The following is a 56,779-nucleotide window of genomic DNA, read 5'->3' on the forward strand; positions in this document are numbered from 1 at the left end:
CTACACTGACCGGTGCTCACAGGTGAGGAATTTCAACGAGCACACCTGGGGACGTTCGATGAGCGCAATCATGGGTCTTCCAACCCTGTTCCCGCATGGACGCGAGACGGAGCTTGCGTGGTATCGCAAGATCGACGAAGGGCCGTGGGACGGCCTCGTCACCTACGAACGGGTGCTCTATCCCGACAGCTGGTCGGTCGTCCCGCAGCTGGCCGCCGCGGCAGCGGTGACCGAGCGCGTGCGGCTCTGGACGGATGTCGTTGCGCTCCCGATGCGGGACCCGGTCCTGTTCGCCAAGGATCTGGCGACGGTAGACGTCTTGTCCCGGGGGCGCCTGACGCTCGGAGTTGGCATCGGCGCTTGGGACGAGGACTATCTCGCGGTCGGCAGCCCGCTCGACCGGAAACGTCAACGTATGGACGAGGCTGTGGCGGCGATGCGCAGGGTGTGGGCCCAAGAGCCTCCTGTCGAAGGACACCATCCCGCAGGCCCCCAGCCTGTCCAGGTTGGGGGCATCCCGCTCGTCGCCGGCGTCATCGGCCCGAAGGCGCTCGCCCGAGCTGCGCAGTGGGCTGACGGGGTGAGCGACCCGGCGCACTCACTTCACTTCGACGCCGAGGCTTTGGCTGCGCAGCGTGAGCGAGTCATGGAGGCCTGGCGGGTGGCGGGAAGGACGGACCGGCCGCATTTCTCCGCACCGGTCTGGTTCGCGCTCGGTCCGGACCCGGAGAATCAACTCGGGGAACACGTACAGGATTTCTGGAACCAAGATGTCGACCTCACCGGAGCTGAGTCCTCCTTCCTCACGGCCCCGACCGCAGGCACGTTGAACTGCGGAGCATCAGGGCTCCTCGCCGCCGTGAACGGCGCGCGCGAAGCAGGTCTCGATGAGCTCAGGCTCGTCCCGACGACGGCTGATCCCGACGAAATCGATCGGGCGCGAGAGGTACTCGGTATCTGAACCGCGTCAGAATGCCAGCGGGTGGGCGAACTTCGCCCCCAGTAGGGCACCGACCTCGGCCATCGCCAGACGGCCGCGTGCGGTGGTGTCCGAGCGCATCAGAAAGCCGTGGTACATACCGGGATAGCGGGTGAGTGTGGTCTGGACGCCGGCGTAGCGCAGCCGTTCGGCGTAGCGTTCGCCCCAATCGCGGATCGGGTCGCACGCGCCGGTCACGACGATGGCCGGCGGCAGCCCGCTCAGGTCGCCGGCATACGCCGGAACCTGGTAGGGGTCGCGGGGCGATCCACCGCTGCGATCCACCAGTTCGTGCATGTAGACGATGTCGGCGTGGCTCAGCATCGGTGCGTCCGGCATGGACGTGATCGACGCGGCACCCATGTCGCGGTCCAGGCCGGGATAGAGCAGCACCTGGGCGCAGATTCGCGGACCGTTGTGGTCGCGGGCTGCCAAAGCCACAGCGGCAGCCAGTGATCCGCCGGCGCTGTCACCGACGACAGCAAGGCGCCGTGCGTCGAGGTTCAGGTCGTCGGCATGGTCGGCAACCCACTCGGTGGCCACGTAGGCGTCGTCGAACTGCGCTGGGGGCGGTGACTCGGGGGCCAGTCGGTACTCGACGGCCACCACGGCCGCCCCGCTGGCCCGCGCGAGCTCGCGGGCCGTCGGTTCGAACGAACGGTTGGAACCCATCACCAGCCCGCCGCCGTGCAGGTACACCAGAACCGGCAGGGCGGGCTCGGGGCTGGGCCGGTACAGGCGCAGTGGTATCGGGCCGGCCGGGCCCGGGGCGGTCAGGTCTTCGATGCCCGCCATGGCCGGCATCTCGGGCAGAGGTGCGGATTCCAGGCCGGCCCGCACGGACTGCAGGCCGCGGGCCCGCATGGGAGCGATCTCACCGAACGAGGCGACTCGGGCGGCGGCATCGGGATCCAGTGGTGGATAGGTCATTTCAGTCCTGTGACGGGTCGAAACGGCGCTCGGTCCGTAACCGGGGAGCCTCCTGGGCGCTCAGCACGCGGGCCCGCTCGGCCATCGCCGAACCGACGTAGTCGGGCTGGGTGAGCAGATAGAACCGGCCCTCGGCGGCCTGGTCGAACACCACTCCGGCGGCGGCGAGCGGATCCATCGCCTCGGCCTTGATGTCGAGCATGGCGGTCCGTTGTCCTTCGGCCGCACCGGTATCCCCCGAGTCGACCCCGCCGGCCGACTCGAAGATGTCGGATACCACGGCCCCGGGCAGCACCGCCTGCACGTGCACATGGTGGTCGTGTCCGGCGGCTTGCAGCTCCAGGTGCAGACATTCGGTCAGGGCCAGAACGGCATGCTTGCTCATGATGTAGGGCGCCTGCAACGGGACAACGGCAACACCACCGATCGAGGACAGGTTCCATACCCAGGCCGGTGCGTCGGTGGTCATCATCTTCGGCAGAAATGCCTTGACGCCGTGGAACACTCCGCTGATATTGATGTCAACGATGCGTTGCCAGTTCTCGACCGGGGTGTCCCACAGATATCCGAACTGCTCGATGCCTGCGTTGTTCACCAACAGGCGTACCGGGCCGAGTTCGCGGTAGACGTCGTCGGCCATCGCTTGCACCGCAGCGGCATCACGTACATCGCAGACCACGTCGGTGGCCGAGCCGCCTGCGGCCACAATCTCGTCGCGCAGATCTGCAACGGCAGCGGCGTTGATGTCGACCAGCACCACCGTCATGCCCAACCGGCTGGCATGCCGGGCGAGGCCGGCGCCGATTCCGGCGCCGGCCCCGGTGATGACGGCGACGCCGCCGCCGAAGACCTCTGCGGCGTTCACGCGGATTGGGCGCCGGCGGCGGCCTTGGCGGTGTGCTCGGCGAGCGGGATCGAGTCCTCGGCGTCGAGCACGACGTTCAGCGAGGTGAACACCAGACCTTCGTCCGCCCGCCGGATGCCCGCGTCCACGACTCCGCTGGACACCGCGAACGGAACGTTGTTGGTGATCTGGTTGACGAACAGATAGAAGCGAACCTTGGTGACCTCGCCGTCTATGCCGGTGCGGAACACGTTGGTCGCGTGATGACGGCACGGGTACGGGTTTTCGTTGCGGTGCTCGATGAGCCAGGCCAAGGTCTCGGCCTTGCCGTGCAGTTCTGCAGCCAGCAGGTGCTCGAACGGGCAGGCACCGGAGTCCGAGCGGCTCAGGTACTCCATCTCGTCGGCGAGGCGGGCGCCCACTTCATCGAAGTGGCCCTGGTCGTAGTGGTACCAGAATCCGGAGATGAACTCTTGGACATCGGGCAGGGCGATCTGGTTGCTCATGCCGGCAGTCAACCGGTGATGTGGCGCCGGTAACAGCACCGGTGACCGGTCAGCGGAACATCAAACCGCTATGCGTCGGCGATCAACGCCCAGAGCCGTTGCCGGCCGGCAGCAACGGCACCCGCCGCCACCTGAGTGTCCCAGAAGCGCACGGAGCCGAACTCCGAGCGCCAGGCCAGAGCGGCGCGGGTGAACTCGTGTAGCCGATGTTCATGCGTGGTGCCGATCGCACCGTGCACCTGGTGGGAATTGCGGGTCACGACCGATGCGGCATGCCCGGCGCAGGATCGCGCGGTCGCGATCTGGAAATCCAGTTGAGCTGACTGCCAGTCCGTTCCGATCGCCGTGTGCAGCGCAGCCTCGGTGGCGGCCCGCGCCAGCGCCGACTCTGCGGCCGCATCCGAGATCAGGTTCTGAATCGCCTGGAACTTCGCCAGCGGACGCCCGAACTGCACCCGTGACGCCACATGCTCGACGGACAGCGTCACCGCGCTGTCGAGTGCCGCGCACACCTGGATCGCCCGTACCATCGCCGATTTGCGGCCGAGCTCGTCCACCAGACCGGTAGATACCGGATGGCCGGTGATTCCGGTGGTGTCGACGCTGATCCGGTCGCGTGGTTCGCCGATCAGGTTGGCGCCCGGGGTGAGTGACAGTTCGGCGGTGTCGAACTCGCCGAGCCGGTACTCGTCGCCGGCCGGCCAGAGCACGACGACCCGTTCTGCGTCAGCGGCCCACGGCACAGGTGTGGTGGATTCGCCGCCGGGCGGCAGCACACACACGGTGCGCACGGCGTCGTCGACGGTTTGCCCGGCAGCCTCCAGCAGCCAGCACCCCAGCAGGTCGTGTTCGGCAAGGGGAGCGCGCACGCCATGACGGACTGCGGCAGTGAGCAACTCGGCGGCCTCGAGCCAGCCGGCGCCGCTGCCGCCGGCGTCCTCCGCACCGGTCAACCGGACCAGGCCCAGCGAGTCCAGGCGCTGCCACAGCGCGCGGTCACAGATGACCCGCTCACCGGTCGCTACGGTGCGCGCGGTCTGGCGATAGTCCGCGAAGACACCGTCCATCATGGCCGCCAGGTCGGGGTCCACCGCGGCAGGTGCTTTCGAGGCCAGTTCTGTCGTATTCATCGCATACCCAATCCCCGCGCGATGACCCCGCGCAGCACTTCGTTGGTTCCGCCGCGCAACGTGAAGCCGGGGCGTTGATCCACCGCGGTGGCCACCAGTTCGGCCCACTCGGCGTCCCCGGTGGTGTCATCTCCGGTCTGTTGGTCGGCGAACTCGGCGATGTCGCCCTCGAGGGTGGTGCCGAGGACCTTGACGACGGCTGCCGGAACGTCGGGGTTCTCGCCGCGCTGCAGGGCGCCGGCCACCGCGGTCGACATGTGGTGCAGTCCGGCCACTCGTGCGACCAGACGCCCCAATTCGGCATCATCTGACGTGTTTTCGAGTGCGAACGCGAGCAGGGGGAACGTCGACAGGAATCGTTCGGGTCCACTCCGCTCGAAGCTCAGCTCGGAGGTGACCTGGGTCCAGCCGCGGCCGATCTCGCCGAAGACCAGGGCATCGGGGATGAACACCTCATCGAGCACGACCTCGTTGAAGTGGTGCCCGCCGTTCATCGAGACGATGGGGCGGACCTGCACGCCGGGGGCGTGCAGGTCGACGATGAACTGGCTCAACCCGGCATGCCGGTGCGCCGGATCGACCGGTTCGGTGCGGGCCAGCACGATGAACGCATGAGCGTGGTGAGCACCCGAGGTCCACACCTTGGTACCGGTGATCGACCACCCACCATCGACCCGTGTCGCACGGGTGCGGACGCTCGCCAGATCCGAGCCGGAATCCGGTTCGCTCATCCCGATTCCGAAGAAACACTCACCACGCACGATCCGAGGCAAGAACTCTGACTTCTGCTCTTCTGTCCCGTATTTCAGCAGCGATGGCACGATCTGGCGGTCGGCGATCCAGTGGGCGGCCACCGGGGCGCCCGCGGCCAGCAGTTCCTCGGTCACGACGAACCGTTCCTGAAACGAGCGTCCGTGACCGCCGTAGTGCACGGGGACCGTCATGCCCAGCCAGCCCTGCTTGGCCAGGGACGCGGTGAAATTCTCGTCCCATCCGCACAACCAGGCATCCACCGACGGCGTGAAGGCGCCTGCGGCCAACTGCTCGGCCAGGAATTCGCGGACCTGGTTTCGCAATTCGAAGTACGGGCCACTCACGCCGTTCTCCACTTCGCGATGCGCTGCTCGTGTTCGGTGTCGTGGTGGGCGAGTGGTTGCATCGCCGCGGCCATCGACAGTGTGGATTCCAGCGATCCGGTGACCGATTCCTGCAGCAGCCGTTTGGCCATCCGCAGCGCGTGCGGCGGGTTGGCGGCGATCCTGCCGGACAGCTTGCGGGCCTCCGGCAGCAGATCGTCGTGGGCCACCACCCGGCTGACCAGCCCCCATTCCAATGCCGTTGCGGCGTCGATTCGTTCTCCGGTAAAGGTCAGTTCGGCGGCGCGGGCGTAGCCGATGGCGCGCGGCAGGAACCAGGTGCCGCCATCGCCCGGGATGAGGCCGAGCTGCACGAAGCTCTCGGCGAAAGATGCTCGCTCGGAGGCGATCCGGATGTCGCACATCATGGCCAGATCGCAACCGGCGCCGATGGCCGCGCCGTTGACCGCGGCGATCAGCGGCACCTCGAGGCGACCCAGGGCACGTGGGATCCGTTGGATCCCATCGATGTAGGCCCGACGCTGGTCGATGGCATCCAGGCCGAACATGCCTCGGCGGTCGGCCATCTCCTTGACGTTGCCGCCGGCGGAGAAGATCTTGCCCGCACCGGTGAGGATGACAGCGCGGACGGTGGTGTCCCGGTTAGCCGCATCCACACCGGTTTCGAACGCCGCGATGACGTTCTTGTCGGTGATGGCGTTAGCGACCTCGGGTAGGTCGATCGTCCAGAGTTGGACGGGTCCGTCGGTCTGGACGTTCAGCGGCGAGCTCACGCGTCCCCCTTGAGCTGAAGAGACTTGGTCTGCAGGTACTCCTCGAAGCCGAACCGACCCAGTTCGCGGCCGATCCCGGACTTCTTGTAACCGCCGAACGGGGCGGCCGGGTTGTAGGCGCCGCCGTTGATGTCGAGCTGGCCGGTCTGCACCTGGCGGGCGAACGCGATCGCCTCCTCGTCGCTGCCGGCCCACACCGCGCCCGAGAGACCGTACGGGGTGCCATTGGCGATGCGCAGCGCGTCGTCGGCATCGGTGTAGGGGATCACCGCTAGCACCGGGCCGAACACCTCTTCCTGTCCCAGCTCGGAGCTCGGGTCTACGTCGGCGAAAACCGTTGGGGCCACGAAGAACCCGATGTCGCGGACTGGCTCCGCACCGCCGGTCAGTAGCCGGGCACCGTCACGCTGGGCGCGTTCGATGAATCCACGCACCGTTTCGAACTGTGAGCGCGACGCCGACGGCCCGATGCGGGTCGCCGGGTCCCGCGGGTCGCCCACGGTGTAGCGCGACACCGCGGACTCGATCAGGTCCAGCGCTTCGCCGTAGCGGTTCTGCGGCACCAGCATCCTGGTCCATGCCATGCAGGTCTGGCCCCCGTTGAGGAACGCGTTGCCGACGCCCACCTTCACCGCGGTGGCCAGGTCGGCGCCGTCGAGGATCACGTTGGCAGATTTGCCGCCGAGCTCCAGGGCGACCTTCTTGATCGACTGGCCGGCCAGTTCTCCCACCCGCGCACCGACCCCGGTCGAGCCGGTGAACGAGACGAAGTCGACGTCCGGGTGGGCCGCGATGTGTTCGCCGATCACCCGACCCGGACCCGACACCAGGTTGACCGTCCCGGGCGGCAGGCCCGCGTCCTCGCACGCCTCGACGAACGCGAACACCGACAGCGGGGCCTCGTTGCTGGGCTTGAGCACGACGGTGCACCCCGCAGCGATGGCCGGCAACACCTTGGCGACCACCTGGTAGAGCGGATAGTTCCACGGGGTGATCGCCCCGACGACGCCGTAGGGCTCGCGCAGCACCAGCGAATTGCCCATGCGTTCCTCGAACTCGAACGTGTCCAGCACCTCGGCGAAGCCCTTGGCCACCGCGAGCGGCACCTGCGTCTGCACCGTCTGCGCGATCCGCGCCGGGGCACCCATCTCGGCGGTGATGAGTTCGGCGATGTCGGGCAGGCGCTTCTCCATCGCGGCGATCACCCGGCTCAGCCGCTCCCGGCGCTCGGCGACGGAGATCAGCGGATCGAAGGCCCGCTGGGCCGCGGCCACCGCGGCGTCGACATCGGCGGCGCTGCCGTTGGGCACGTGGCCGATCACGGCTTCGGTCGCGGGGTCGACGACGTCGATAACCCCGTTTTCCGAAGGGGTGGTCCATCGGCCGTCGATGAACAGTTTGTCGTGTTCGAAAGTGGGCACAGTCGTCCTTAGCTGCGTGGAAGGGTTCAGGGGATCAGGCTGGCGCGGATATCGCGCTTGCCGTCGGCCGCGGTGAAGGCGGCATTGATGTCGTCGAGCGAATACGATGCTGCGGCAAGCCGTTCGAACGGCAGCTGGTGCTGATAGCGGTCAAGGAAAGCCAACGCACGGGACAGCACGGCCGGGTCATACAGCGAGACACCCACCATGGTCTTGTTGGTGAAGACGAACCGGGATGGGTCGAATTCGAAGGTTTTGCCGATATTGATGTTGCCGATCTCGACGTACCGGCCGAACTGCGCCAGCATCTGCAACCCTTCGTCGATGGCCGACGGATGGCCGACGACCTCGACCGCCACGTCGGCGCCCTGGCCGTCGGTCAACTTGCGTACCGCTTTGGCGCGGTCCTTGGGCGTGGCGACCTCGTTGAGGTCGATCACCGAGTCAGCTCCGAATGCAGTTGCCAGTTCCAACCTTTCGGGAATGCCGTCGATGGCGATCACGTTGTCCGCCCCGCGGGCTTTGGCCACGGCCACCGCGTAGAGACCGAGTGCGCCGGCTCCCTGAACCACTACGTGCTCGCCGAGTTGCAGATCGACCCGTTCGAGGCCGTACATGACCTGCGACAGCGCGCAGTTCGCGCCCGCGGCGATATCGTCGCTGACCGAATCGGGCACGGTGTAGACCACTGCGCCCGCCGGCAACAGGTAGTAGTCGCCATAGCCGCCGACGAAATACGGCGGTTCGTCGGCGCGACCCAGCATGGCCATCTTCAGGTTCATGCAGGCGTTGCGTCGCCCCGCCAGGCAGTTGCGGCATTTGTGACAGCAGTAGAAGTAGGGGAACACCACCCGGGTGCCCTGGGTCAACGGCTTGCCGTTGGAGTCGGTCGCCACCCCCTCACCCAGAACCTCGATCGCACCGACCATTTCATGCCCCAGCACCGTGGGCAGCTGCCCGCCCAGGCCGCGGGTGGCGAAGGTGCCGTGCCAGGCGTGCACGTCCGATCCGCAGATGTTCGCCCGCAGGACCCGGATCAGTATCTCCCCGGGGCCGACGTCGGGCAGGGTGACGGTCTGGATCTGGAACGGCTTTCCGGGTTCGTCGAAGCGTGCGATGCGGCCGGTGTACACGGTAAATCCCTTCAGTTGCTTGTGAATTCGAGGCTGAACCGCTGCCGCAGATCGCGTTTGAGCAGTTTGCCGCTGGGGTTCTTCGGCAGGGAGTCGACGAAGAACACCTGTTTGGGGGTCTTGAAGCCGGCAAGGTGGTCACGGCAGTGGGCGAGCACATCGTCTTCGGTCAGGTTGGCGCCGGCCCGGGCCACCACCGCGGCGACCACAGCCTCCACCCAGATCGGATGCGCCACCCCGAACACCGCGGCTTCCTCGATGCCGTTGTGCCGGTATAGAACTTCTTCGACCTCGCGACTGGCGACGTTCTCACCGCCGGACTTGATCATGTCCTTCTTGCGGTCGACGACGTGCAGCAGGCCGTGCTCGTCGTAGAAGCCCAGATCTCCGGAGTGGAACCAGCCGCCGGCGAAGGCCTCGGCGGTCTTGTCCTCGTCGTCGAGGTAGCCCAGCATGAGATGCGGGCTGCGGTGGGCGATCTCGCCGACGGTACCGGCGGTAACCGGCGCATTGCCCTCATCGAGGATGACGGTTTCGACGTTGACGACGGGCCGGCCGGCCGCCCCGGCATGAGCATCCTGCTCATCGGGTCCCAGAGCCGAGGCCAGCGGGGCCATCTCGGTCTGGCCGTAGAAGTTCCACAGCCGAAGGTTGGGCAGCCGCCGGCGCATCTCGTGCAGGATCTCGGTCGGCATGGGGGAGGCGCCATAGTAGCCCTTGCGCAGGCTGGACAGGTCCACCTCGTCGAACACCGGGCTGCGCAGCAGGCTGATCCACACTGTCGGGGGCGCAAAGTAATTGGTGACGCCGTAGCGCTCGATGGTGCGCAGCACCAGCTCGGGGTCCGGTCGCGGCACGATGATGCTGGTGGCGCCCAGGTAGATGTCGGTGGCCAGAAAGTTGTCCAGCTGCGCGCAGTGATAGAGCGGCAGGGAATGGATTTCGACATCGTCGCCGGACATCGAACCGGCCACGATGGTGCTGATGTACTGCCACATCAAGCTGCGGCTGCTGTGCATGACACCTTTGGGACGCGACTCGGTGCCGCTGGTGTACATCACCCGCAGCAGCTGATCGTCGTCGATCCGGCAGCCGGGAACATCGGCGGTGGTGGTGAGCCACTCGGCGAAATCAGGCCAGTCGTCGGGACGTGACTGGTCGGAGGGGACGAGCGCCGCCCGGGTGCGGACCGCTGTCCCCGCTGTCATGGCCTGTTCGGCGATCGGAGTCAGGCCCGCTTCGACGATGAATCCGGTAGCTCCGCTGTGGCCGAGGATGTAGGCGATCTCCTCGGGCGTCAGCATGAAATTGATCGGCACCAGGACGACTCCGGCGCGGGCGGTGGCGAGCGCCAGGACCGCGTACTGCCAGCAGTTGCGCGACAACAACGCGACCCGGTGACCCGGGAGCAACCCGTTCTCGTGCAAGGCTGCGGCGGCGCGGTCCACCAGCCGATCGAATTCGGCGAAGCTCAGTACCACGTCGCCATCGATGATGGCGGTCTTGTCCGGCTGCTTGCGGGCCGAGCGGCGGGGGATGTCCGCGAGGCTGTGGCTGCGTGCCTGGGCGATGACGGCGGCCAGGTCGTCGGAATGCATGGTCGGCAGAGTAGGCACGCCACCGGTGCTCACGGGGGTTCGTCTCCCGCTCAGTAGACAGGGTGGGCGCGGTCAGGACACAAATCCTTCGATACTCGATCCCATGACCGCTACCACTGAATCCTCGTCACTCGCGGATCGTGCCCAAGATCCAGATGTTCTGCGCGCCCATCTTCTGGAGGCGGACCCCGGTGTCCTGGTCGCGGTGCTGGCGCAGATGACGGGTGATCCTGCGGTCATCGATCGGTACGAAGCCAAGATCGACCACGTGCCCGATCCGCCCGAGCGGGCCGGAGCCACCGATCCCCAGACCGCCGCGACGCTGGCCGACGAGATCGTGGCCGCGCTCGGCCGGGCCCGTCCCGCCGATGGGCTGCCGGTCGACGACCGCGACTTCTTCGCCCGGCTGCTGCCGGTCGTCCTGGGTGGCCCGGTCGACGACGAGCACGTCGACCTGCTGTTGGAACAAGGTGGTTTTCGCCCGTCGCAGCCTACGTTGCCCCGTACTACACCGATTCCTGAGACCACGACTGTCGCGATCATCGGTGCGGGCATCGCCGGCCTGGCGGTGGCACTGGCTGCCGCCGAGGAAGGGGTGCAGTTCCAGATCTTCGACCGCAACGAGGAGGTCGGCGGTACCTGGTTGACCACCAGGTATCCGGGCATCGGGGTGGATACCCCCTCGGCGTACTACTCGCTGTCGCGTGAGGTGAACCCGGACTGGTCGAACTACTATCCGCAGGGTGCGGAGTACCAGGCCTATCTGGTGTCGCTGGCCGACAAGCACGATCTGCGCCGCCACATCCGGTTCGGCACCGAGGTCGAGGCCCTGTGGTGGGACGAAGCGCGTCAGCAGTGGGAGATCCACTCCCGCACGGCCGACGGTACCCGGTCGGTCGATCACGCCACCGTCGTCGTCACCGCCGCCGGATACCTGAACCGTCCGCGCTTCCCCGACCTCAAAGGGCGAGACAGCTTTGCGGGCATCAGCATTCACTCGGCGCAATGGGACCCGGAACTGGATCTGGCGGGCAAGAAGGTCGCGGTGATCGGTGCTGGTTGCACTGCGGTGCAGATCGTCGATGCCTGCGTCGACGAAGTCGAGCATCTGACGGTGTTCCAACGTCAGCCGCACTGGGTCGCGCCGCGTAAGCGCCTGTCCGACGAGGTCCCCGAACACCGCCGCTACCTGGGCCGAGTGCTGCCGTACTACGCGATGTGGCACCGGCTGAAGTCGTATTGGGGCACCGCGGACAACAATTACCCGATCATCTTGCAAGATCCCGAATGGTCGAAAACGCATCTGTCGATCTCGCCGGCCAACGACGTGCTCCTGCAGATGTGCCTGGACTACATCGAGCGGATGTTCGGTGCCGGAACAGAACTGGCCAAGAAGGTGACCCCGGATTTCGCGCCGTACGGCAAGCGGATCATCCGTGACCCGGGCGGTTACTACGCTGCGCTGACCCGCGACCACGTCGATGTGGAGGCCAGCGAGCCTGCCGAAGTCAACGAGCGGGGCATCGTGACCGCCGACGGCCGCCAGATCGACCTCGACGTCATCATCTACGCCACCGGCTACCATCTGGATTTCCTGTCCACCGTGGACATCCGGGGCCGTGACGGCACGACCCTGGCCCAGGTGTGGGGTGACAGCCCCAGCGCGTACCGCGGCGGCACCGTGCCGGGATTCCCGAACCTGTTCATCACCTCTGCACCCAACTACAGCCCGGGACATGGTGCGGGGGCAAACTTTTCGATGGAGATCCTGGCGCACTACATCGTGGAGTGCCTGCAGCTGATGGCATTGCGTGAGGCGTCGACGATGGAGGTAACTCAGGCCGCGTTCGACGATTACGTCGACGGGATCGATCGGACCATGCAGGGCACGGTGTGGTGCCATACGCCCAATGCCCACACCTACTACCGGTCTCAGTCCGGACGCGTCGTGGTGGCCACGCCGTATCGTCTGGTGGATCTGTGGCACCAACATCGCGCACCGATCGAAGAGGATTTCGTTCTCCGATGAGCCAGATCCTCGCCGGTAAAACGGCATTGGTCACCGGCAGCAGCCGCGGTATCGGCCGTGCGATCGCGCAGCGGCTGGCGGCCGAAGGCGCGACAGTGGCGGTGACCGCGCGTTCGGCCACTCCGACCCCGTCCACGCGGGCCGGGGTCACCGAGGCGATACCTGGAACCATCCAGGAAACCATCGCCCTCATCGAAAAGGCCGGCGGGTCGGCCCTCGGACTGACCGCCGACCTGGAGGACGCGACGGCACGCGACGGCCTCATCGAGGCCGTGGTCGAGCGCACGGGCCGGCTGGACATCCTGGTCAACAACGCCGGCTATGCCGATTACTCGGTGGTCGAGGATATGCCCGACGAGACCTTCGATCGCACCGTCGAGCACTACCTGAAGGTACCGTTCGCGCTGACGAAAGCGGCTGTGCCGCACATGCGTACGCAGGGTGCCGGCTGGATCGTCAACATCGGCTCGGTGACGGGAGTGGCGCCCGTCCGGCCCTACCGGGACTACAACAAGACCGCCGGCGACGTCATCTACGCATCGTGCAAGGCTGCGCTGCACCGGTTCACCCAGGGGGTGGCCGCCGAGCTGCTGGACGCCGACATCGCGGTGAACTGCGTGGGCCCGTCCACCGCCGTGCGCACCCCGGGCGCGGACTCGCTGATTCCGGAGAGCTTTCCGACCGAGCCCGTCGAGTACCTGGCCGAAACGGTATTGGCGATGTGCCACCTGCCCGCCGCGGAGCGGACCGGTCTGGTGGCATTCAGCCTGCACTATCCGTGGTCGCAGCAACTTCCGGTGTACTCGCTGGACGGCGGCACGGTCTTGCCGCCACTGCAGCCACCGGCGGCGGCGAATCCCAATATCTTGCCCGCCGGGATATAAGGCTGCCGGCCGGGTTTCTCTCGGCGTGCCTCGTCAAACCCATTGTGGCTGTTCAGTGTTGCCCCTCACGCACCTTTAGACGCATCAGCATTATCCGCCCAGTGTCCAGCTGCCAGCGACACTGTCTCTGATAGGCGGGCAAGTCGACACCTGCTTTGGCCACGCGACGCGCCGAAGGGGCGCAACCCGTCTCAGATACCTGCCGGCAGTACCGGGTGGTTCAGTTCACAGAAGCTGTGGCACACCCGGTCGCGGACGATCATGTCGGTGGTCTCGGGATCGAACCAGCGGTCGACCACCGCCCAATGGATCGGGTGCATGAGGTAGGGGCCCATCAGACCGTCGACGTCGGTGAACTCCTGCTCGAAGACGTGGGTCCATTCGCTGGTGCCGATGGCCTGCTCGACCCGGCTCAGCTGCCAGGCGGCGATGGTCGGAACGTAGCGCGGCATCAACGTGAGCTCGCGTTCGAATGCTGCGACCGTCTCAGCCTCTACCTCGGCAGAGACGCGCAGCAGCAGGGCGCGGTACACGGTGCCGCTGCCGCGGCGCATCGGTGATCCGTGGTAGGTGACCCCGTTGACCCGGGTGATCGCCGGATCGGTCAGCGCGGCGTCGAAACGACTGTTCTCCCAGTCACTGTCGCAGGCAAACCGCAGATGGACCAGGATGTCGCCACCGTTGCGCGACCCGGGCAGCGTCGGCTCCACCACTGAGCGCAGCGCACCGCTGCGTTCGGCGGCGTCACGCAGGGCGCCCAGGATGCGGCTGCGCTCGGACTCGTCGACGTCGATCAGGCGGGTGACCCCGAATGTGGCCGCGCCGGTGGATGTGGCGGCCGAGGCGAGTGCGGTGACGTCGACGTCGCCGGAGGCGGATGCAACCTCGCGTGTGCGTTCCACCACCAGATCGGTGATGCTGTCCCACCACCGCGCCACGCTGGGATCAGGCCGGCCCCGCCAGGTCATCTGCCACCAGGCTTCAGGGCTCGGCAGCGTCCAGGTGATCGTGACCACGTTGGACCGGTCGTCGAACCAGATGGGCGGGCTGACCAGGACATTGCGCAGGGTCATGCCGCGGTCACGGGCGCCCGGGGCGTACCCGGCCAGGTAGGCGTCAACGAACTTCTGGGCGCAGCCCGGGGCGGTGACCACCCGGTCGATGACGAAAACCTCGGCCATGACGCGAGATTACGACGGGACAGCTGGATCCTCGGGTAGCGTTCCCGGCCATCGGGACACCACCGTTGACGGCCGGGGGAGCCGGGGCGAAGGTGTGCCGATGACCGATTCGTTCAGTCCGGCTCAGCTGGGTCCCGTGACATTGCGCAACCGGGTGATCAAGGCCGCCACGTCCGAAGGCCGCTCACCGCACGGTCTGGTCACCGACGACCTGATCGACTTCCACCGCAGCTTCGCCGAGGGCGGTGTCGGGATGACCACGGTCGCCTACTGCTGCGTGTCGCCCGAGGGCGCGAGCGCACCCGGGCAGATCGTCATGGACGCCAAGGCGCTGCCGGGCCTGCGTCGCCTCACCGATGTGGTACACGGTGCGGGGGCGGCCATTTCGGCGCAACTCGGGCACGCCGGGGTGGTGGCGCAGAAGAAGTTGACCGGGGTCACCGCGGTGGCGCCCAGCCGGTTTGTCAACCCGACCTCGTTCGCCTACTGCCGCGAGATCACCCGCACCGAGATCGCCCGAGTGATCGATCAGTTCGGTGCCGCCGCGCAGGTAGCCGTCGACGCCGGATTCGACGCCGTCGAACTGCACTTCGGCCACCTCTACCTGCCCAGCTCTTTCCTGAGCCCGCTGATCAACCGTCGTAAGGACGAGTACGGCGGTGACATCGACAACCGTTCGCGGTTCGTCCGGGAGATTGCGACGCGGGTGCGCGAGGTGGTGGGTGACCGGATCGCGGTGATCGCCAAGCTGGACATGGACGACGGCCTGCCGGGCAGTATTTGGATCGACGAGGCACTGCGTACCGCTCAACTCCTCGACGCCGACGCCACCCTCGATGCCCTCGAGCTGACTCAGGGTTCGTCGGTGTACAAGCCGATGTACCTGTTCCGCGGCGATGTGCCGGTCAAGGAGTTCGCGAAGGTGATGCCGGCGGCGTTGCGGCCGGCGGTGCGGCTGGTGGGCAAGCAGACGATGGGCGTATACGCGTACCGCGACCTTTACATGCTGGAGGCGGCCCGGCAGTTCGTGCCGGTCATGCGCAACACCAAACTGATTCTGCTGGGCGGCATCAACGATCGTGAACACCTCGAGACCGGGATGCGGGAAGGCTTCGACTTCTTCGCGATGGGCCGGGCGCTGCTGCGCGAACCCGACCGGGTCAACACGATGATCGCCGAGCCCGCCTCACACAGCCGCTGCAACCACAACAACAAGTGCATGGTGACGGTGTTCAGCCGCACCCACTGCGTGCTCGACCCCGAGCAGCGTTACGGCTCGGTGCTAGGAGCCGAGCAGATCACTTAGCGCGCGAGCGGCCTGCCGCCGGGCTCGGTGGGCGATGTCGAGCATCGGCATCGTCATGAACCCGTGGATGCCGCCGTCGAACGCGCAGCGGACGGTATTCACCCCGGCGGCCTCCAAGGCGTCGACGTAGGCGATTCCCTCGTCGCGCAGGGGATCATGGCCGGTGAGCACCACAACGGCAGGCGGCAGCCCGCGCATGTCGCCCTGCAGCGGTGAGGCGTACGGATGCCGCCGATCGGTGACGACGGGGACGTACTGGTCCCAATACCATTGCAACGCCGGGCGCGGGTTGTAGAAGCCTCGTCCGAACATCCGGTAGGAGTCGGTGTCGAAATCTGCGGCGATGACCGGGTACAGCAGGAGTTGCCCGGCCAGGTCCGGCCCGCCGCGGTCGCGAGCCATCAGGGTGGTCACCGCGGCCAGATTGCCGCCCGCGCTGTCCCCGCCCACCGCGACGCGTGCCGGGTCGGCCCCGAAATCGGCGGCGTGCTCGACGGCCCAGCGGGTGGCGGCGTAGAAGTCCTCGGCCGCGGTGGGCCACCGGTGCTCCGGAGCCAGCCGGTAGTCCACCGAAACCACCACGGCGGGAGTCAGATTCGCGAGGTTGCGGCACAACCCGTCGTGGCTGTCGAGATCGCAGAACACGAAGCCGCCACCGTGGGCGAACACCAGCATGGGCAGCGGTCCGGTGGCCTCGGGCCGGTAGACCCGCACATCGATGGATCCGTTGTCGACCGGCACCCGGTGGTCGGCAACGGAGGCGACCGCTTCGGGTTGAGGGTTGGCGACAAATCTGGCGCGGATCTCAGCGCGGGCCTGTGCACCGGTCATCGTGTGTACGGGCGGGAAGCCGGAATCGAGAGTTTCGATGAAATCCGCGATCTGGGGGTCGAGGGTCATGCCGGAAGCAGCGTCGACGTGGGCCGAGGGGCGGCGGGGTGGCCGACGCGAAGTGGCCGCAAGCTCTGCAAGGTCGGAACCACTCGCTGCGGGCCGTCTTCGGCGTTGCGCCAGATGCCCATGGCAGTCATGCGGACCGGAGCGGTCAGCCGCTGGTCGAAGGTCATCCGGTTCATCGGGCCACACACCGACACCGCCGCGACGGCGGCACCGGCCGGGCCGATCGGCGCAGCGACGCAACCGAATCCGGCCAGCGACTCTTCCCGTTCGAACGCCACACCGTGGGCGCGGACCTTGGCCAGCTCGGCGGTGAGCTGTCGTTCGGTGCTGATCGAGAACCGGGTCTTGCGTTCGGCGAAGTCGACGGTAGCCGACGGGTTGTCGGCCAGGATGGCCTTGCCGACAGCGGTGCAGTGGGCGGGCTGACGGCCGCCGATGCGGGTCGGGATGGCGGCCACCATCTGGCCGCCGATCTTCTCCAGGTACACCACGTCGGAACCGTCGAGCACCGCGAGGTGCACGACCAGCCCGGTGGCCCGGTGCAGATCACGCAGCAAAGGAATGGCGGCGCGGTGGATGCGGTCCTGGTGCAGTGCCAGCGAGCCCAGCTCGACCAACCGCATGCCCAGCTCGTAGTCGCGGCCGTCGCGGCGCAGCCACCGCAGGTGCACGAGGCGTTCCAGGATCCGGTGGGCCGACGACCGCGGCAGGCCGGTGCGGCGCACGATCTCGGCCAACGTCAGCCGGCCCGGTCCGTCGAAGACATCGAGGACCAGGGAAACCCGGTCGATGACAGCACTGGGCGTCTCGCCCGCCTTCTCGACAGCCATTGTCATGAGGACCTCCCACATAGAGCTACGTGCCTGGACGGCATATGACTATTAGTCATATGACTGTTTGTAGCATATTGGTGTGGGTGTTGTCACATATCTGTCCGAACGTGAAGAAGGTCGCGAGTTTCCGGAGAAATCTCGCGACCTTCTTCACGTTGGAGAGCAGTTATGCCGTGGCGGCGGCCCGCCCGGCGCGACGACCGTAGAAGCTGCCGTCGCCCAGCGACACCCCGCTGGCATATCCCCAGGCCGCCAGGCCTGCGGTGCAACGTCCGGCAGCGAACAGTCCAGGGATCGGTTCCCCACTGACGTGTAGCACCTCGGCATCGAGGGTGGTGTGCAGGCCGCCGAGGGTGAACCCGCCGGTGGATTCGCGCAGGTCGATGGCGCCAACCGGAGATTTGATCGGAGTGAGCCACTGCGGCTTCTTGTGCAGCAGCGAGTCTTCGCCGCGGGCGGCGCCGTCGTTGTAGGCGGCGACGGTCGATTGCAGGGACCCGGCAGGCAGCCCGATCTCGGCCTCCAGATCCGCGACGGTGTCGGCCACCCACGTCGGCGGCCGCAGCATCAGCTGCGGCGACAGCGAAGCCATCGCCTCCTCCTGCGCGTCACCGTCGATGATCAGATAGGCGGTGTTGTTCTGGTGATACAGCGTCAGCTGACCGACGCGGCCGGGATAGGTGTCCTCGGCCACGTAGCGTTGGCCGCGTTCGTTCACCAGAATCCCGCGCACCAGCTGCTGCGGATCGATAAACAATGCGACCTCGGTGGCATCCATGTGGGCCAGATCGGCACCGAGCGCCTGCGCCATCCGGATGGCCTGCCCGTCGTGCTGCTCGATCGAGGCGGCCGGGCGCCCGGCGATGCGCGGGGCGTACCGCGCCACCATGTCGTCGTTGTAGGCGAAGCTGCCGGTGGCCAGCACCACGCCCCGCCGCGCACGGATATCGATCGAGGTGCCGTAACGCTTGGTCCGGATGCCGACGACGCGACCGTCGGATTCCACGATCAGGGCCTGCACTCGCACGTCGTACAGCGACCGTGCCCCGGCCGCGGTCGCGGTGTCGACGAGGCCCTTCATCAGCATGTAACCGGCGCTGGACTCGCCCTGCTTCTTGTTCTGCATCTGCGGCACGTGCCCGCGCGGTGCCGGCGCGGCGATGGTGTTGAACGGGTACGAGTTCTCCCCACCGCTGTACATGAGGCCCTGGTCGCCCATGGGCTCCCAACCGGGCTCGCCGAAGAACTCGGCCTTGAACGGCACCCCGCAGTCCACCAGCCAGTCGAAATGCGCGACGCTGCCGGAGCAGTAATCGGCGATGCGGCGTTCGTCGGCTCCCGGGCCCATCGCGGCATTGAGAAAGGCCGCCATGTTGTCGACTGAATCCTCGAAGCCACAGGCCTTTTGGATCTCGGTGCCGCCTCCTAGGTAGATGAATCCACCAGCCATGGCTGCAGCCCCGCCCCAGGAGCCGGTGCGCTCCAGCACCAGGACGTCGGCGCCGGCACGCGTCGCCTCCACCGCAGCGGCCGCCCCGGCCACGCCGTAACCGGCGATCACCACGTCGGCCTCGTCGGCCCACTCGGTGATCGCGCCGACCGGAATCGGCCGGATGTCGTCAGTCTGCGTCACGGGCGCATCGCGGCGGGCAGATCGGACACCCACTGGTGACCCCAGTAGCTGTCGGCGGTGATTTCCTCTGCCGTGTAATAGGTTTCGTCGACTCGCATGCCCTCGGTACCGAACTCGATATCCCAGTCGCCGGGGGCGCGCACGTAGAAGGACACCATCTTGTCGTTGGTGTGGCGGCCGAGCGTGGACGACAGCTGGAAGCCCTCGGCGTTGACCCGGTCCAGGGCCTGGCCCACCGCGTCGAGGGTGTCCACCTCCACCATGAGGTGGATCAGCCCGGGATCACGCAGATTCTGTGCGGGACAGATCGCCAGGCTGTGATGGCGCTCGTTGACCCCCATGAACCGGACCCGGATCGGCCCGAACTCCGGCGGTGCCGGGACGCGGAAGGCGCCGCGCGACTTGAAACCCAGTACCTCGGTGTAGAACTGGAACAACCCGTCGACGTCGAGTGCGGGCAGTACCACGTGCCCCAGCCCCTGCTCGCCGGTCACGAACTTCGCGCCGTGCGGGGTGACGACGGGGGAGTGGTCCAGGACCGCGCCGTGGAACACCTCCAAGACGGTGCCGGCCGGATCCTCGAAGGCGATGACCTCCTCGACCCGGCGCGCGTCGGCCTCGTCCAGCGAGAGTTGCTTGAACGGCACACCGGCGGCGTCGAGTGCTGCCTTGACCTGCTCAAGGTCGGCGTGGTCGCGCACCTCCCAGCCGACGGTCACGATCTTGTCGGACTCGCCGGGCACCACGATGATGCGGGCGGCCCGCTCATCCATCCGCAGATACAACGCGGATTCCTCAGGCCCGGTCCCGGTGGCGAAGCCGAGCACATTGAAGGCGAAGTGCCGCCAGCGGTCGATGTCGGTGGCCGCGACGGTGACGTAGCCGAGGCTCTTGATCAGTCCCATGTAGCTCGTCCTCTCAGATCATCGCCCGCAGCGGACCCTGCGGGTCCACGCCCAGCGAGCTCAGTGCCGAGGCGTGATAGACCGTGCCGGGTACGTGAATGGCATGCGCCTGGCCGACGTGCACATCGCGCCAATAGCGTTGCAGCGGTTTGTCCATCCGCGCCGCGTTGCCGCCGCACCGGGCGAAGATCTCGTCGACCGCCGACACCGCCCGCCACACCGCCCGCACCTGGGTGCGCCGGCCCGCGGCCCGGTCCTCGAACGACACTTCGGAGCCCGAGTCGACGAGGTCGTAGATTCGGTCGGCGTTGGCCAACAGCTCCTGGCGCGCCGCGTTGATATCTGCGGCGGCCTCCCCGATCGCGTACATGACGTAGGGATCATCCTTGATCGCCACACCGCTGGAGTTGACCCGCTCCCGCTGGTAATCGAGCGCGGCGGCCAGCGCGCCTTCGGCGATTCCGATGGTGGCTGAGCTGATGCCGAGCGGGAACATGGTCGACCACGGCATCAGGTAGAGGGTCTCGGTCATCCCGGCCTCGCGCTGGGCGGTGCCGTCCATCACCTTCATCGCGTCCATCGTCCGGTACGACGGCACGAACGCGTCCTTGACGATGACGTCCTTGGAGCCGGTTCCGCGCAGCCCCACCACGTTCCACGAGTCCTCCACGATCTCGTAGTCCTTGCGCGGCAGAATCATGTGCAGCATCTGCGGGGGCATCAGCGGTTTACCGTCGCTGTCGCCGATCATCGCGCCCAGGAAAATCCAATCGCAATGGTCTGTGCCCGAGCTGAACTGCCAGCGGCCGTTGAAGAGGTAACCGCCGTCGACCGGGGTGGCCACTCCCTGCGGCGCGTAGGGCGACGCCACCCAGGTGTCGACGTCGTCGGCCCAGATCTCGGCGGCGACACGGGGGTCGGCGTAGGCGAGCTGGTAGGGGTGTACACCCACCACCCCGTTGATCCATCCGGCCGACGGGTCCAGCGCGGCGGTGGCCATCACGGTCTCGGCGAACTCGCGCGGATGGACCTCCAGGCCGCCGTGCGCCTTGGGCTGCAGCAAGCGGATGTTGCCCGCCGCCTTCATCAGCTTCACGGTGTCGTCGGTGAGCTTGCCGATCTTCTCGGCTTCGGTGCCTTGCTGACGCAACTGGTCGGCGATGTCGCGCACCCGGTCGATCACGCGCTCGGTCATTGTTCGGTCCTATCGTCGAGGGCTGGCATTGATGGTGTACCGCTTTGATCCCCGTGGGCGCTGCCAATCCCGGTCAGTGGAAATCAGAACTCGATGTGGATGTCGTCGGAGACCGGCCGGGCCTGGCAACCGAGGATCACCCCGTCGGCGAGGTCCTCGGGCTCCAGGATGTCGCAGGCGGCCATGTCCACCTCGCCACAAACCACCGTGGCCGCGCACGACCCGCACTGGCCCTCCTTGCAGGAGTACGGCACGTCGACGCCGGCCCCAATGAGCACGTCGACCAACGTCGCCTGTCGGGGCCACCTGAGCCGGTGGCTGGCCCCGTCGAGGTCCACCTGCACGGTTGCGCTGTCACCGTCGTCGGAATCCGTTGCCACGCGGGTGGTGTCTTCGGCGAACGGGTCACCGGACAGCGACTGGAACACCTCGAGGTGGGTCCGCTCCCGCGGCACCCCGGCCTCGGCGAGCGTCTCCTTGATCACCGCCATGAACGGTGCCGGACCGCACACGAACGATTCGAAGCCCGCGGACCCGGCGAAGACGGTCTGGGTGAACCCGCTCAGCTGGGCCCGGGTCGGCAGGCCCCGGATCGACTCCAGCCAGTGCAGCACCGTCAGCCGGCCCGCATAGCGGGCGGCGAGGTCGCGGAGTTCGGCGGCGAAGATCACCGAGCGCTCGTCGCGGTTGGCGTAGCACAGGACCACCCGGCCGGTACCGGCCACCAGCACCGATTTCAGGATCGACATCACCGGCGTGATGCCGCTTCCGGCCGCCCACAGCAGGAAGTCGGCATCGAGGCTTGCCGGGGTGAACAACCCCGAGGGCGGCAGCACCTCGATGGTGTCGCCGACATTGACGTTGTCGCACAACCAGTTCGAACCGTAGCCGTCGGCGGTGCGCTTGACGGTCACCTTGGGTGCGGCGTCGGTGTGCGGTGAGCTGGCCAGGGAATAGCACCGGGCCACCGATCCGGTCAGCTCGCTGGGGACCCGCAGGGTCAGGAACTGCCCGGGGCGGTAGGAGAACTGCTCGCGTCGCTCCTCGGGGATGCTGAAGACCAGCGAGCGCGCGTCGGGGCTCTCGTCGATGACATCGGCCACCGTGACGAGGACGCTCCGGGTGGTCTGGATGCTCGCGTCGGTCATGGGCGGAGATTCTGACCATCGGGGCCGACAGTGCCAACCCACCGGTTCCGGTGGCCGGGACGCTGGGGCGAGGCGTCCGGTGACCGGGAACCGCGGCCGCCGGGCCAGGCGCCGGCGCCTACCGTACGGCGGGTGAGCAGTGGATCGATGAGCGTCGTGGATGTTGTGGTGGTGGGCGCCGGCTTCGGCGGCCTGTACGCGGTACACAAGTTCCGGTCACAGGGGCTGTCGGTGCGGGCCTTCGAGGCCGCACCCGAAGTGGGCGGAACCTGGTACTTCAACCGCTACCCGGGAGCGCGGTGCGACGTCGAGAGCGTCGACTACTGCTACTCGTTCTCCGATGAACTCCAGCAAGAGTGGACCTGGACCGAGAAGTACGCCACCCAGGCCGAAATCCTCAAGTACATCAACTGGGTCGCCGACAAGCTCGATCTGCGCCGCGACATCACATTCGAGACCAGGGTGAGTTCAGCGGTGCTGGACGAGCAGACGCTGCGCTGGACCGTCACCACCGATACCGGTGAGACCGTCGACGCGCGGTTCGTGGTGATGGCCACCGGGCCGTTGTCGGCCGCGATGACCCCTGACTTCCCGGGCCTGGACACCTTCGCCGGGGACATCTATCACACCGCCCACTGGCCACACGAGGACGTGGATTTCACCGGCAAGCGCGTCGCGGTGATCGGCACCGGATCCTCGGGGATCCAGTCCATCCCGCTCATCGCCGAACAGGCCGAGGCGCTCTACGTGTTCCAGCGGACCCCGAACTACAGTGTGCCGGCCGGCAACCGTCCACTGACCGGCGAGGAGACCGCCGCGATCAAGGCCAACTACGCCGAGCGGCGCCGGATGTCGTGGCGCAGCGGCGGCGGCTCACCGCATGTGGCGCACCCGAAGCTGACCATGGAAGCCACGCCTGAGGAACGGCGTGACGCCTTCGAGAAGCGTTGGGAACTGGGCGGTGTGCTGTTCTCCAAGACTTTCACCGACCAGATGGTTTCCCTGGAGGCCAACGAGGAGGCTCGTAAATTCTACGAGGACAAGATCCGCGCCGTCATCGATGACCCAGACCTGGCCGAAGCCCTGATCCCGACCGACCATCCGATCGGTACCAAGCGGATCTGCACCGACACCAACTACTTTCAGACGTTCAACCGGCCCAACGTCCACCTGGTGAGTGTCCGTAAGACGCCGATCGAATCGATCGACGCGTCGGGCATCAACACCTCCGACGCGCACTATGACATCGACGCGCTGGTGCTGGCCACCGGATTCGACGCGATGACCGGGACGCTGGCCAAGATCGACATCGTGGGCCGGGGCGGCAAGAAGCTGGTCGATGACTGGGCTGACGGGACCCGCACCTACCTGGGACTGGGCACCGACGGTTTTCCCAACCTTTTCCTGGTATCCGGTCCAGGGGCCCCCGCGGTGCTGGCCAACATGGTTCTGCACGCCGAGGCCCACGTGAACTGGATCGCCGACGCCATCACCTATCTCGACCAGAACGGCTACGCCGCAATCGAACCGACCGATGATGCGGTGGACAGCTGGATCGCCGAGTGCGCCCAGCGCGCCGAGGCCACACTGTTCACCAAGGCCAACTCCTGGTACATGGGCGCCAACGTGCCGGGCAAGCCCCGGATGTTCATGCTGTTCATCGGAGGCTTCGGGACATACCTGGACATCTGCAACGAGGCAGCGGCGGCCGGATACAAGGGATTCGATCTGCTGAAGGCGCCGTAGTGCCGACGCCGCACCTGACCGAGAACGGTCAGCAGATGCCCGAAGTACACAACGTCAGGAGACACTGTGATTGATCTGGCCAAGTACGGACCGTGGGCTGTCATCGCCGGAGGCTCCGAAGGGGTGGGGGCCGAGTTCGCCCGACAACTTGCGAAGTCCGGATTCAACCTGGTGCTCATCGCCCGCAAGCCCGGTCCGCTGACCGCCACCGCCGAGCAGTGCCGCGAGCTGGGTGTCGAGGTGCGCGCGATCTCGGTGGATCTGCTGGATCCCCAATCAGTTTCGCGGATCGCCGAACAGACCGCCGATCTCGAGGTGGGGCTGCTGATCTACAACGCAGGCGCCAGCACCTGCAACGAGTTGTTCCTCGACACCGACCTGGGCGAGTTCCAGAAGGTCACCGACCTCAACGTCACCCGGATGCTCGAAATGGTGCAGCACTACGGACGCCCGATGGTCGACCGCGGCCGCGGCGGCATCATGATCGTCGGTTCGCTGTCGGGTTACATGGGCGCCTGGCGCCACTCCATCTACGCCGGCGCCAAGGCGTTCTCCCGGATGTTCGCCGAAAGCCTTTGGCTGGAACTGCGTGAACGCAACGTGGACGTCCTCGAGCTGGTGTTGGGCGTGACGCGCACTCCGGCGATGGAGCGGGTCGGATTGAACTTCGATGCTCCTGGCATCCTGGTGAACGAGCCGGCCGAGGTGGCTGCCGAGGGTCTTGCCCACCTGGCCGACGGCCCGGTGTGGGTGGCCGGCGGCAACGCCGAGCGGGCCGAGGCCAACAGCGCCCCGGACCGGTCCCGGGTGGTGCTGGAATCGCATGAGGCCATCATGGCGCTCATCGCGGGGGCACACTGACGGTGCGGCTGGGTCTGTCGACACCGGTGGTGGTGCAGGTCCCTGGCATCGCGTCACCTTGGGAGGCCGAAGCGGGAATCGAAGACCTGGCCCGGATCGCCTCTACCGCAGATGATCTCGGCTTTGATTACCTGACCTGTTCCGAGCATGTGGGTGTGCCGTCGGCGGATGCGGCGGCGCGCGGTGCGGTGTACTGGGATCCGCTGGCCACGCTGGGATTCCTGGCCGCGCACACCCGGCGGATCCGGCTGGCCACTTCCGTGCTGGTGCTGGGCTATCACCACCCGCTGGAGATCGCCAAACGGTACGGCACCCTGGACCGGGTCAGCGCCGGGCGCTTGGTGCTCGGGGTGGGAATCGGTTCCCTGAAAGAGGAATTCGACCTGCTCGGTGCGCCGTGGCCGCAGCGGGCGGTGCGGGCCGATGATGCGCTGCGGGCGCTGCGGGTCTCGTTGTCGGATGCCACCCCGGCCTATCACGGTCCGTTCTACGACTTTGAGGGCATGACGGTGCTGCCGCACGCCGAGCAGGACCGGGTGCCGATCTGGGTCGGCGGCCGCAGCGCCGCGTCGCTGCGCCGGGCGGTCGAGCTGGCCGACGGCTGGATGCCGTTCGGGTTGGCATCGGGATCGGTGCGGGATCTGCTGGCCGGCGCCGAACTGCCCGCCGGATTCGACGTGTTGCTCTCGGTCAGCGTGGATCCCGGGTCCGACCCGGTGGCCACCCGGGACCGGCTGACAACCCTGCGTGATGCCGGTGCCACCGCGATCACCTGCGCGGTGCGGGCCGACAGCGCAGACCACTATTGCGAGCAACTCGCCCGGTTGCGTGATATCGAGGAGCACCTATGACCGTCGAACAGCAGTTACTCACCCGGCTGCAGCGCATCGAAGACGAGCTGGCCATAACGAAGCTCCTTGCCTCCTACGGCCCTTCGGTGGATGCTGGTAACGCCGACAACGCCGCGGCGCTGTGGGCGCTCGACGGCACCTACGACGTCGAGGACTGGCTGATGGCCGGGCGCGCCGGGGTGCACGACATGGTCGGCTCGACCGGCCACCAGGAGCTGGTCGCGGCAGGGTGTTGCCACTTCCTCGGTCCGGCCGTGGTCACAGTCGACGGTGATCGTGCCGTCGCGGTGTGCGAATCTCTCGTGCTGTTGCGCGACGAGACGTCCGGCTACCGGGTGTGGAGGGCCACCGCCAACCACTTCGCGCTGGAACGGGTTGACGGGCGATGGCTGATCACCACTCGCACCAGCAGGCTGCTGAACGGGGACCCGTACGCCCATACCTTGCTCAACCTCGGGTTGGCCGGGTCGACCGTGCCCGGCCAGGACTGATGAAAATGGGTACCTATGTGGTGACCGGCTCGGCGTCCGGGATGGGTTGCGCTGCGGCGGAGCGGTTGCGGGCCGACGGGCATCGCGTCATCGGTGTCGATTTGCGTGACGCCGAGGTGATTGCGGATCTCTCGACCGTGAACGGCCGCATCGAGGCGGCCGTGGCGGTGCTCGAGTTGGCCGGTGGGCGGTTGGACGGCGCGGTGCTGGCGGCCGGCGTCGGTCCGTTACCAGGGCGCGACAACGTCAAACTGATCCTCTCGGTCAACTACTTCGGTGTGGTCGAACTACTGCAAAAGTGGCAGTCGGCCTTCGCGACCGCGGGTAACGCAAAAGTGGTTGTCGTCGGCAGCAATTCGAGTACCACCATGCCGATGGTGCCGCTGCGGGCGGTGCGGGCGCTGTTGCGCGACGACCTCGACGGCGCGGTCAAGACTCTGCGCCGGTACCGTGTGGTTGCCCCCTCGCTCACCTACGGAGCGTCCAAGATCGCGGTGTCGCGGTGGATCCGGCGCAACGCGGTGTTGCCGGATTGGGCAGGCGCCGGGATCCGGCTGAACGTGATTGCTCCCGGCGCGATCCGAACCCCGCTGCTGGAGAAGCAGCTGGCCTCCCCGCGAGAAGCCAAAGCGGTGCAATCCTTCCCGGTCCCCGTTGGTGGCTTCGGCGATCCCGAACACCTCGCCGAGTGGATGGTGTTCATGCTCTCGGAGGCAGCCGACTTCCTGTGTGGAAGTGTCATTTTCGTCGACGGTGGATCGGACGCGTACTTCCGTGCTGATGACTGGCCCCGGCGGGTGCCGACGCTGAGACTTCCGGCGTACGCCTGGAAGTTCCTGCGTCGTTGAGCCTGCGGTGTCGTTGAGCCTGCGGTGGCTGTTGCAATTTTCGGTGGTTTCGACGACACGACGCCGGTGAGGTTGTCGCACCAGTCGCAGATTACGGAGGGGAGTGCGATGTGCCCGGCTATTAGCGACAATCCAGCGACAATCGCCACATCGGTACCGATGGAATCACCAAACCCACTGTCGCTGGGCATTTTTGGAACATGTACACCACTGACCACGCGAACCCCACGCGTCCAATGCCCACCTGTCAGCGACACTGTCGCTGGCAGGCAAGCCGAATTCTGTGGCACACGTGGCTGATTGTCCTGAAGTGACGTGAATGAAGATCATGCATGTGACGTACGGGTACCCTTGGTGCATACGAGGCGATTGTCGCTGAATTGTCGCTCATAGCCGGGCAGCTCGGCACCCGCTTCCCGCGCGCGACACGCCCGATCGCGGACACATTTTGCGACAGCCACATGGTGGCAGTAATCCTCGGCGTAAGCCCTTCCGGGGTTGAATTAACCGTGGGTCTGCCCGATTTGTCGGTTCCGACCCGATTTGTCGGAACCGACTAGGCGTCCCGCTGCAAGAACTCGCCGACCACCGACTCGAAGGCAGCCTTTGCCTCGATCATGGCCCAGTGCCCGCAGTTGGGGAACACGTGGAACTCCGCGTTGGGGATGGTGCGCATCGGTATCAACGCCATGTCCAGCGGGCTCACCCGATCATCGCGTCCCCAAGTCAGCAGCGTCGGCACCGATACCTTGTGCATGCGGGCCCACGGCATGGGCAGGTCCGAGGCCGCCATCGCGGTCATCATCCCGGCGAATGCCGCCTTGCCGTACATGCGGCGCGCGGACTCCAAGGTCTCGGGATCGGTGGCCAGCGTCCAGCGCTCCTCGATGAGCTCCTCGGTGACCAGCGACTGGTCGTAGACCATGGAGCGCAGCCAGTCGACGAGCCGCTGCCGGGTCGGGTCCTCGGTGAACTCCTGGAGTAGCCGGATCCCTTCGCTGGGGCCGGGGGAAAAGATGGTGGTGCCGATCCCGCCGATCGTCACCAGCCGGCGGACCCGCTCGGGGGCGGTGATCGCGGTGTTGATGCCGACCCCGCCCCCCATGGAATTGCCGACGATGTCGACCCGGTCGACCTCGAGCGCATCCAGGAACGGGATGACCGCCCCCTGCGCGGTGATCATCGGGTGTCCACCCCAGTCATCCGACACCCCGAAACCGGGGAACTCCAGGATCAGGCACCGGAAGTGTTCGGCGAACGTCGGCAGCACACCGCGGAAGTTGCGCCAGCCGGTGACCCCCGGGCCCGATCCGTGCAAGAACAACAGGACGGGTCCGTCGCCGACATCGTAGTAGCGCAACGGTCCTGCGCTGGTGTTGATCTCACGAAGGTCCTGTGCTGCACCGGTGGTGACCGAAGCGGGATTCGACACGTCTCCTCTTTCGTCTCGCTGACACGTTGGATCCAGCCTCACACGGGGTCGGCGAAGTCGGCAATGGGGTGTTCCGCTGACTGGTGACCGCTGAGGTGACGCCCGATGGTGCCGGTCTCCCGTTGGGCGGGACACGACATGGTGTGGCCCGCACCGAACTGCGATGGTTCCCGGTCGAGACGTGTTGCAAGTCATACCGAGGTCCGGGTGGCGGACACGCAGAAACGGAGAAATCGATGCCGCAGCGCCAACTCGCCGCCCCCTTGGAAGGGGTGGGTGGGTTGTTCGCCATGTCGGTCGACGCCGCCCGGTTCGCGGTCCGTGGGCCCTTCCAGTGGCGCGAGTTCCTCGACCAGTCGTGGTTCGTGGCGCGGGTGTCGATGGCGCCGACGCTGCTGGTGGCGATCCCGTTCACGGTTCTGGTGTCGTTCACCTTGAACATCCTGCTTCGCGAACTCGGGGCGGCGGACCTGTCCGGGGCCGGCGCAGCGTTCGGCGCGGTGACCCAGGTCGGCCCGATGGTGACGGTGCTGATCGTGGCCGGTGCCGGCGCCACGGCGATGTGTGCCGACCTCGGATCGCGCACCGTACGTGAAGAGATCGACGCCATGGAGGTGTTGGGCATCAACCCGATTCAGCGCCTGGTGACGCCGAGAATGCTGGCCTCGGGGCTGGTTGCGCTGCTGCTCAACAGTGTGGTGGTCATCATCGGAATCCTTGGTGGATACCTGTTCTCGGTATTCGTCCAGGAAGTCAACCCCGGCGCGTTCGCCGCCGGCATCACCCTGCTCACCGGTATCCCTGAGGTCGTCATCTCATGTGTCAAGGCGGCCCTGTTCGGGGTGATCGCCGGGCTGGTGGCCTGCTACCGCGGTCTGACGGTGTCCGGCGGCGGCGCCAAGGCGGTGGGCAACGCGGTCAACGAGACAGTCGTGTACGCCTTTATGGCGCTGTTCGTGGTCAACGTGGTGGTCACCGCCATCGGCATCCAGATGACCACGCGATGACGATCTCGGCCCTGCGGTCCACCTATCCCCGGCTGACCCGGGTGGTGCGCCACCCCGCGGACGTCCTGGGCAGCATCGGCGACCACGTCCTGTTCTATGGCCGCGCCCTGGCCGGCGTTCCCTACGCGGCCACGCACTACCGACGCGAAGTCATCCGACTGATAGCCGAAATCAGCATGGGTGCGGGCGCATTGGCGATGATCGGTGGAACCGTCGTGATCGTCGGATTCCTCACCCTGGCCACCGGCGGGGTGCTGGCGATCCAGGGGTACAGCTCGCTGGGCAACATCGGCATCGAGGCGCTGACCGGATTCCTGGCCGCCTTCATCAACGTCCGCATCTCGGCGCCCATCGTGGCCGGCATCGGTCTGGCCGCCACCTTCGGTGCCGGGGTGACCGCGCAGCTCGGCGCGATGCGGATCAACGAAGAGGTCGACGCGGTGGAGTCGATGGCCATCCGGTCGGTTGAGTACCTCGTGAGTACCCGTATCGCGGCCGGCATGCTGGCGATCACGCCGCTGTACGCGATCGCGGTGATCCTGTCGTTCGTGGCCAGTCAGTTCACGACGGTGGTGCTGCTCGGGCAGTCCGGTGGTCTCTACGGCCACTACTTCAGCACCTTCCTCAACCCGATCGACCTGCTCTGGTCGTTCCTGCAGGCGCTGCTGATGGCCCTGGCGATCCTGCTGGTGCACACCTACTACGGGTTCTTCGCCACCGGCGGCCCGGCCGGCGTCGGGGTGGCGGTCGGTAACGCGGTCCGTACCTCGCTCATCGTCGTCGTGTCGATCACGCTGCTGATCTCGCTGGCCGTCTATGGATCCAACGGCAATTTCAATCTCTCCGGTTAGAGAAGGCACCTATGTCGAGTGACGCCAAACGTCTCCTTACGGGACTGATCACCGCTGTGGTGATCGCCGGTCTCGTGGTCGGTGCCATCGTGCTATTTCGCGGTGGTGCCGTGCCCACGGCCTCGGTGACGGTCATCTCGCCCCGGGCCGGCTTGGTGATGAACCCGGATGCCAAGGTCAAATTGCATGGGGCGCAGGTCGGCAAGGTCGTCAGCATCGACCCGCTGCCCGACGGTCGCGCGGCCTTGCGGTTGGCGATGAATCCTGAATACCTGCAACTGATTCCGGCCAACACCAAAGTCGAGATCGCCTCGAGCACGGTGTTCGGCGCCAAATTCGTCTCACTGCTGCCGCCAGAGCAGCCCTCGGCTGAATCCATGTATGCCGGCCAGGTGCTCGACGCCAGCCACACCACTGTCGAGATCAACACAGTGTTCGAGCAATTGGTATCGGTGCTCTCCCAGATCCAGCCGGAGAAGCTCAACCAGACGCTCGGCGCGCTGGCCCAGGCATTCGACGGCCGTGGGGACAAGCTCGGCCAGACCATGGTCGACCTCGACGCTCTGCTGGCCAAGATCGAGCCCAGTCTGCCGACGCTGAGTCACGAGATGTCCGTCGCCCCAGAGGTGATCCGCGCCTACGCCGACGCCGCACCGGATCTCATGACGACGGTGCGCAATGCAACACAGTTGTCCGACACCGTCGTGGACCGCCAGGATGATCTCGATCGGGTGTTGCTCAGTGCGATCGGACTCGCCGATGTCGGCGACGAGGTGCTCTCAACGAACAGCGCGGCGATCAGCACGACGATGCATCTGCTGGCCCCGACCACGAACCTGACCAACCAATACCATCCGGCCTTGACCTGTGCGCTCAAAGGCATGGAACCGCTCGCCATGGGTCCGCCGCAGCCCCTGCCCGGCGTCATGTTGCTGGACTCGTTCCTGCTCGGCACCGAGCGGTACCGCTACCCCGGGAATCTGCCGAAGGTGGCAGCCACCGGCGGCCCGCAGTGCATGGGCCTGCCCGAGGTCGGATTCGGTAACCGGCCGCCGTTCGTCGTCACCGATATCGATGCCGATCCCGCGCAGTACGGAAATCAAGGAATCCTGCTGAACTCCGAGGGTCTCAAGCAGGCGCTTTACGGCCCCCTCGACGGGCCGCCGCGCAACACGGCGCAGATAGGACAACCGGGATGACGCGAACCACCGGGACCGCAATCAAATTCGGCGTGTTCGGCATCGTCATGGCGCTGCTGACCGCTGCACTGTTCGCCATCATGGGCCAGTACCGGACCGGGTCCACCAACGGATACTCGGCGGTTTTCGCAGATGCCTCCAGTCTGAAGACCGGCGATTCGGTGCGGGTGGCCGGAATCCGGGTGGGGACGGTCAACGATGTTGAACTGCAGCCGGACAACACGGTGCTGGTCAATTTCGACTCCGACCGCGAGGTGGTCTTGACCACCGGAACCAAGGTTGTGGTGCGATATCTGGACCTGGTCGGCAATCGCTACCTGGAACTCCTGGACGGCCCCGGATCGACCAAGATCCAACCCCCGGGCTCGCAGATCCCGGTCGACCGCACCGAACCGGCATTGGACCTCGACCTGCTGCTGGGCGGGCTCAAACCGGTGATCCAGGGCCTCAACGCCCAGAACGTCAACGCCTTGACGAACTCGCTGATCCAGATCCTGCAGGGCCAAGGTGGCACGATGGAATCCCTGCTGTCCCATACGACCTCGTTCACCCAGGCACTCGCCGAGAACGGCCAGACCGTGCAACAGCTCATCGACAATCTGCGAACCGTGGTGGCCACCGTGTCCAAGGACGGTGACAAGTTCTCCGGAGCTGTCGATCGGCTTCAGCAACTCATCACCGGGCTGTCGCAGGAGCGCGACCCGATCGGGGAGGCGATCACCGCCCTGGACAACGGAACGGCGTCGCTCGCCGACCTGATGACACAGGCCCGTCCGCCGCTGTCGGGCACCGTCGAGCAGCTTTCCCGGCTGGCGCCGCTGCTGTCCAACGAAACTGACATGGCCAGACTGGATCTGGCGCTGCAGAAGACTCCCGCCAACTACCGCAAGCTGGTCCGGCTGGGTGCCTACGGCAGCTTCATCAACCAGTACCTGTGCGGCATGAACGTTCGGGTCACCGATCTGCAGGGGCGCACCGCCTACTTCCCCTGGATCATGCAGACCACCGGACGTTGTGGGGAGCCCTGATGCTGAAATATCGTGGAGCGCACCTGATCCGCAGCGGGCTGATCGGCATCGTGCTGATCGTACTGATCATCGCAGTCGGCCTGCAGCCACAAGCTCTGTGGTCATGGGCCTCGTCCCTTCAGTACCGTGCGCTGTTCACCGAAGCCGGCGGGCTCACCACCGGCAACGAGGTCAAGGTCTCCGGCGTGACCAAGGGCAGCGTCGTGGATGTCTCCTTGAGCCACGGTAAGGCCCTGGTGACCTTCACCCTCGACAGCGGGGTGCGCCTGGGCCACGAGACCACCGCGCACATCCGAACCGGAACGATGCTCGGTGCGCGGATGCTGACCGTGGAACCGGCCGGTTCGGGCGCCATGCGCACGGCGGACACGATCCCGGTGACCCGGACGTCGTCACCGTATTCGCTGACCAACGCGGTCGGCGACTTCACCACCAACACGGCCGGTACCGACACGGCGGCATTGACCCAGTCGCTGGATACCTTGTCGGACACCATCGATCGGGTCGCACCCCAGTTGGGCCCGACCTTCGACGGGCTGAGCCAGTTGTCGCAGACCATCAACAGCCGCAACGAATCCTTGGCCGACCTGCTCAAGAGCGCTGCCGAGGTGACTGGCATCCTGTCCAAACGCAGCGAGCAGGTCAACACGCTGCTGCTGGATGCCAACGCGTTGACCGGGGTGCTCGACCAGCGCCGGTACGCAATCGTGAACCTGCTGGCCAACACCTCGTCGCTGGCCCAACAGATCTCCGGACTCGTTCAGGACAACGAGGAGAAGCTGGCTCCTACCTTGGCGCAGCTCAACTCGGTGACGGCGATGCTGGAGCGCAACCGTGACAACATCACCCAAGCGTTGGCCGGTCTGGCGAAATATCAGGTCACCCAAGGTGAATCCGTGAACAACGGGTGGTACTACAACGCCTTCGTCGGCAACCTGCTGCCGTCACAGACGTTGCAGCCTTTCCTGGACTACGCATTCGGCTTCCGACGCGGCACCAATGCCGGACAGCCGCCCGACAACGCCGGCCCGCGTGCCGAGTTCCCCTGGCCCCGCAACGGCATCCCCGGAGGAAGTCGATGATCACCCGCCACCGCACCCGGCTCAGCCGCACCACGCTCGTCCTGCTCGTCGCGCTGGCCCTGGCCGGCACCGCAGTGGTGGTGCGCCAGACCGTGTTCCGGCCCACCATCATCACGGCCTACTTCACTTCGGCTACGGCTGTCTATCCGGGCGACGAGGTCCGCGTCGCCGGGGTGAAAGTGGGTTCGATCCGCAGCATCGAACCGGCCGGCAGTCAGGCACGGGTCACCCTCGCTGTCGACCGTGGGGTGCAGATCCCGGCCGACGCCAAGGCGATCATCATGGCGCAGAACCTGGTGGCCGCCCGCTATGTCCAGCTGGCGCCCGCCTATGAAGATGCCGGACCGACGATGGCCAACGGTGCCCAGATCGGGGTGGATCGCACCGCCGTGCCCGTCGAGTGGGATCAGGTCAAAGACCAGCTGACCCGGTTGGCAACCGATCTGGGACCGATCAACGGGGCGTCGGGGACCTCGCTGAGCCGGTTTGTCGACAGTGCGGCCGCGGCGATGGACGGCAACGGCGAGAAGCTGCACCAGGCGATCAGCCAGTTGTCCGGGGTAGCCCGCATTCTGGGGGAGGGCAGCGGCAATGTCGTCGACATCATCAAGAACCTGCAGGTCTTCGTCACGGCCTTGCGGGACAGCAACACCCAGATCGTGGAGTTTCAGAATCGTCTGGCCAGCGTCACCAGCGTGGTGGACGGGAGCCGCTCCGATCTGGACGGCGCCCTGACCAACCTCGCCGATGCCGTCGGCAACGTCCGCAGGTTCATCGCGGGAAGTCGTGACCAGACCGCCGAGCAACTGCAGCGGTTGACCAACGTCACCCAGAACTTGGTCGACAACAAGGTCAAGCTGGAGAACGTCCTACACGTGGCACCCAACGCGCTGGCCAACGGCTACAACATCTACAACCCCGACAGTGGCACCGCGGTGGGAGCCTTCGCGCTGTCGAACTTCGCCGACCCGGTGTCGGTGGTGTGCTCGGCGATTGCCGCGGTCAAGAATGCCACCGCGGCAGAGACATCCAAGCTGTGTTCGCAGTACCTCGGGCCGGCCCTGTCGTTGATCAACTTCAACTACCTGCCGATGCCGTTCAACGCCTATCTGCGCAAGGCGCCCAGCCCGGAGAACCTGGTGTACACCGATCCGGCCCTGGCCCCCGGTGGGGCCGGCGGGCAACCGGTGCCGCCCGAGCAGCCGCCTGCGGTGTCGGCCTACACCGGAGCCGGTGACGTACCTCCGCCGGCAGGGTGGACCGATCCCGCAGGCCCGCCCGGTGCATACGCACCCAACGGGTTACCGGCCAACCCGGCGCCGGCACTGTTCCCCGGGGCCCCGGTGCCGCCCGGTGTACCCGCTGTCGCGCCCGAGGCTGCCGAACCACCAAAGTCGCTGCAAGACATGATGCTTCCGGCTGAGGCCGGTCCACCGTCCGCACCACCGGCTCCAGGAGGCACACCATGACCACTCGGCGGTCGTTTGCCCGCCTGGCCGCTGTGCTTACGTCTTCGATGGTGACGTTGACCGGGTGTGCCTTTCACGGGCTGAATTCGTTGCCGCTGCCCGGCACCGTCGGCCGGGGAGGGGATTCGGTGACCTACCGCGTCGAACTGGCCAATGTCGGGACATTGGAAGCGAATTCACCAGTCATGATCGGTGATGTCATCGTCGGCAGCGTGTCCGGAATGAAGGTGCAAGGCTGGCACGCCGCCGTGCAGGTGTCGGTCAAGCCTGACGTCGTGGTCCCGGCCAACGCGGTGGCCACGGTGGGGCAGACCAGTCTGCTGGGCTCGATGCATGTCGCGCTCGACCCGCCGCTGGGACAGCAGGCGTCGGGCCGGCTGGCCCCGGGCGCCACCATCGGGCTGGACCACAGCTCGACCTATCCGTCGACCGAGCAGACGTTGTCGTCGCTTTCAGTACTGGTCAACGGAGGCGGCCTGGGCAAGATCGGCGACCTGGTGACCGAATTCAACGCGGCGCTCGACGGCCGCCAGGATCAGATCCGTGATCTGCTCACCCGGCTCGACAATGTGGTCGGCATGTTCGCCGACCAGCGCGATGACATCAACGCCTCGATCGGCGAGCTGAACCGGATGGCCGGCTCCCTGTCGGGGCAGCAAGACGTGATCACCAATGCGCTGCAACGGATTCCGCCGGCGCTGGACGTCCTGATCAAGCAGCGCCCACGGATCACCACGGCACTGGAGAAATTCGGCCGGTTCAGTGACACGGCGCACCATCTCATCAACGAGACCCGCGATGATCTGCTGACCAACCTGCGCAACCTGGAGCCGACGGTTCAGGCGCTGGCCGATGTCGGTCCGAACCTGGCCACCGTGCTGGCGTTCGCCCCGGCGTGGCCTTATCCGCAGAACTTCATCGATCGGGCAATCCGCGGTGATTACCTCAATGAGTTCATCACCTTCGACTTCACCGTTCCGCGGCTCAAGCGAGGTCTGTTCCTCGGAACCCGTTGGGGGCAGGAGGGAATGCCACTGACACCTGCGCCCGGCGACCCGTGGTACGCCAACTACACGAAGGACCCGCTGAACATGCCGCTGACACCTGCGCCGACGGCGGTGGCCACGATGCCGCCGCTGGTCGATCCTGCCCCGAGCGAAGGAGGTAACTGATGCTCACCCGCTTTGTGCGAATCCAGCTGGCAATCTTCGCAGTTGCCTCGATCGTCGGGCTGGCCGTGATGGGTGTCGTCTACCTGCAGACCCCAACGCTGTTGGGTATCGGGCGGATGACGGTGACCCTGCAATTGAAGGGCACCGGCGGGCTGTATCAGTTCTCCAACGTCACCTACCGCGGTGTCCAGATCGGCAAGGTCACCGACGTCCGGCCCACCCGCGACGGAGCGCAAGCCACGCTGTCGCTGAACACTTCACCCAAGATCCCCGCCGACCTGCACGCCGCGGTGCTGAGTGTGTCGGCGGTCGGCGAGCAGTATGTGGATCTGCAACCGATCCACGATTCCGGGCCGTATCTGCACGACGGTTCGGTGATTCCCGTCGACAACACCTCGATTCCCCAAGCCGTCGGACCGATGCTCGATCAGGTGAGTTCACTGATCGGCAGCATCCCCAAGGACAAGATCGGCCCGTTGCTCGACGAGACGTTCAAGGCGTTCAACGGCTCGGGATACGACATGGGCTCGATGCTGGACTCATCGTCGAAGTTGATCGCCGAGGCGAACGCCGCCGCCGATCAGTCCCGCGCGCTCGTCGATGACAGCGCCCCGCTTCTCGACGGCCAGGCCTCCTCGATCGACGCGATCGGTACCTGGGCCCGCAGTATGGCCGGTATCAGCACGCAGCTCGCGGCCAACGACCCGCAGGTGCGCACCCTGCTCAAGGACGGCCCTGGAGCTGCCGACGAAGCTTCCCGGTTGTTCAATCAGGTCAAACCGACTCTGCCGATGCTGCTGGCCAATCTGACCAGCCTGGGCCAGGTGGCGGTGACCTACCATCCCGCCCTCGAGCAACTGTTGGTGCTCTTGCCGCCGGTGGTCTCCTCGACCCAGGCCTACGGTGCGCCCAAGAACAACCCAACCGGTATGTCGTTGGGCGACTTCACCTTGAACATCGGTGACCCACCAGCCTGCACGGTCGGGTTCCTGCCGCCGTCGGCGTGGCGGTCCCCGGAGGACACCAGCGATATCGACACCCCCGACGGCCTGTACTGCAAACTGCCGCAGGATTCTCCGATCGGGGTGCGCGGGGCGCGTAACTATCCGTGCATGGGTAAACCCGGGAAGCGTGCCCCCACCGTCGAAATCTGTAACAGCGACGAGCCTTACCAGCCGTTGGCGATGCGTCAGCATGCGCTGGGCCCGTACCCGATCGATCCCAACCTGCTGGCCCAGGGGATAGCGCCGGATGCCCGGGTGGATCACGACGCGACCATCCATGGCCCGCTGGAGGGCACCGCGCCGCCGGCCGAGGCGCCGCCGGTCGCACCACCCGTCGAGGCGCCACCTGCCGGCGGGGGTGTGATCGCACCGAGTGCGTTCGCCCCCAACACATCTGATGGGCCGTCGGTCGCGGTCGCCAGCTACGACCCACAGACCGGCCGCTACGCGACACCGGACGGAAAGGTGTATCGGAAAGCCGATCTCGTCCCGCGCACCGGAGAGCAGACGTGGAAGGATCTCTTCTCGGTCTGAGCTCGCCGGCCCGGCGAACGGGTCAGTCGACCTTGACCAATTTGAACGGCATCGTGATGAACAGAACGTTGCTGCTCCCGCACGTCCCGCTGACACCGGTCGTCGAATCCTCACCCAGCAGCGTCGTCGACGTCGGGTCGGTGGCGGTGGCGTCGGCGTTGGACGGAAAGAACCGGTACACCTGCAGGCCGGGCCCGGCGGTCCCGTCGGGACACGGCTGCCAGTTGTCGACTGTTTTCTTGACGTACCAGACGCCGCTCTTCATGTAGATGGGTGCGCTCCAGCCCCAGTCGGTGTGCACGGTGCCGGTGCACTCGGTGGGGTAGCTGCAGGTCGTGGCGATCGTCCAGGTGCCACGGATACTCGCCTCGTCGTGGAAGACATCGTTGGTCTTCGCCCATTCTCCGTTGGAGGTGGCGACGTAGGTGCCGTTGAGTCCCCAATCCGGGGACGCGCCGGCGACCGGGCTGTTGGGTCCGTTCATCGCGACGGCGGCCAAAACACCGGCGCCGATGACTGCCCTGGACACCCGCATGATGAACTCCTTTGCACATCGCCTCCCCGGCGCTCGCCGTGGCAGCTTTCACTGTCCAACTTCAGCCGGGTTTTGACGGACAATGTCCCATCCAGCGGGCAGCGCGACGGCAGTCGGATTTTGCCGTGGCACAGTGTCGTTCGTGCGGGTACCGGTGGCGGCCAGGATCGGTCTGCTGAGTGTGGCGATCATGTCGGCGGTCCTGACGCCCTACCCGGCGCCGGCGAACGCGCAACCCGATATCTGTAGCGAACCCTCGTGTGTACCAGGGATTGCCGGTGGCGCCGTACTCGGTGCGCCCTGCTCGAACACCACCCACTTCGTCTTCGGCACCACCTCGTGGGGGCGGTTGGTGTTCTGCGGGTCGCCGCGCCGATACGAGCCCCGCTACTTCCGATCGCCGCCGTTGAAAGGCATCCGTCAGGAGAACACCACGTGTACCGGATCGGAAAGCACGGTCGCCCAGGCGCCCGACGGGCTGCTCTTGAGCTGTGTGGCGGGCAGGTGGGTTCGTGGTGACACCTGACGGTCGGGTGAGCGCGCTGGTCGCCATGGCAGCAGTCGGTGCCGGGATTGCAGTAGCGGGGCCGGCGCACGCCGACGAAGCGGTGGCGCCCTATCGGGTGACCTACACCGTCAGCGTCGATCAGCCGACCAGTGCCGGCATCTACTTCCGCGAAGTCGACCCGCCGACATGGGCGGACTACAGCCACAATCCGTATCAGTTCAGTCCCAAGGTCGATGTCGCCCTCGATCCGGGCCGGCCGTGGGTCCGCGAGGTGGCATTGGCCGACCCGATGAAATGGGCCATGGTCACCGTCACCACGGCGGGACTGGCTCCGCCGTCTGAGCGAACCCTGAGCTGCGAGTTGGCCGTGAACGGAGTCGTCGTCGACCGTGCTTCCGGGACTCAAGGGGCGTTGTGTTCCCTGCGGAGCTGGTGAGCACTCGCGGTCCGAAAACTGAGCTGCCCGATGGGTGGGAGATTGCCGCCGACGCCGATTCGGGTGGCACTACCGTGCGGCAGCAGTCATATCGGCCGTGACCGGTCGAGCCCAACCGGAGGTGCACATGCGGTTATTCAGCCGCTCCGATCAGGACGAGCCAAGCGAGAAGCGCAGGTGGCGTCCGAAACTCGTGACGGTGCTCGGTGGCGTGGCGATCCTGGTCAGCGGGGCACTGCTGGCTGCCAACGGGTACCTGGTCTGGGATCACCAGCAGGTCGACCGCGAACAGCAGCGCCGAGCGGAGTTCGCGGCCGCGGCATCGCAAGCCGCCGTCACCTTGATGTCCATCGACAGCGCCACCGCGAAGGACAACGTGCGGCAGATCATCGACAACTCGACCGGAGGCTTCAAGGAGGATATCGAGTCTTCGGCCGAGGATCTCGTCAAGGCCGCACAGGACTCGAAAGCGTCGACGAAAGCCACGGCGCAGGCCGCTGCGGTGCAATCGATGGACGCCGACACCGCGGTCGTCCTCGTCAGTTCGGCGACCACGGTGAGTAACACCGCGGGGGCGGACCAGCAGCCGCGGAACTGGCGTCTGAGCCTCACCATGGTCGATGACGGGAGCCAGATCAAGATGTCGAAGGTGGAATTCGTCCCGTGAGCACAACGATCGCAGCAGCCGAGATCGACAACGAGTCGGACACCGAGGAAACCGTCGGTGTCGAGGCCGAACCGGACCTCGCCGAACAGCGATCCGAGGCCTCGCTGCGGTGGCCTGGCCGAATCGCACGGCGATGGCGACTGATCGCGGTGACGGGCCTGCTGCTGGCCTCGGCGGGCTCGCTGGCGGCCCTCTATTTCGGTGTGTACCGCGTGGACCACGGGGCTGTCGCAGCGTCCACGGCAGTCGTCGAGGCGGCATCGGAAGGTTCGACGGCGATATTGTCCTATGCCCCCGACAGTTTGGATCAGGACTTCGCCACCGCCCGGTCGCGGCTGACCGGTGAGTTCCTGACCTACTACAGCCAGTTCGCGGATCAGTTCGTGGCGCCTGCGGCCAAACAGAAAGACATCGAGGCCACCGCCTCGGTGGTTCGCGCTGCCCCGATCCGGGTGCAGTCCGACTCCGCGGAGGTACTGGTCTACCTGAACCAGGCCACGACCAGCCGTGACAACCCGCAGCCCGCTCAGGCGGCCAGTGCGGTGAAGGTCGGGCTGACGAAAGTTGACGGGAAGTGGCTGATCTCGTCGTTCGACCCGGTCTAGCTCAGCCTCCGAACGCGCCTAGTGGGTGTCGCGCTTGGGCAACAGGCTTTCGTGCGCCGAGGACGTGGCCGCCCGGACCAGCACGGCGATCACCGCCAGCGCGCCCAGCACCACGATCGGGATCGCCCACAACCGGCGCGTCGTCAGGGCCGACCCACATTTGTCGACGTACTCCTGGCCGGCCGCCGTGGCCTGCACCAGGTGGGCCGAGTATCCGGAGCCGCAGGGGATCTGCATCCCGAACTGATCGAAATCGTCCAGGTAGACCGGCAGGCTCATCACATACAGCCCGATGCCGAGGACGATGATCCCGGCTATCCCCAAGTAGATGGCGCGAAAACTCACGATTCCCCTTCAGGTCATGCAGACGTCGGTGTGCGTGCCTGACCAAACGGTACCGATCACCAGATATGGGCGGTGCGGTGGGCCAGCAACGCTGTGGCACTGGCAACCACCGCACCTCCCATCCCGCCCCGACGCCACATATGTTAACGGCTATTCTGCGGCCAACTGCCATTTTGACCGGGCTGGTTCCTCCGTTATGGTGACGGAATGGCGCGCATCTCGCCCCGGTCCATCGACAGTGGTGCCAATGGTGTGCGACGTCGGCCCAAGGACCGAAAGGCCCAGATAGCGCGCGCCTCGGCGGAGTCGTTCAGCGCTCTGGGATACCACGGTGTGAGCATGGAGGCCATTGCCTCGCGGGTGGGGATCTCCGCGCCCGCGTTGTATCGGCACTATTCCAGCAAGTACGAATTGTTTCGCGACGCCGTGCTGAACCTCAGCCAGCAACTGGTTGACGGAACCGCCTTCGCCGACGAGGCCGACGGGGACCCGCGCGAGCAGTTGCGCCGGCTCGTCGCCGCGCTGAGCGACACCGCGTTGGTTAACCGCGAATCCGGCGGGCTGTACCGCTGGGAGGCGCGCTATCTGCGCGGCGACGACCAGAGCACCCTCGATGCACAGGTGCGCACGGTGCATCGTCGGATCCATCGGCCCCTGACGCAACTGCGGCCCGAACTGGATTCGCATGAACGCTGGACGCTGTCGACCGCGGTGCTGGGCGTGATCGGCAGCGTCGTCGACCACCGCTCCAAGCTGCCCGCCGGTCAGATCCGAGCCCTGCTGGCCGATATCTGCGACACCGTGCTCGCCGCCGACCTGCCGGAGTTCCCTGCCCCGGCCGATCCGCCTGCGACGCCGCCCCCCACGGCAAGCGTCACCAAATACGAAGCGCTGTTGACCGAATCGATGCGGCTGTTCAATCTGAAGGGCTACCGCGACACCACGATGGAGGACATCGCCGCCGCCGTCGGCATGCCCGCGTCGGGTATCTACCGTTACTTCTCCGGCAAAGCCGACATCCTGGCCGCCGGGTTCCGCCGGGCCGCCGACCGGCTGTCAGCCGACATGGCTGAACTGCTGAGCGCGGCCGACGATCCCGAGCAGGCGCTCGGCGCGCTCATCGACGACTACGTGGCCCGCTCGTTCGACCACCCCGAACTCGACTACGTCTACTACACCGAGCGCCTGAACATGACGCCCGCCGACCAGAAGATCCTGCGCGATCTGCAGCGCGCGGCCGTGGAGTCCTGGGTGGAGGTGGTCATGCCGGTGCGCCCACGCTGGAGTGCGGGGCAGGCTCGGTTCGCCGTGCATGCGGCGATGGCCTTGGTGATCGACCTGGGCCGGCTCATGAACTATCAGAATTCCGAGCAGGCCCGGGCCGTCGTCGCGGTCATGGTCGATATGACGCTGCTGGGCCGCTACCGGTTGCGGACGGCGTTGCCGGCCAGGTAGGCCAGGTAGCCGACGGTCCCCACCGCGGCCAGCTTGCGGGTCTTGGGGAGCAGCAGGCCCAGGCCGATCGCGGTCTCGATGCTGCCGTTGGTGTAGATGTGCTTCTGCGTGTCCCTCGGGAACGCGGGCTTGGTGATCGACTCGAACAGCTGCGGCTTCACAAAATGTGAGATACCGGCGCCGGCGACTCCGAGACCGACGAGGGTGGCCAGCTTGGAGTTCTTGCCCTCTGCCATGTGTGATCCTTCCTGATCAGGCAAATGTGTAGTCGCTCAACGGGAATTGTGAAGCTTCTGTGACGGCCCGGCGGGTCGTCATCGGCCGGAGCAGCGTGGCTTCACCGGCCGGATTGAAATAGTACGACCGTGCCGATGCGCAATTACCGAGGGTGAACAACGAGTCCCCCAACGCCTCGGTCATCCGGTCCAGGTAGCGGGCATTGGCCTGCTCGGTCACCTCGAACGTGGTGGCGTTGCGGCGCCGCACCTCACCGAACAGCCGGTCCATCAGGTGCATCTGATACTCCATGGTGTTGAAGAAGTTCAGACCCAGGAACGCATATGGGCTGGCCAGGCTCAGGTAGTTCGGGAAATACGGCATCGAGACACCCTGATAGGCCTGGAACCGGGTTTCGCGCCACCACTTCCCGAGGTTGCGGCCCTCGCGCCCGATCACTTCGATGGCCGGGAAGTTGGCCTCCCACAAATCGAACCCGGTGGCCAGGACCAGCGTGTCGATGACGGTCTTGCTGCCGTCGGCGTTGACGATCCCGTCGGGCTCGACGCGCTCGATTCCGTCGGCCTGCAGGTGCACGTGCGGTTTGGTGAACGTGCGGTAGTAGCTGTTGGAGAACGTCGGGCGTTTGCAACCGAAGTCGTAGTCCGGGGTCAGTTTGCGGCGCAGCTCCGGGTCACGGATCGAGGCGAACCGGTGCAGCTTCGCCAGGTCGGCCGCGGCGATGTTGAACCGGCGGAAGTACCGGTGCTTGAGTACCGCAGTGTCCACCATGAACGCGTAGATCGCGTCGGTGACGGCGCGGACGGCCCGCTGGGTCAGCGGGATCCGGTCGAACAGGGTGCGGATCCGCGGCCCGAACTTGAGGTCGACCTTCGGCACCACCCAGATCGGGGTGCGCTGGTACACGGTCAGATCCGCAGCGGTGCGGGCCAACTCGGGGATGAGCTGCACGGCGGTGGCGCCGGTCCCGATGATCGCGATCCGGCGGCCGTCGGCGACGAAGTCGTCGGCCCAGTCGGTGGTGTGCACGACGGTGCCCTCGAAGTCGCCGATACCTGGGATGTCGGGGGTGTGCGGCTGGGACAGGAAACCGGTCGCGGTGAACAGGAACCGGGTGCTCAGCTGTTGGCCGCCCCCGAGTGCCACCCGCCAGAGCGCGGCCTCCTCGTCCCAGTGGGCGCCCTCGACGTCGGTGTTGAACCGGATGTGCCGGCGGACGTCGTACTTGTCGGCGACGTCGTCGGCGTACTGCTTGATCTCGGTGCCGGTGGAGAACAGCCGCGACCAGTTCGGATTCGGCTCGAAGAAATACGAGTAGGTCGTGGTGGGCACGTCGACGGCCAGACCGGGGTAGTGGTTGACGTACCAGGTTCCGCCCAGATCGTCCTCGCGTTCCAGGATCACGAAGTCCTCGATGCCCATCCGCTTCAGCTGGATGGCGGCGCCGATCCCGGCGAAGCCGGCGCCGACGATGATCGCCTCATGATGCCGCGGTGCCATACTCCAGACAGTACCGCAGGTACCGGGTATTTTGTCGAGGGGTCAGCTCCAGCGCCGCGGATCGCACTCGAGGCCGTCGCGGTCCCAGTCGGCCAGGTCGGCCGCAGCCGCATAGGTGGTCTGCAGGAACTCCATCAGGGCGAGGTCCGGATCGGGCGACCTCCGCACCGCTTCGTAGGGCAGCAGAAACTGTTTGAAGTCCTGGCTGTAGAACGCCGCGGCCGGGCTGACGGGGTAATCGGCGAACCCTTTCGGCTCGGGGTAGGCGTAGGCGTAGAACGCGCCCTCCTCGCCACCGCCCGGCCAGAAACCGCAACTGCTCAGCTCGCGCGAATATCCTTCCACCATCACGTTGTTGGGGCAGTTGGGGGCGCCACCGGGATGTTCGGGGGCGAGCCGGCCGGAAAACCTGGTGCAGGCCATGTCGAACGAACCCCAGAAGACGTGTACGGGGCTCACCTTGCCCATGAAATATGCCCGGAATTCGCTGATCACCCGGTGCGCCTGGATCAGCTGGCGCCAGAACAGGTTGGCCGCATCGGGATCGTAGGATGCGTGTAGGTGGTCCTCGGCAAACGGTATGGCGGGTTCGACCTCGTTGGGCCTGGCATGGATTCGCGCCTCGATTCCCAATTGATCGAGCGCACCCAAGGTTTCGGCGTAGAACTGGGCGACCGATTTGGGCGCCAATGCGACGGTGGCCGCCGCACCGTCGCTGGTGCGGATCGCCAGCACGTGGTCGATGAAATCGAACTCCATGTCGAACAACCGGTTTCGATACGGAATCGACGATGTCGACAATCCACGCGGGGTCGCATACAGCGTCACTTCCCACCAGTGGTTGAGCAGCGGGGAGTACGTCAGACGGATCTTTCCGACGATCTGCGTCCACATGTGCAGGGTGTCGCGGGTGGGCTCCCAATCCGACACCCGTAGCGCAGGCCAGCTGTTATCGGATGGAGCGCTCATGGGCCAGTTTCCTGCCTTCCCGCCGCGCCACCGCACGCACGCGGCAACCGCCAGCGTAGACCCGGCTGGGGCCGGCTACGGGCGGAACGGAACGAACTTCACGGCGCACTCCGTCTGGTGACGCGGGCCGGGATCGGCTCGGCGGCGATGACGGTGAAGGGGGTCACCACCGGGAAGTCGTCGTGCAAGGACGTCACCGAAACCTCGCGCACGATGGTCGCCAGCGCCAACGTCGCCTCCAGCATGGCGAAGTGATCGCCGACGCAGGACCGCGGGCCACCGCCGAAAGGCAGGTACTGCCAACGGTTTCGGCCCACCGACCGCTCGGGGCTGAACCGGTCCGGGTCGAACGTCAGCGGGTCGTCCCACAGGGCCGGATCGCGGTGCATGGCATAGAAGTTGACGATCGCGATGGTCCCGGCTTCGGCCCGGAAGCCGTCGACCGTCGTCTGCTCGGTCAAAGCCCGTTGGGTACCGGCCGCCGGCGGGCACAGCCGTAGCGCTTCGTGCAACACCCGCACCGTGTACGGCAGTGCAGGCACGTCCTCGGGGACCAGCGTGCGGGTGCCCAGTGCGGCAACTTCGTCGTACAGCCGCGCCTGGATGTCGGGATCACGGCCGAGGGCCCACAGTGCGTAACTCAGTGTCGTCGACGTCGTGTCATGCCCGGCGAGTATGAAAAGCACCAACTCATCGCAGATCTCGCTATCGGTGAGCCGCCCTCCGGTCTCCGGGTCGCGGGCCTCGATCAACGCGCGTACCAGCGGTGCGTCGACACCGGCATCGACGCGGACCGCGGCCAGGATCTCGGCGGCCAGCCGGTGCAGCGCGGCGTTGCCGGCCTGGGCCCGTCGCTGCCCGCGGGTCGGCACCCACTGCGGCAGGTTCACCGGGCGCACCATGCGATCGGAAACCCAACTCAGCGTGGTGCGCAGCGAGGGACCGATCTCCTCGGCCCGGCCGTCAAGGTCAACACCGAACACCGACCGGCCCAGCGCCCTCAGGGTGAGCGTCCGGCACGCGGCGTCCAGATCGATCGTCTGGCCGGCAGTCCAGCCATCGGCCAGAGACTGGGCGGATTCGGCCATGTGCCCGGCGAACCGGGGCACGTGCTGCTTGGTGAACATCGGCTGAATCGTGCGCCGCCGGGGTAGCCATTTCTCGTGGGGCAGATCGAGCAGGTTGCCGCCCATCAGTTGGTGTAGCTGGACCATGCCGCGAGTCCGGCCGCGGTCGGAAACTGCTCCCGGCCGGCTCAGCACATCGCGGGCACCTTGCGGCGACGTGATCAGCAGCGCTTCGGGCACCATCCATTTGGGGCCGAACACCAGCCGGGTGACGGTGCCGCCCGCGTCACGCAATTTCTGATGCCCGTCGATCATGGACCGTAGGGCCTGGATCTGCTGCCGATACGGCAGGGGATTACGTGGTGCCAGGGGCAACGATGTTGTCGCCGGCGCCTGCTGGATCTCGACCATGCGTCGAGTGTCGGTCCGGCCGATCTGGGCGGCCTAGAGTAGCGCGTTACCCTATTTTCCCCGATCGAGGGTTTTTGCTGGTGGCAACGCATGTCACCGTGCGGTCGCCGCGTTGCCAGGAATCCGCGGTGGGGTAGAGCACGAACAGCTGGATCCCGGAATCGTGGGCGGCGTCCGGGGCGTACCCGGCCAGCGCCGGCCCGCATTTGTCGGTGTACTCGACCACCGCGGCGTCACCCGGGAAATCCCCGTCGGGCAGCGTCAGGACCGCGAACACCTCACCGTGGTGCGGCTGATCGCAACCCACCGTCTTGACGTAGAGCACGCGGCTGCTGTCGGGCACCTCGGCCAGACACTCGCCCGCCCGGACCTGGCTGGCCTCGGTGGCGCCGCGGTCGCGGGCCAGATAGAACACCGCGCCGGCCGCAACCACCAGTGCGACCCCCACCACGACCGCCAACAACACCCACTTGAGTGCCGACGAGTTCTTCGGCGGCGCCGGGAAACTGCCGGGCGCCCCCGGCTGCGGCTGCGAATACGGCTGCGGCGGGGGTGGCGGGTAACCGTGGGGCGGGTAGGTCATGGTTCGACGATATCGACTGCCCGCAGCGCCGCATCCACCGCGAGGACCGGCACATCGACCGTTTTGGACCCGAGGTCGTGCCGGGCGCCCTCGATGACGACGAGCTCGGTGGGTCCGGTGACCAGTGCCGCGGCGGCGGTGAGCTCGTCGATCGAACCGAACGGATCGGAGGTGCCGTGGGTGAACACGGTGGGCGCCGTGATGCGGGGCAGATGTTCGGTGCGGGCGCGTTCCGGCTTGCCCGGCGGATGCAGCGGGTAGGAGAAGAGCGTGAGGACGTCGGGCGCGTCTGTGTCGCCGTCTGCCGCCACCATCGACGTCATCCGCCCGCCGTAGGAATGCCCGCCCGCGATCACCGGGCCATCGGCCAGCGTGCGGGCCAGCGCGATTGCCTCGGTGATGCCGTCCTGGTCGCCGGCCGCCGATCCCGACGGCGGGCCCTTGGGCCGGCGCCGCCGGTAGGGCAGGTTGTAGCGGATGGCCAGCCAGCCGCGCGCGGCCCACTCGTCGCAGAGTTTGACCAGCATCGGAGAGTCGCGGTTGCCGCCCGCGCCGTGAGTGAGGACGACGACGCCCCGGACCGGTCCGTCAGGTTCATGGGCGACGCCCGCGATCCTCTCGAGGTTCATCGCTGCAACCGGAACAGCGCGTTCACCGGCCCGTGGCCATGCCCCAGCGGATACGCGGCCCGGATGCATTCGGTGACCCAGGCCTTGCCGAACTCCACCGCCTGTGGAACCGAATAACCATGTGCCAAAGCGCAAGCCGTGGCCGCGGCGAGGGTATCGCCGGCGCCGTGGTCGTTACCGGTGTCGACCCGCGGGGCGGCGAACTCGTGGAACTCGGTGCCGTCGAACAGCAGATCGGGGCTGTCCGACGACGACCGCAGATGCCCGCCCTTGACCAGTGCCCATTGCGGGCCCAGCGCGTGCAGCGCGCGTGCCGCGTCCCGCTGTGAGGCCTCGTCGACGACCTCGATATCCACCAGCAACCGCACCTCGTCGAGGTTCGGCGTGACCAGCGTGGCCAGCGGGAACAGCTCGGTGCGCAACGCGTCCAGCGCGCTGTGGTGCAGCAGCGGGTCGCCGTGCATCGAGGCGCACACCGGGTCGACGACCAGCGGGACCGTCCCGGCCAGTCCCTCGGCCCGCCAGGTCTCGGCGATCGTGGTGATGATCTCCGAGGAGGCCAGCATCCCGGTCTTGGCCGCCTGGATGCCGATGTCGGACGTCACTGCCGAGATCTGGCCTGCCACCACGTCGAGGGGGATCTCGTGAAACCCCTTGACGCCCACCGAGTTCTGCACCGTCACCGCAGTTACCGCGACGCAGCCGTGCAGGCCGAGCATGGCGAAGGTGCGCATGTCGGCCTGGATCCCGGCACCACCGCCGGAGTCGGACCCGGCGATGGTCGTCACCCGTAGCGGTGCCTCACCCACGGGCGTCAACGGCAAGTAGTTCACGTCGTCAAGGGTAGATAGACCCGGTTGCCGTGGTCGGCGAACTCCTGGGATTTGGCCGCCATGCCTTCGGCGATGTCGTCGGGCACACCGTCGGGATAGGCGTCGCGGATGTCCTGTGTGATGCGCATCGAACAGAACTTGGGGCCGCACATCGAGCAGAAGTGCGCGGACTTGGCCGGTTCGGCCGGCAGGGTCTCGTCGTGGAACTCGCGGGCGGTGTCGGGGTCCAGCGACAACGCGAACTGATCGTGCCAGCGGAACTCGAACCGCGCCTTGCTCAGCGCGTCGTCGCGCTGCTGCGCCCGGGGATGGCCCTTGGCCAGGTCACCGGAATGCGCGGCGATCTTGTAGGCGATCACCCCGTCCTTGACGTCCTTGCGGTCGGGCAGGCCCAGGTGCTCCTTGGGGGTGACGTAACACAGCATCGCGGTGCCGGCCTGGGCGATGATGGCCGCCCCGATCGCGCTGGTGATGTGGTCGTAGGCCGGAGCGATGTCGGTGGCCAGCGGGCCCAGCGTGTAGAACGGCGCTTCCTCGCACCATTCCTCTTCCAGCCGCACGTTCTCGACGATCTTGTGCATCGGGACATGGCCCGGACCTTCGATCATCACCTGCACGCCACGGGATTTCGCGATCTTGGTGAGCTCACCGAGGGTGCGCAGCTCGGCGAACTGGGCCTCGTCGTTGGCGTCGGCGATCGATCCGGGCCGCAGCCCGTCGCCGAGGGAGAACGTCACGTCGTATCGGGCCAGGATTTCGCAGAGTTCCTCGAAGTGGGTGTACAGGAACGATTCGGTGTGGTGCGCCAGGCACCAGGCCGCCATGATCGACCCGCCGCGGGACACGATGCCGGTGACCCGCTTGACGGTCAGCGGGATGTAGCGCAGCAGTACCCCGGCGTGCACGGTCATGTAGTCGACACCCTGCTCGCACTGCTCGATCACGGTGTCGCGGTACATCTCCCACGTCAGCTTGGTGGGGTCGCCGTTGACCTTCTCCAGTGCCTGGTAGATCGGGACGGTGCCGACCGGGACCGGGGAGTTGCGCAGGATCCACTCCCGCGTCAGGTGGATGTCCTTGCCGGTGGACAGGTCCATGATGGTGTCCGCGCCCCAGCGGGTGGCCCACACCATCTTGTCGACTTCTTCGGCGATCGAGGACGTGACGGCCGAATTGCCGATGTTGGCATTGACTTTCACGCCGAACGCCTTGCCGATGATCATCGGCTCGATCTCGGGGTGGTTGTGGTTGGCCGGGATGACCGCGCGCCCGCGGGCCACCTCGTCACGCACCAGCTCGGGTGAAACCCCCTCGCGCTCGGCGATATACGCCATCTCGGCGGTGATCTCCCCGGCCCGGGCGCGTTGCAGCTGGGTGCCGTGGTCACGGATCACGTTGGGGCGCGGCCGAAGACCCGCGGCCAGGTCGATCACCGCATCGTCGTCGGTGTAGGGACCCGAGGTGTCGTACAGGTCGAGATGCTCACCGTTGGTGAGGTTCACCCGGCGAAACGGCACCTGCATCGCCGTGCCGTCATGGGTGAGTTCGCGATAGACCTTGGTGCTCCCGGTGATCGGACCGGTGGTCACGGATGGGTCGACAACAGAATTACTCATTTCATCTCCCTACGCCGGCATTACCCGGTCAGGTTCGTACGGTCGACGGGACTACCCGTCCTCTCAGTGCGCTCCGTGCGCACTCCCGCGTGTGGTTTGCAGGCCCCAACCTAGCGCAGATGTACTCCGCTGGGTAGTAACGGTCATGTTTCGTGGGGACAGGCCTTACTTGCGAGTGCGCATGCACACCGGACTCTGGACCCTCGAGGCGCTTACGCCGCGGGTTGCAGTCATCAGGTGGCTGCAACCCGACACTTAGAGCATGTCTAATCAGCGTGAATAGTGTTGCGACCCAAAGGGAGACCGGACTTGCCGCCCGACAGGCCTGGTAGATTCTCCGCTCGTTCACGGCGCGATCGCCGGCCCACAGTTTCTGCGAGGGTTCGAGCTGCGTTGGACGATGCGCAGCCGAAAAGCCCGCTCAGATTGCCCGCACATGATTTGTATAGCTAATATATGCGTTTTGAACATGTTGGGGCCTGCGCCTTCCGATTGATAACCAGAGCGAAGACTTGATGACAACTGAGATCACGAACGCCGAGGGTGCCGACGCCGCCCAGGTCGAGACCGCTGACCGGCGTAAACGCATGGATCACGACCACCCGTTCTACAAATGGGTGGTGCTGTCCAACACCACGTTGGGCATCCTGCTGGCCTCGATCAACGCCTCGATCGTGCTGATCTCGCTGCCGGCCATCTTCCGCGGCATCGGGCTGAACCCGCTGGCTCCCGGCAACGTCAGCTACCTGCTGTGGATGCTGATGGGCTACCTGGTGGTGACCGCGGTGCTCGTCGTCCCGTTCGGCCGGCTCGGCGACATGTACGGCCGGGTCCGCATCTACAACCTCGGCTTCGTGGTCTTCACCGCGGCCGCGATCGCGCTGTCCTTCGACCCGTTCCAACTCGGCGGCGGAGCGGTCTGGCTGATCGGCTGGCGCGTGGTCCAGGGTGTCGGCGGCGCCATGCTGATGGCCTCGTCGTCGGCCATCCTCACCGACGCCTTCCCGGCCAACCAGCGCGGGATGGCACTGGGCACCAACATGGTGGCCGCCGTCGCCGGCTCGTTCCTCGGCCTGCTGATCGGCGGCTTCCTGTCCGAGTGGCACTGGAAGGCCGTCTTCTGGGTGGGCGTGCCGATCGGCGTCCTCGGTACCATCTGGAGCTACCGCTCGCTGAAAGAACTCGGGGTCCGCACCGCCGGACGGCTCGACTGGGCCGGCACGCTGACCTTCGGGCTGGGCCTGACCGTGCTGCTGATCGGCATCACCTACGGCATCCAGCCCTACGGCGACTCGACCACCGGCTGGACCAGCCCGTGGGTGCTCGGCTCCATCGCCGTCGGCTTGCTGCTGCTGGTGGCGTTCTGTGTCGTCGAGCTGAAGGTGTCCTCGCCGATGGTCGACATCCGGTTGTTCAAATCGGCCGCATTCGGGATGGGCAACCTGGCCGGGCTGATGTCCTCGGTGGGCCGGGGCGGGCTGCAGTTCATGCTCATCATCTGGTTGCAGGGCATCTGGCTGCCGCTGCACGGCTACAGCTTCGAATCCACCCCGCTGTGGGCCGGCATCTACCTGCTGCCGGTCACCATCGGGTTCCTGGTCGCCGCGCCGCTGGCCGGATCGCTGTCCGACCGCATCGGCGCGCGGCCGCTGACCGTCGGCGGCATGCTGCTGATGGCGGCCACCTTCGTGGCGCTGCTGCTCATTCCGGTCAACTTCGACTACTGGGTGTTCGCGCTCCTGGTGTTCCTCAACGGCCTGGGCGGCGGCATCTTCACCGCCCCCAACACCGCGGCCATCATGTCGAGCGTTCCGGCCGATCAGCGCGGCGCGGCCTCCGGCGTGCGGTCCACGTTCTTCAACGCCGGCAACTCGCTGTCGATCGGCATCTTCTTCTCACTGATGATCGTCGGGCTGGCCCACACCCTGCCCGCGGCGTTGACCACCGGCCTGACGCAGCAAGGTGTTTCGGCCTCGGTCGCCCACGAGGTGGCCAATCTGCCCCCGGTCGGCAGCCTGTTCGCGGCCTTCCTGGGCTACAACCCGATGGCCGAACTGCTCGCGCCCTACGACGCGCTGCATCAGCCAGGTGTGAACGCCGACGTCATCACCGGGCAGACGTTCTTCCCACAGCTGATCACCGAGCCGTTCCACTCCGGTCTGACGGTGGTGTTCACCGCGGCGGCCGTGATGATGGTGATCGGTGCAGTGGCGTCGTTGTTCAGCGCAGGCCGGTATGGGACGGAGGCGGGAGCCGACAACGAGGCCTGAGCGGCCGGCGCCGACAACGAGGCCTGAGCCGTCGTAGCCGCGCCTACACTCGGGCCGTGACCACCACCCAGCGCCGCGGATTCAACGACGCCATCACGCGCTTCTGGAGTTTCGCCGCACCGGCCTACGACCAGGGCTGCCTCCAACGGTGGGTGTACCGACCCGCCCAGGACGAGGTGATCGCCCAGCTGCAGCAGCGCGGCGCCCGCACGATCGCCGACATCGCCTGCGGCACCGGTATTCTGGCCGATCGGATCGAGCGCGAGTTGCGCCCCGACGAGGTCTACGGCCTGGACATGTCCGCCGGCATGCTCGCCCAGGCCGGCAAGCGTTCGGACCGGGTGCGGTGGATGTCGGCCCCCGCCGAGGAACTGCCCTTCCAGGCCGGCTTCCTCGATGCGGTGGTGACGACCTCGGCATTCCATTTCTTCGACCAGCCCGCCGCGCTCGCCGAGTTCGCTCGGGTGCTGGCACCCGGCGGCATGGTGGCGGTCACGACGATGAGCCCCCGCCGGACCTTCCTGCCGCTGCACGCGCTGTCGGCCGACCTGGGTGCCCCCGCACACAGCCCCACCGAGCAGGAGATGCGCGCGTTGTTCGAGGCGGCCGGCTTCACCGTGGCCGAGCAGCACCGGGTGCGCCGGCCGGTGTGGACGCCGATCTCCGACGTCATCACCGTGGGGGTGAAGCCGTCGTGACCGAGAACGACGACACCGAACTCCAGATTCGCGGCTCGGTACAACTGCGCCGGGACCGCTGCGCCACCACGACCGCCGACCAGCGCCTGCTGGACCGGCGCGGCCCCACCGATTGGGTGCACACCGACCCGTGGCGCGTGATGCGCATCCAGGGTGAGTTCGTCGACGGTTTCGACGCGCTCGCCGAGATGCCGAGGGCGGTCACGGTTTTCGGTTCGGCCCGCACGGAACCGCATTCGCCGGAGTACCGCTTGGGTGAGGAGCTGGGCACCGCACTGGTGCGGGCGGGCTATGCGGTGATCACCGGGGGCGGCCCGGGTTCGATGGAGGCGGCCAACCGCGGCGCCAGCGCGTCGGGCGGCTATTCCGTCGGCCTCGGCATCGAATTACCCTTCGAGCAGCGCCTGAACCACTGGGTCGACCTGGGGATCAACTTCCGCTACTTCTTCGTCCGCAAGACGATGTTCGTCAAATACGCGCAGGCGTTCGTGTGCCTGCCCGGCGGGTTCGGCACGCTGGACGAGCTGTTCGAGGCATTGACCCTGGTGCAGACGCACAAGGTCACCGAGTTCCCGATCATCCTGCTGGGCGTCGACTTCTGGTCGGGGCTGATCGACTGGATCCGCAACCGGGTGCTGGCCGAAGGGAAGATCTCCGAGTCCGACCTCGCCCTGCTGCACTGCACCGACAGCGTGGCCGAAGCCGTGGAGATCATCACCGCGTCGGCGCGGTAGCCGGCCGGCTCAGCTCAGCTCCACCAGAACCGGGGCGTGATCGCTGGGCGCGGTGGTGCCCTTCTTGGGGCGGCGCTCATCCTTGGCGATCTCGGCGTGGGTGACGCGGGAGGCCAGGCCGGGGGAGCCGAGGATGAAGTCGATACGCATACCGCGGCGCTTCTGGAAGGCCAGCTGGGTGTAGTCCCAGTAGGTGTAGATCCCGGGGCCTTCCGTGAAAGGCCGCACCACATCGCTGAATTGGGCGTCGTGCATGGCCCGGAACGCGGCCCGCTCGGGCTCGGAGACATGCGTCTTGCCCTCGAACGCGGCGATGTCCCAGACGTCCTCGTCGGCCGGCGCGATGTTCCAGTCACCCACCAGGGCGATCGGCTGCTCCGGCTCGCTTTTCAGCCATCCGGCAGCGGTATCGCGCAGGGCGGCAAGCCAATCCAGCTTGTAGGTGTAGTGCGGGTCGGCCAGTGTGCGGCCATTGGGCACATAGAGGCTCCACACCCGTACCCCGCCGCACGTCGCACCCAGGGCGCGGGCCTCGGCGGCGGCCTCTTCCTCGGGTTTGCTGCTCCAGGTCGGTTGGCCGTCGAACCCGATCTCGACATTCTCCAGGCCGACCCGCGAGGCGATCGCCACCCCGTTCCACTGGTTGAGCCCGACATGGGCCACCTCGTAGCCCAGTGCGGCGAACGGCATCATCGGGAACTGGGCGTCGGTGCACTTGGTTTCCTGCATGGCCAGCACGTCCACGTCGGCCCGTTCCAGCCAGTCGACCACCCGGTCCACTCGGGTGCGGATCGAGTTGACGTTCCAGGTGGCCAGGCGCATGAGAGTAGAGGGTACGTGTCACCCGGAACCGAGGACATCCTCGGCTGCCACATAACGGGTTTGGTGGTGCAGCCGGAAACCGAGCGACGTGTACAGCGCGATCGCCTCGTGATTGCCGACCTCGACCTGGACGTAGGCCCGCGCGACCGAAAGCCCGGCACCCCAGGCCAGCAGGGCCTCGCACACCGTCCGGGCGTGGCCGTGGCGGCGATGCCCGGGGGAGACCCGGACCGAGGAGATCCCCAGCCAGGCGCTGCCGTCCGGGGCCGTCGTCACCGCGCCCCTACCGACCGCGCGCTCGGGCACCGTCGCGAAGGTCAGCTGTCCGTCGATGACGGCGGTGAGCACATCGACGGGGACGTCGCGTTCGTAGATCCGGCGCCACTGCGGGTCCGGTTGCTGCGCCAGCGTGACGCTCGACGACGACGGGTGCGCCGGCGTGACATTGGAAGAGGAAGGGGGAGGGGCCGGCAGCTCACGCACCATGACCCGGGCCGGCTTGACGCCCGGGGTGCGGATCGGCAGCAGCCGCTCGGGCAGGGCCAACCAGGCCGGCAGGCCACGTTCGCGGTACCAGTCACGTACCGCGTCCAGATCGGCGATCTGCGCGGACACGCCGAGCGGGAGCGCCGAATTGGCCCGGCTGGTGACGCCATGCCCGGCGCGCAGCAGCCAGCCGCGGTGCCAGTGCTGTTCCACCCCCGGCCACCCCGACGCCGCGGCATGCTCGAGCGCCCGGATCTCCGAGGCCCGCACCGGGGCGTGGGACAGCTCGCGCACGCTGACGACGTCGCCCGGCATCACCTCGACGAGGTCGCCGTCCTTGGTGCGGATCAGCACCGTCGGCTCCCGCTGTTCCAGATGCCCGATGACGTCGGTCAACGGCTTGGCCGACCCGGCCGGCAGCCGGTAGCGCAGGCTGACCCGGGAGCCGAGGGCGGGCAGGCCGGGCATCAGTGACCGAACGGGTCGGGAACCTCGCCGGGCATCCAGGACAGGCCGGGCACGCCCCAGCCGTTGCGCTTGACGGTCTTCTTCGCGGCCCGGGCGTAGCGGCCCACGAGCCGGTCGATGTAGAGGAACCCGTCGAGGTGTCCGGTCTCGTGCTGCAGCATCCGGGCAAACAGGTCGGTGCCCTCCAGGGTGACCGGCGAACCGTCGGCGTCCAGCCCGGTGACCCGGGCCCAGTCGGCCCGGCCGGTCGGGAAATTCTCGCCCGGAACCGACAGACAACCTTCCTCGTCCTCGTCGGGGTCCGGCATCGTCTCGGGCACGTCGGAGGTCTCCAGCACCGGGTTGATGACCACCCCGCGGCGGCGCGTCGTCTGGCCCCGCGTCGGCGCACAGTCATAGACGAACAACCGCTTGGGTACGCCGATCTGGTTGGCGGCCAAGCCAACCCCGTTCGCGGCGTCCATGGTGTCGAACATGGTCTGGATGAGCTCGGGCAGATCGGCGGGCAGCGAACCGTCCGGGCCGACCGGCACCGGCTCGGTCGGCGTGTGCAGAACGGGATCTCCGACGATGCATATCGGTACGACGGCCATGAGGGAAAAGCTTATGTGAGCCGACTCGCGGGTTTATGTGTCACCCGGAGCCAGCAAGCCGTGGTTGAATAATCGCCGAACCACAGCGATGTAATTTTTCACGTGTCGGAAGGGTCCAGGGAGCAATATGGACGGCGCCATGGCGCGGACTGAGCAATCCGGGGACGACTCTGATCTGGGCGATGGGCTGACTCGGCGCGAGCACGACATTTTGGCGTTCGAACGCCAATGGTGGAAGTACGCGGGCAGCAAGGAAGACGCAATCAAAGAGCTGTTCTCCATGTCGGCAACCCGGTACTACCAGGTGCTCAA

The 56,779-nt window shown here is 66.7% G+C and carries 56 protein-coding genes and 1 riboswitch (1 of these 57 cut by a window edge); of the genes, 26 read left to right on the forward strand and 30 right to left on the reverse strand.

Going from position 1 to position 56,779, the window contains the following annotated elements; genetic code table 11:
• Positions 1 to 961: LLM class flavin-dependent oxidoreductase (locus FR943_RS02965; RefSeq protein WP_217154827.1), on the forward strand; the 961-nt coding region annotated here is incomplete at its 5' end.
• Between the two features lie 6 nt (positions 962 to 967).
• Here FR943_RS02965 and FR943_RS02970 read toward each other — a convergent pair.
• The 9 genes from FR943_RS02970 to FR943_RS03010 all read right to left on the reverse strand — a co-directional run bounded on the left by FR943_RS02970 (position 968) and on the right by FR943_RS03010 (position 10,411).
• Positions 968 to 1,909, reverse strand: coding sequence for an alpha/beta hydrolase (locus FR943_RS02970; RefSeq protein ID WP_217154828.1), 942 nt, complete (start codon positions 1,907 to 1,909; stop codon positions 968 to 970).
• Between the two features lies 1 nt (position 1,910).
• Entirely contained in the window at positions 1,911 to 2,774 is an 864-nt protein-coding gene (locus tag FR943_RS02975) for an SDR family oxidoreductase (protein ID WP_217154829.1), read from the reverse strand.
• Positions 2,771 to 3,259, reverse strand: coding sequence for a nuclear transport factor 2 family protein (locus FR943_RS02980; RefSeq protein ID WP_217154830.1), 489 nt, complete (start codon positions 3,257 to 3,259; stop codon positions 2,771 to 2,773). Before FR943_RS02980 ends, FR943_RS02975 begins: the two co-directional genes overlap by 4 nt.
• A gap of 68 nt (positions 3,260 to 3,327) precedes the next feature.
• A complete protein-coding gene (locus FR943_RS02985) occupies positions 3,328 to 4,389 on the reverse strand; it encodes an acyl-CoA dehydrogenase family protein (protein WP_217154831.1) in 1,062 nt (353 codons plus the stop codon).
• Positions 4,386 to 5,486, reverse strand: a complete 1,101-nt coding sequence (locus tag FR943_RS02990; protein WP_308170438.1) for an acyl-CoA dehydrogenase family protein — start codon at positions 5,484 to 5,486, stop codon at positions 4,386 to 4,388. Before FR943_RS02990 ends, FR943_RS02985 begins: the two co-directional genes overlap by 4 nt.
• Positions 5,483 to 6,259 (reverse strand): crotonase/enoyl-CoA hydratase family protein, encoded by a 777-nt coding sequence (locus FR943_RS02995; RefSeq protein WP_217154833.1) that lies wholly within the window; start codon positions 6,257 to 6,259, stop codon positions 5,483 to 5,485. The genes FR943_RS02990 and FR943_RS02995 overlap by 4 nt, the downstream gene beginning before the upstream one ends.
• A complete protein-coding gene (locus FR943_RS03000) occupies positions 6,256 to 7,680 on the reverse strand; it encodes an aldehyde dehydrogenase family protein (RefSeq protein WP_217154834.1) in 1,425 nt (474 codons plus the stop codon). Before FR943_RS03000 ends, FR943_RS02995 begins: the two co-directional genes overlap by 4 nt.
• Positions 7,681 to 7,706: 26 nt before the next feature.
• Entirely contained in the window at positions 7,707 to 8,813 is a 1,107-nt protein-coding gene (locus FR943_RS03005; RefSeq protein ID WP_217154835.1) for a zinc-binding dehydrogenase, read from the reverse strand.
• A gap of 11 nt (positions 8,814 to 8,824) precedes the next feature.
• A complete protein-coding gene (locus tag FR943_RS03010) occupies positions 8,825 to 10,411 on the reverse strand; it encodes an acyl-CoA synthetase (protein WP_217154836.1) in 1,587 nt (528 codons plus the stop codon).
• A gap of 103 nt (positions 10,412 to 10,514) precedes the next feature.
• On the opposite strand from FR943_RS03010, the gene FR943_RS03015 reads away from it, so the two are divergent.
• A complete protein-coding gene (locus tag FR943_RS03015) occupies positions 10,515 to 12,440 on the forward strand; it encodes a flavin-containing monooxygenase (protein ID WP_217154837.1) in 1,926 nt (641 codons plus the stop codon).
• Positions 12,437 to 13,324 (forward strand): SDR family NAD(P)-dependent oxidoreductase, encoded by an 888-nt coding sequence (locus tag FR943_RS03020; protein ID WP_217154838.1) that lies wholly within the window; start codon positions 12,437 to 12,439, stop codon positions 13,322 to 13,324. The genes FR943_RS03015 and FR943_RS03020 overlap by 4 nt, the downstream gene beginning before the upstream one ends.
• A 191-nt stretch (positions 13,325 to 13,515) precedes the next feature.
• Here the strand turns inward: FR943_RS03020 and FR943_RS03025 are convergent, their stop codons facing one another.
• On the reverse strand, positions 13,516 to 14,505 hold the full coding sequence (locus FR943_RS03025) for a Dabb family protein (protein ID WP_217154839.1): 990 nt from the start codon (positions 14,503 to 14,505) through the stop codon (positions 13,516 to 13,518).
• Positions 14,506 to 14,605: 100 nt separating this feature from the next.
• Between FR943_RS03025 and FR943_RS03030 the strand changes: the two genes are divergently transcribed.
• Positions 14,606 to 15,811 (forward strand): NADH:flavin oxidoreductase, encoded by a 1,206-nt coding sequence (locus FR943_RS03030; RefSeq protein WP_217154840.1) that lies wholly within the window; start codon positions 14,606 to 14,608, stop codon positions 15,809 to 15,811.
• On the opposite strand, the gene lipP1 is transcribed toward FR943_RS03030, so the two are convergent.
• From lipP1 to FR943_RS03060, 6 genes are all read right to left on the reverse strand, one after another.
• The gene (gene lipP1 / locus FR943_RS03035) at positions 15,788 to 16,711 is read right to left on the reverse strand and encodes a LipP1 family hormone-sensitive lipase (protein ID WP_217154841.1); all 924 of its coding nucleotides are present in this window, start codon (positions 16,709 to 16,711) and stop codon (positions 15,788 to 15,790) included. The genes FR943_RS03030 and lipP1 overlap by 24 nt on opposite strands.
• Positions 16,708 to 17,547: an IclR family transcriptional regulator gene (locus tag FR943_RS03040; protein ID WP_217154842.1), complete on the reverse strand. Its 840-nt coding sequence runs from the start codon at positions 17,545 to 17,547 to the stop codon at positions 16,708 to 16,710. Before FR943_RS03040 ends, lipP1 begins: the two co-directional genes overlap by 4 nt.
• Before the next feature lie 163 nt (positions 17,548 to 17,710).
• Positions 17,711 to 19,177 carry an FAD-dependent oxidoreductase gene (locus tag FR943_RS03045; RefSeq protein WP_217154843.1) on the reverse strand — a complete coding sequence of 489 codons (1,467 nt, stop codon included), beginning with the start codon at positions 19,175 to 19,177 and terminating at the stop codon, positions 17,711 to 17,713.
• Positions 19,174 to 20,082: a biphenyl-2,3-diol 1,2-dioxygenase gene (bphC, locus tag FR943_RS03050; RefSeq protein WP_217154844.1), complete on the reverse strand. Its 909-nt coding sequence runs from the start codon at positions 20,080 to 20,082 to the stop codon at positions 19,174 to 19,176. The genes FR943_RS03045 and bphC overlap by 4 nt, the downstream gene beginning before the upstream one ends.
• A gap of 13 nt (positions 20,083 to 20,095) precedes the next feature.
• Positions 20,096 to 21,277 (reverse strand): acyl-CoA dehydrogenase family protein, encoded by a 1,182-nt coding sequence (locus FR943_RS03055; protein WP_217154845.1) that lies wholly within the window; start codon positions 21,275 to 21,277, stop codon positions 20,096 to 20,098.
• 83 nt (positions 21,278 to 21,360) lie between these two features.
• Complete coding sequence (locus FR943_RS03060; RefSeq protein WP_217154846.1) at positions 21,361 to 22,425, reverse strand: ferredoxin--NADP reductase; 1,065 nt, start codon at positions 22,423 to 22,425, stop codon at positions 21,361 to 21,363.
• Positions 22,426 to 22,572: 147 nt separating this feature from the next.
• On the opposite strand from FR943_RS03060, the gene FR943_RS03065 reads away from it, so the two are divergent.
• The 5 genes from FR943_RS03065 to FR943_RS03085 all read left to right on the forward strand — a co-directional run bounded on the left by FR943_RS03065 (position 22,573) and on the right by FR943_RS03085 (position 27,222).
• On the forward strand, positions 22,573 to 24,171 hold the full coding sequence (locus tag FR943_RS03065) for a flavin-containing monooxygenase (RefSeq protein ID WP_217154968.1): 1,599 nt from the start codon (positions 22,573 to 22,575) through the stop codon (positions 24,169 to 24,171).
• A 66-nt stretch (positions 24,172 to 24,237) separates the two neighbouring features.
• On the forward strand, positions 24,238 to 25,032 hold the full coding sequence (locus tag FR943_RS03070) for an SDR family NAD(P)-dependent oxidoreductase (RefSeq protein ID WP_217154847.1): 795 nt from the start codon (positions 24,238 to 24,240) through the stop codon (positions 25,030 to 25,032).
• A 2-nt stretch (positions 25,033 to 25,034) separates the two neighbouring features.
• Positions 25,035 to 25,883, forward strand: a complete 849-nt coding sequence (locus FR943_RS03075) for an LLM class F420-dependent oxidoreductase (RefSeq protein WP_217154848.1) — start codon at positions 25,035 to 25,037, stop codon at positions 25,881 to 25,883.
• Positions 25,880 to 26,374, forward strand: a complete 495-nt coding sequence (locus FR943_RS03080; RefSeq protein WP_217154849.1) for a nuclear transport factor 2 family protein — start codon at positions 25,880 to 25,882, stop codon at positions 26,372 to 26,374. The genes FR943_RS03075 and FR943_RS03080 overlap by 4 nt, the downstream gene beginning before the upstream one ends.
• A gap of 5 nt (positions 26,375 to 26,379) precedes the next feature.
• The gene (locus FR943_RS03085; RefSeq protein WP_217154969.1) at positions 26,380 to 27,222 is read left to right on the forward strand and encodes an SDR family oxidoreductase; all 843 of its coding nucleotides are present in this window, start codon (positions 26,380 to 26,382) and stop codon (positions 27,220 to 27,222) included.
• Positions 27,223 to 27,778: 556 nt separating this feature from the next.
• On the opposite strand, the gene FR943_RS03090 is transcribed toward FR943_RS03085, so the two are convergent.
• Complete coding sequence (locus FR943_RS03090) at positions 27,779 to 28,603, reverse strand: alpha/beta fold hydrolase (protein WP_372448070.1); 825 nt, start codon at positions 28,601 to 28,603, stop codon at positions 27,779 to 27,781.
• A gap of 287 nt (positions 28,604 to 28,890) precedes the next feature.
• On the opposite strand from FR943_RS03090, the gene FR943_RS03095 reads away from it, so the two are divergent.
• Genes FR943_RS03095 through FR943_RS03130 form a run of 8 tightly spaced genes read left to right on the forward strand, consistent with a single transcriptional unit; the run spans position 28,891 to position 38,000 of the window.
• Positions 28,891 to 29,661: an MlaE family ABC transporter permease gene (locus tag FR943_RS03095; protein WP_217154851.1), complete on the forward strand. Its 771-nt coding sequence runs from the start codon at positions 28,891 to 28,893 to the stop codon at positions 29,659 to 29,661.
• Positions 29,658 to 30,512, forward strand: a complete 855-nt coding sequence (locus tag FR943_RS03100) for an ABC transporter permease (protein ID WP_217154852.1) — start codon at positions 29,658 to 29,660, stop codon at positions 30,510 to 30,512. The genes FR943_RS03095 and FR943_RS03100 overlap by 4 nt, the downstream gene beginning before the upstream one ends.
• 11 nt (positions 30,513 to 30,523) lie before the next feature.
• Positions 30,524 to 31,711, forward strand: a complete 1,188-nt coding sequence (locus FR943_RS03105) for an MCE family protein (RefSeq protein ID WP_217154853.1) — start codon at positions 30,524 to 30,526, stop codon at positions 31,709 to 31,711.
• Positions 31,708 to 32,739, forward strand: a complete 1,032-nt coding sequence (locus FR943_RS03110; RefSeq protein WP_217154854.1) for an MCE family protein — start codon at positions 31,708 to 31,710, stop codon at positions 32,737 to 32,739. The genes FR943_RS03105 and FR943_RS03110 overlap by 4 nt, the downstream gene beginning before the upstream one ends.
• Positions 32,739 to 33,821, forward strand: coding sequence for an MCE family protein (locus tag FR943_RS03115; protein ID WP_217154855.1), 1,083 nt, complete (start codon positions 32,739 to 32,741; stop codon positions 33,819 to 33,821). The genes FR943_RS03110 and FR943_RS03115 overlap by 1 nt, the downstream gene beginning before the upstream one ends.
• Positions 33,818 to 35,290, forward strand: a complete 1,473-nt coding sequence (locus tag FR943_RS03120; RefSeq protein ID WP_217154856.1) for an MCE family protein — start codon at positions 33,818 to 33,820, stop codon at positions 35,288 to 35,290. Before FR943_RS03115 ends, FR943_RS03120 begins: the two co-directional genes overlap by 4 nt.
• Positions 35,287 to 36,462 (forward strand): MCE family protein, encoded by a 1,176-nt coding sequence (locus FR943_RS03125; RefSeq protein WP_217154857.1) that lies wholly within the window; start codon positions 35,287 to 35,289, stop codon positions 36,460 to 36,462. Before FR943_RS03120 ends, FR943_RS03125 begins: the two co-directional genes overlap by 4 nt.
• On the forward strand, positions 36,462 to 38,000 hold the full coding sequence (locus FR943_RS03130) for an MCE family protein (protein WP_217154858.1): 1,539 nt from the start codon (positions 36,462 to 36,464) through the stop codon (positions 37,998 to 38,000). Before FR943_RS03125 ends, FR943_RS03130 begins: the two co-directional genes overlap by 1 nt.
• Positions 38,001 to 38,022: 22 nt before the next feature.
• On the opposite strand, the gene FR943_RS03135 is transcribed toward FR943_RS03130, so the two are convergent.
• Complete coding sequence (locus FR943_RS03135) at positions 38,023 to 38,535, reverse strand: Rv2253/PknI dimerization domain-containing protein (protein ID WP_217154859.1); 513 nt, start codon at positions 38,533 to 38,535, stop codon at positions 38,023 to 38,025.
• A gap of 190 nt (positions 38,536 to 38,725) precedes the next feature.
• Here FR943_RS03135 and FR943_RS03140 point away from each other — a divergent pair, with 190 nt between their 5' ends.
• From FR943_RS03140 to FR943_RS26715, 4 genes are all read left to right on the forward strand, one after another.
• Positions 38,726 to 39,061 (forward strand): hypothetical protein, encoded by a 336-nt coding sequence (locus tag FR943_RS03140; RefSeq protein ID WP_217154970.1) that lies wholly within the window; start codon positions 38,726 to 38,728, stop codon positions 39,059 to 39,061.
• The gene (locus tag FR943_RS03145; protein WP_308170439.1) at positions 39,048 to 39,479 is read left to right on the forward strand and encodes an Rv2576c family protein; all 432 of its coding nucleotides are present in this window, start codon (positions 39,048 to 39,050) and stop codon (positions 39,477 to 39,479) included. Before FR943_RS03140 ends, FR943_RS03145 begins: the two co-directional genes overlap by 14 nt.
• Before the next feature lie 127 nt (positions 39,480 to 39,606).
• The gene (locus FR943_RS03150) at positions 39,607 to 40,146 is read left to right on the forward strand and encodes an Rv1363c family protein (RefSeq protein ID WP_217154860.1); all 540 of its coding nucleotides are present in this window, start codon (positions 39,607 to 39,609) and stop codon (positions 40,144 to 40,146) included.
• Positions 40,143 to 40,751 carry a twin-arginine translocation pathway signal gene (locus tag FR943_RS26715; protein ID WP_217154861.1) on the forward strand — a complete coding sequence of 203 codons (609 nt, stop codon included), beginning with the start codon at positions 40,143 to 40,145 and terminating at the stop codon, positions 40,749 to 40,751. The genes FR943_RS03150 and FR943_RS26715 overlap by 4 nt, the downstream gene beginning before the upstream one ends.
• An 18-nt stretch (positions 40,752 to 40,769) precedes the next feature.
• Here the strand turns inward: FR943_RS26715 and FR943_RS03160 are convergent, their stop codons facing one another.
• Complete coding sequence (locus FR943_RS03160; RefSeq protein WP_217154862.1) at positions 40,770 to 41,096, reverse strand: hypothetical protein; 327 nt, start codon at positions 41,094 to 41,096, stop codon at positions 40,770 to 40,772.
• Between the two features lie 207 nt (positions 41,097 to 41,303).
• Between FR943_RS03160 and FR943_RS03165 the strand changes: the two genes are divergently transcribed.
• The gene (locus tag FR943_RS03165) at positions 41,304 to 42,551 is read left to right on the forward strand and encodes a TetR/AcrR family transcriptional regulator (RefSeq protein WP_217154863.1); all 1,248 of its coding nucleotides are present in this window, start codon (positions 41,304 to 41,306) and stop codon (positions 42,549 to 42,551) included.
• On the opposite strand, the gene FR943_RS03170 is transcribed toward FR943_RS03165, so the two are convergent.
• From FR943_RS03170 to thiC, 8 genes are all read right to left on the reverse strand, one after another.
• Positions 42,518 to 42,787: a DoxX-related protein gene (locus FR943_RS03170; protein ID WP_217154864.1), complete on the reverse strand. Its 270-nt coding sequence runs from the start codon at positions 42,785 to 42,787 to the stop codon at positions 42,518 to 42,520. The genes FR943_RS03165 and FR943_RS03170 overlap by 34 nt on opposite strands.
• Before the next feature lie 16 nt (positions 42,788 to 42,803).
• Positions 42,804 to 44,288: a flavin-containing monooxygenase gene (locus FR943_RS03175; RefSeq protein ID WP_217154865.1), complete on the reverse strand. Its 1,485-nt coding sequence runs from the start codon at positions 44,286 to 44,288 to the stop codon at positions 42,804 to 42,806.
• A 42-nt stretch (positions 44,289 to 44,330) separates the two neighbouring features.
• Positions 44,331 to 45,257: a DUF5996 family protein gene (locus tag FR943_RS03180; protein ID WP_217154866.1), complete on the reverse strand. Its 927-nt coding sequence runs from the start codon at positions 45,255 to 45,257 to the stop codon at positions 44,331 to 44,333.
• A gap of 98 nt (positions 45,258 to 45,355) precedes the next feature.
• Positions 45,356 to 46,735, reverse strand: a complete 1,380-nt coding sequence (locus FR943_RS03185) for a cytochrome P450 (protein WP_217154867.1) — start codon at positions 46,733 to 46,735, stop codon at positions 45,356 to 45,358.
• A 46-nt stretch (positions 46,736 to 46,781) separates the two neighbouring features.
• Complete coding sequence (locus FR943_RS03190) at positions 46,782 to 47,318, reverse strand: septum formation family protein (RefSeq protein WP_217154868.1); 537 nt, start codon at positions 47,316 to 47,318, stop codon at positions 46,782 to 46,784.
• On the reverse strand, positions 47,315 to 47,947 hold the full coding sequence (locus FR943_RS03195) for an alpha/beta hydrolase family protein (protein WP_217154869.1): 633 nt from the start codon (positions 47,945 to 47,947) through the stop codon (positions 47,315 to 47,317). The genes FR943_RS03190 and FR943_RS03195 overlap by 4 nt, the downstream gene beginning before the upstream one ends.
• On the reverse strand, positions 47,944 to 48,780 hold the full coding sequence (gene thiD / locus FR943_RS03200; RefSeq protein ID WP_217154870.1) for a bifunctional hydroxymethylpyrimidine kinase/phosphomethylpyrimidine kinase: 837 nt from the start codon (positions 48,778 to 48,780) through the stop codon (positions 47,944 to 47,946). The genes FR943_RS03195 and thiD overlap by 4 nt, the downstream gene beginning before the upstream one ends.
• Positions 48,777 to 50,396: a phosphomethylpyrimidine synthase ThiC gene (gene thiC / locus FR943_RS03205; RefSeq protein ID WP_217154871.1), complete on the reverse strand. Its 1,620-nt coding sequence runs from the start codon at positions 50,394 to 50,396 to the stop codon at positions 48,777 to 48,779. The genes thiD and thiC overlap by 4 nt, the downstream gene beginning before the upstream one ends.
• Positions 50,385 to 50,495, reverse strand: a riboswitch (TPP riboswitch). Its footprint overlaps the gene before it by 12 nt.
• 416 nt (positions 50,496 to 50,911) lie before the next feature.
• Here thiC and FR943_RS03210 point away from each other — a divergent pair.
• From FR943_RS03210 to FR943_RS03220, 3 genes are read left to right on the forward strand one after another with little or no spacing between them, the layout of a single operon-like run.
• Positions 50,912 to 52,666, forward strand: coding sequence for an MFS transporter (locus FR943_RS03210; RefSeq protein ID WP_217154872.1), 1,755 nt, complete (start codon positions 50,912 to 50,914; stop codon positions 52,664 to 52,666).
• 56 nt (positions 52,667 to 52,722) lie between these two features.
• The gene (locus tag FR943_RS03215) at positions 52,723 to 53,364 is read left to right on the forward strand and encodes a class I SAM-dependent methyltransferase (protein WP_217154873.1); all 642 of its coding nucleotides are present in this window, start codon (positions 52,723 to 52,725) and stop codon (positions 53,362 to 53,364) included.
• Entirely contained in the window at positions 53,361 to 54,098 is a 738-nt protein-coding gene (locus tag FR943_RS03220; protein ID WP_217154874.1) for an LOG family protein, read from the forward strand. The genes FR943_RS03215 and FR943_RS03220 overlap by 4 nt, the downstream gene beginning before the upstream one ends.
• Positions 54,099 to 54,107: 9 nt before the next feature.
• Here FR943_RS03220 and FR943_RS03225 read toward each other — a convergent pair whose 3' ends face one another.
• The 3 genes from FR943_RS03225 to FR943_RS03235 are packed head-to-tail and all read right to left on the reverse strand — an operon-like array spanning position 54,108 to position 56,467.
• Complete coding sequence (locus tag FR943_RS03225; RefSeq protein ID WP_217154875.1) at positions 54,108 to 54,920, reverse strand: exodeoxyribonuclease III; 813 nt, start codon at positions 54,918 to 54,920, stop codon at positions 54,108 to 54,110.
• A gap of 18 nt (positions 54,921 to 54,938) precedes the next feature.
• Entirely contained in the window at positions 54,939 to 55,874 is a 936-nt protein-coding gene (locus FR943_RS03230) for an N-acetylglutamate synthase, CG3035 family (RefSeq protein ID WP_217154876.1), read from the reverse strand.
• Complete coding sequence (locus FR943_RS03235; RefSeq protein ID WP_217154877.1) at positions 55,874 to 56,467, reverse strand: peptide deformylase; 594 nt, start codon at positions 56,465 to 56,467, stop codon at positions 55,874 to 55,876. Before FR943_RS03235 ends, FR943_RS03230 begins: the two co-directional genes overlap by 1 nt.
• A 127-nt stretch (positions 56,468 to 56,594) precedes the next feature.
• Here FR943_RS03235 and napA point away from each other — a divergent pair, with 127 nt between their 5' ends.
• Positions 56,595 to 56,779, forward strand: the 5' portion of a protein-coding gene (gene napA, locus FR943_RS03240; protein WP_217154878.1) for a nucleoid-associated protein NapA. The gene runs 127 nt beyond the window's last position; the window shows 185 of its 312 coding nt (coding positions 1–185); it begins with the start codon at positions 56,595 to 56,597; its stop codon lies off the right edge, out of view.

The organism is [Mycobacterium] fortunisiensis (assembly GCF_019050325.1).
In the GTDB taxonomy this organism is placed as follows: domain Bacteria; phylum Actinomycetota; class Actinomycetes; order Mycobacteriales; family Mycobacteriaceae; genus Mycobacterium; species Mycobacterium fortunisiensis.

Coding starts and splice junctions, on each gene's coding strand:
- FR943_RS03210 (WP_217154872.1), top strand. CDS start 50,912: ATGACAACTGAGATCACGAACGCCGAGGGTGCCGACGCCGCCCAGGTC.
- FR943_RS03110 (WP_217154854.1), top strand. CDS start 31,708: ATGACGCGAACCACCGGGACCGCAATCAAATTCGGCGTGTTCGGCATC.
- FR943_RS03015 (WP_217154837.1), top strand. CDS start 10,515: ATGACCGCTACCACTGAATCCTCGTCACTCGCGGATCGTGCCCAAGAT.
- FR943_RS03115 (WP_217154855.1), top strand. CDS start 32,739: ATGCTGAAATATCGTGGAGCGCACCTGATCCGCAGCGGGCTGATCGGC.
- FR943_RS03185 (WP_217154867.1), bottom strand. CDS start 46,735: ATGGTCGAGATCCAGCAGGCGCCGGCGACAACATCGTTGCCCCTGGCA.
- lipP1 (WP_217154841.1), bottom strand. CDS start 16,711: ATGACCCTCGACCCCCAGATCGCGGATTTCATCGAAACTCTCGATTCC.
- FR943_RS03235 (WP_217154877.1), bottom strand. CDS start 56,467: ATGGCCGTCGTACCGATATGCATCGTCGGAGATCCCGTTCTGCACACG.
- FR943_RS03120 (WP_217154856.1), top strand. CDS start 33,818: ATGATCACCCGCCACCGCACCCGGCTCAGCCGCACCACGCTCGTCCTG.
- FR943_RS02970 (WP_217154828.1), bottom strand. CDS start 1,909: ATGACCTATCCACCACTGGATCCCGATGCCGCCGCCCGAGTCGCCTCG.
- FR943_RS03010 (WP_217154836.1), bottom strand. CDS start 10,411: ATGCATTCCGACGACCTGGCCGCCGTCATCGCCCAGGCACGCAGCCAC.
- FR943_RS03065 (WP_217154968.1), top strand. CDS start 22,573: ATGAGCGTCGTGGATGTTGTGGTGGTGGGCGCCGGCTTCGGCGGCCTG.
- FR943_RS03135 (WP_217154859.1), bottom strand. CDS start 38,535: ATGCGGGTGTCCAGGGCAGTCATCGGCGCCGGTGTTTTGGCCGCCGTC.
- FR943_RS03225 (WP_217154875.1), bottom strand. CDS start 54,920: ATGCGCCTGGCCACCTGGAACGTCAACTCGATCCGCACCCGAGTGGAC.
- FR943_RS03180 (WP_217154866.1), bottom strand. CDS start 45,257: ATGAGCGCTCCATCCGATAACAGCTGGCCTGCGCTACGGGTGTCGGAT.
- FR943_RS03195 (WP_217154869.1), bottom strand. CDS start 47,947: ATGAACCTCGAGAGGATCGCGGGCGTCGCCCATGAACCTGACGGACCG.
- FR943_RS03095 (WP_217154851.1), top strand. CDS start 28,891: ATGCCGCAGCGCCAACTCGCCGCCCCCTTGGAAGGGGTGGGTGGGTTG.
- FR943_RS03125 (WP_217154857.1), top strand. CDS start 35,287: ATGACCACTCGGCGGTCGTTTGCCCGCCTGGCCGCTGTGCTTACGTCT.
- FR943_RS02985 (WP_217154831.1), bottom strand. CDS start 4,389: ATGAATACGACAGAACTGGCCTCGAAAGCACCTGCCGCGGTGGACCCC.
- FR943_RS03165 (WP_217154863.1), top strand. CDS start 41,304: ATGGCGCGCATCTCGCCCCGGTCCATCGACAGTGGTGCCAATGGTGTG.
- FR943_RS03230 (WP_217154876.1), bottom strand. CDS start 55,874: ATGCCCGGCCTGCCCGCCCTCGGCTCCCGGGTCAGCCTGCGCTACCGG.
- FR943_RS03055 (WP_217154845.1), bottom strand. CDS start 21,277: ATGACCGAGCGCGTGATCGACCGGGTGCGCGACATCGCCGACCAGTTG.
- FR943_RS03150 (WP_217154860.1), top strand. CDS start 39,607: ATGCGGTTATTCAGCCGCTCCGATCAGGACGAGCCAAGCGAGAAGCGC.
- FR943_RS03140 (WP_217154970.1), top strand. CDS start 38,726: ATGTCGGCGGTCCTGACGCCCTACCCGGCGCCGGCGAACGCGCAACCC.
- FR943_RS03025 (WP_217154839.1), bottom strand. CDS start 14,505: ATGGCCGAGGTTTTCGTCATCGACCGGGTGGTCACCGCCCCGGGCTGC.
- FR943_RS03030 (WP_217154840.1), top strand. CDS start 14,606: ATGACCGATTCGTTCAGTCCGGCTCAGCTGGGTCCCGTGACATTGCGC.
- bphC (WP_217154844.1), bottom strand. CDS start 20,082: ATGGGACTGATCAAGAGCCTCGGCTACGTCACCGTCGCGGCCACCGAC.
- FR943_RS03170 (WP_217154864.1), bottom strand. CDS start 42,787: ATGGCAGAGGGCAAGAACTCCAAGCTGGCCACCCTCGTCGGTCTCGGA.
- FR943_RS03130 (WP_217154858.1), top strand. CDS start 36,462: ATGCTCACCCGCTTTGTGCGAATCCAGCTGGCAATCTTCGCAGTTGCC.
- FR943_RS03060 (WP_217154846.1), bottom strand. CDS start 22,425: ATGACCGACGCGAGCATCCAGACCACCCGGAGCGTCCTCGTCACGGTG.
- FR943_RS03190 (WP_217154868.1), bottom strand. CDS start 47,318: ATGACCTACCCGCCCCACGGTTACCCGCCACCCCCGCCGCAGCCGTAT.
- thiC (WP_217154871.1), bottom strand. CDS start 50,396: ATGAGTAATTCTGTTGTCGACCCATCCGTGACCACCGGTCCGATCACC.
- FR943_RS03040 (WP_217154842.1), bottom strand. CDS start 17,547: ATGACAATGGCTGTCGAGAAGGCGGGCGAGACGCCCAGTGCTGTCATC.
- FR943_RS03020 (WP_217154838.1), top strand. CDS start 12,437: ATGAGCCAGATCCTCGCCGGTAAAACGGCATTGGTCACCGGCAGCAGC.
- FR943_RS03105 (WP_217154853.1), top strand. CDS start 30,524: ATGTCGAGTGACGCCAAACGTCTCCTTACGGGACTGATCACCGCTGTG.
- FR943_RS03085 (WP_217154969.1), top strand. CDS start 26,380: ATGGGTACCTATGTGGTGACCGGCTCGGCGTCCGGGATGGGTTGCGCT.
- FR943_RS02980 (WP_217154830.1), bottom strand. CDS start 3,259: ATGAGCAACCAGATCGCCCTGCCCGATGTCCAAGAGTTCATCTCCGGA.
- FR943_RS03100 (WP_217154852.1), top strand. CDS start 29,658: ATGACGATCTCGGCCCTGCGGTCCACCTATCCCCGGCTGACCCGGGTG.
- FR943_RS03080 (WP_217154849.1), top strand. CDS start 25,880: ATGACCGTCGAACAGCAGTTACTCACCCGGCTGCAGCGCATCGAAGAC.
- FR943_RS03175 (WP_217154865.1), bottom strand. CDS start 44,288: ATGGCACCGCGGCATCATGAGGCGATCATCGTCGGCGCCGGCTTCGCC.